Consider the following 53845-nt stretch of genomic DNA (forward strand, 5'->3'; position numbering starts at 1 on the left):
TGCGCGAGTTCCTGCTGGAATCCGAAATTCCACCGCTCAGAATATGGATTTTTCATGACTGGGCTGAAGAAATTAATGTTCTGCCCATTGAACGTGGCGAGACCAGCGGAGGATCCGGCCGGCTGCAGGAATCCTGAGGGAAACGGGTCACTCAGCGTGACCGTGGGTGAAGAGAGATCGCTCGGTACCAGCAGCGGAGTACTCTGACTGAAACCCTCCTGGGTCAAAATGGGACTGCTCGACCATTTGCCATTGGGCCCAAGGCTGGAAAGCGCAATGGGCTGAACAAACATCCCAAAGCCGCCGCGAATTACGACCTTGCCGTTGAGATTGTCCGGCGTCCACGCAAAACCGATACGCGGGCTCACCATGTGCGAGACGTTGTCCCAGAGTGCGCCATTGCTGGGGGAAGCGAACGTAAGTCCGCCCGGTACAGCGAAGCTGCCCGCCGGAATCTGCGGGATGGGCTTCTTGTTGTATGCAGCAATTGCAGCGGCGGCAATTGGATTTGCATCGACAGTGTTGAATCCATTCACCGTTCGACCTAACTTCTCCGAGTACGGATTGTCGCGATCGTAGCGAACTCCGAGATTCAGAGTCAGATTGGGTCGTATGCGCCAATCGTCCTGAACAAAGATTCCGTAGTAGTACTCGTTATAAGTTCCACGAGTATTGAGGTCGTAGCTTCCCCCAGTGGGTAATCCCAGCATGAAAGCCGCGAAATCCTGTCCGAAATTCGAAGCCGCTGCGTCCGTGGTTGGACCGTTCGTCCAACCCGTACCAAAGCTGAAAGATCCCGTCGACGCACCGTAGCTCTGCGCGTTCAGCGTGTAACGACGCCCATCGGCGCCGAACTTCAGCGTATGGCTGTGGAGCTGTTTCTCGACGTTTCCGTAAAGCTGATAGGAGTTAGAAGGAATCAGGTTCGCCCCGGTCGAGCTGAAGCAATCGAAGCTGGTTGCCTGTGTGGTGTCGTTGCCGCAACTGCTGCCAAAGCTGATCACCGGAAGCTGGAGGTAGGGACTGTTGCCGGAGATGTATCCCGGGAAGCCCAGCGATGTGGGGCTGAATCCGGCGCTCGGAGAGGGATGCGCTTCGCGCAAGCGTGTGTAGTTCGAGCGCACGTCCATCACCGTAGTTGGATTGAAAGTAAAGACCTCATCAACCGTACCTCCCCAATTCTGCCGAACTAGCTGGGAGCCGGTGGTGTTGTTCCCAAAATAGTTATTCTTCGATTGCAGTTCGTTGTTGTGGCGAATGTTGAAAGACAAGCGGCTGCGATCGCTCATCGCCCAATCAATGCGACCGAGTTCATTGCCGTAGCTGTCATCTGTAGTTACTGAATTTCCGTAGTTGCTGTATCCGTCGGATTCTCCAGGCAGGTTTGGCTGGGGATAGAACTTCAGGTACGCCAGCGCGACAGGATTGAGCAGCTGTTGCGGAATTTTGTTGCACGGTGTTCCAGCCGCCTGCGTTCCGAAGCTGGGACCAGGAGTGAGATTCGGCGTAATTGGATTCCCGCCGGCGTCGCAGAAGAACGGTTGACGAGTGACTGTCGTTCCGCTCACCACGCCGCTGTACGGGTTGTAAATCTGATACGAGCTGTCCAGCGCCAGAAGAGAGGAGAAGTCTCCGGTGCGTTCGGCGGCTGTGGGAACGGTCAGCAATTTTGCATTCGGCTGACTATCGTTCAGCTTCTCAAATGCTGCAAACCAAAAGAGTTTATTTTTCCCGTTATAGATCTTAGGAACATCAACCGGGCCGCCGGCTGTGAATCCATACTGATTGAATTTAGTCGCCGCCGTAGGAATTCCCTGTCGATTGTTGAAGAAGTCGTTCGCCGTCCAATCTGACGGCTGGGTGAACCAGTACGCAGATCCGTGCAGATTGTTGGTACCGGTCTTCATGATTTGGTTGATCGTGCCACTGCCGGTGTGTCCGTAACCTGCGTCGGCATCAAAGGCTTTTACTTTTACTTCCTGCACTGCGTCCTGTGGCGGGGCATAGGCAACGCGGTTATCCCAACTTGCGTTGGGGGCGCCATCCATCAGAATCTCAGCCGTCTGCGAAGGCGTGCCTCCAATGCTCCACGCTGACGCGGCGCCATTGTCAAAGGGGTGCACGAGCGCAGGCTGACCGGTAGCAATCACTCCGATGGCAAGTTGCGTGATCATCATCGGATTGCGTCCGTTCAGTGGAAAGTCTTCGACCTCTTTGGTCGTGATGCTCTGCCCTATGGAGCTGTTCGCCGTCTCAAGAATCGGAGCCTCTGCCGTCACGGTCACAGTTTGTGTCGCCTGACCAACTTCAAGATGAACGTCGATCACCGGATGCTCGCTCGAGGCCAGCGTGACTCCCTTGCGAAGGAATGATCGAAAGCCGCTCGCTTCTGCTTCGATTTGGTATTGGCCGGGCGGAAGAAATGGAATGTTGTAGTGGCCGGTAGCGTCGGTTTTCGTGGGCGTTTGTACCCCGGTGCGAACCTCCGTGACCGTGACATTCGCTCCGGGAATGGCAGCGCCGCCAGGATCGGTAACCGTACCGCTGATAGTGCTGCGTGTTTCCTGAGCCGAAGCGATAAGCGCGCAGAACAACAAAAAAATCGCGCAGAGCGCGTAAATGGAATTTCTGACCTTCATCTTGGAGTACCTCATGGTGGAGTGAGCAGGAGACAATGGCAGAGTTCACTTCTTAAATTGCAGTGTTGTCTACTAAAACAGCGACAGCCGAGAGTAGGTTCAGCCGCAGCTCACGTCAATCTAAAAGCTCTAAATGAATGGTTTTAAAAATCTAAAACATCGATCTTAGCGGGGACGCCGGACAACCTGCTCTCGTGCTATAATGCACAACAAGGCTATTTGCAGCTAACATCCTGATAAACAATCATTTAGCTCGCATTCGAGCGTCCCGGAAATGTGGCGGAGGCGGCCGGGGAAGCGAACGGAATAGAGCATCGGAAGAGCTTCCAAAAAAGTAAGCACAGCAGTGAAAAGCACAAGATAGGAGTTCGAAGCGCGCTCAGATAGCACGCTTGATGCGGCAAAAACTGGCAGCTAGTGGCTAGCAGCTTTGGTTTGCCCCACAGCTAACGAATGGCAGACGAACAGAATCCCCAACTCCCCTTAACGCCTCCCGGCGGCGAACCGCCTCAGGGACCCGGCGCAGCGAATGTAGTTCCCATCAACGTGGAAGAGGAGATGCGCCGATCGTATCTCGACTATTCCATGTCGGTAATCATTGGGCGCGCATTGCCAGATGTCCGCGACGGACTTAAGCCCGTGCATCGTCGTGTGCTCTACACCATGAACGAGATGGGCCTGCAGTACAACAAGAAGTACACCAAGTGCGCCAAGGTGGTCGGACAGGCGATGGGTGTCTATCATCCGCACGGCGACTCAGCGATCTATGACACGCTTGTGCGACTCGCGCAGGATTTCTCGCTTCGCTACCCGCTGGTCGATGGACAAGGAAACTTTGGATCGGTCGATGGCGATCCGCCGGCGGCCATGCGGTATACGGAGTGCCGCTTAGAAAAGATCGCCGGCGAGATGCTCGCCGACATTGACAAAGAAACGGTCGATTTCGTTCCGAACTACGACGAATCAACTTCGGAGCCGACAGTTCTTCCGACACGAATTCCCAACTTGCTCATCAACGGCTCAAATGGAATTGCAGTGGGCATGGCGACGAATATTCCCCCACACAATCTCACCGAAGTCGTCGATGCGACGATCACGTTAGTCCAGAATCCGCAGACCACGCTCAAAGAAATTCTGAAGATCGTTAAAGGCCCCGACTTCCCTACCGGCGGCTTCATTTACGGTCGCGGAGGAATCGAGCAGGCTTACACGACCGGTCGCGGACGCTTCACGGTTCGCGCCAAAGCTGCAATCGAAAATCTCACGCAAGGACGCCAGGCGATTGTCGTCACCGAGATTCCGTATCAAGTCAACAAGTCGAACCTCATCAAGCGCATTGCTGAACTGGTAAACGACAAAGTTATCGACGATATCTCCGACGTGCGCGATGAATCCGATCGCGATGGTATGCGCATCGTAATCGAGCTCAAGCGTGGAGCTGAGCCGCAGATCATCCTCAATCAGCTCTATAAGCACACCTCCATGCAGGAAGGTTTCAGCATGATCTTCCTGGCGGTCGTGAACAATCAGCCGCGCGAGATGGGGCTGGTGCAGGCGATTCAGCACTTCATCGATCATCGTGTCGATGTCGTGCGCAGACGCACGGCTTACTTGCTCGCACGGGCTCGAGAGCGCGAGCACATCCTCGAAGGCTACAAGATCGCGCTCGACAATCTCGATCAGGTGATTAAGCTGATCCGCGGATCGGCGTCGCGCGCCGAAGCTCGCGAGGCATTACTTGCAGTGAACTTCAAAATCACCGACAAGCAAATTCACTCGAACGGCAAGCTGAGCGGACGACAGGCCGATGCCATCCTCGACTTGCAGCTGTACCGTTTGACTCGCCTCTCGACCGAAGAGATCTTCAACGAGCTGAAAGAGATCAGGGAGCGCATCGAGGAGTACGAATCGATCCTCGCATCGGAAAAGAAGCTGCGCAACGTAATTATCAAGGAACTTGAAGAAGTTAAGAAGGAGTACGGGGACGAGCGCCGCACGACGATCACCGACGAAGGCGTTGAGATCACGCTCGAAGACCTCGTGGCTGACGAGCAGGTTGCGGTCACGGTTTCCCATTCCGATTATCTGAAGCGCACGGCGATCTCTACTTATCGCCAGCAGCGCCGCGGAGGCATGGGACGCAAGGGCATGAGCACTCGCGACGAAGACTTCGTCGAGCAGCTCATCATTGCTTCCACTCACGCCTATCTGCTCATCTTCACCAACACCGGCCGCGTGTATTGGTTGAAGGTATACGAGATTCCCGACGTGGGACCGGCAGGCAAGGGGAAAGCGATTGCTAATTTAATTTCCCTGCAACCCGGCGAGACGGTGCGTGCGATTCTCAACGTGCGCGATCTCGAGCAGGAAGATAAGTACGTCTTCTTCGCGACGCGCAACGGAACAGTGAAGAAGACGCCGCTCAAGGACTTCTCGAACGTGATGTCGCGCGGCATCATCGCAATTGGCATCGAGAAGGACGACGAACTAGTAGCCGCCCGCCTGACCGACGGCAATAAAATCGTCTTCCTCGCCTCCCATGACGGCATGGCCATCCGCTTCCAGGAAGCCGATGTGCGTCCGATGGGACGCCCCGCATACGGCGTGCGCGGCATGGATCTTCACGACAAGGACTACATCGTCGGCATGGCCGTTACTGACCAACCCGGCGCGAAGAAGCCCAACGGCAAGAAAAAAGAAGAGGCTGAAGGGGAGGAGCAGCCTGCGCCCTCCCTCATTCTCTCTGTCACGGAGAACGGGTACGGCAAGCGCACCGATGCGGAAGAGTATCGCCTGATTTCCCGTGGCGGGAAAGGCGTGATCAACGTCAAGACCACCGAACGCAACGGGAAGGTATCGGCGATCATGCAGGTGGACGAAGACTCCGAATGCATGATCATCAGCCAGTTCGGGAAGATCATCCGCATCGACACGAACCAGATCCGTGAAGCCGGCCGCGCGTCACAAGGCGTGCGACTGCTGCATCTGGATGCCGGCGATCGAGTTGCTGCAGCGGTGGTAATCCCACCGGAAGAGAAGAACGAGAACGGAACGCTGCTTCAATAGCTGCGAAACCTCGAAGCCGCGGAGCCTCGAAGCTAAAACAGGTCTCGCTTGTGCGAGACCTTTTCTTTTATTCCCCGAGTTGTTCTTGATGAATGCGTTCACTTTTCGTTTTCGATTGCGACTACATGAATCGAGTCTTTTGAGACGAGATTTCCTGTCACAATCACATGCGCTCCTGCAAAGTCGGCCGCTTTCTTCTGATCGTCGAGATTAAAGACATTTTGCTTCTTGTCTTCGAGCACGTAATGGGAGCCGTAGTGTTCGACGCAGATGCGCGAGCAATCTGCGGCAGTTTTGCCCATCCCCCGGCCCTGCAGCATCTCTTTGTGCGATCGAGTGAGCGAATGGACATTCAGGGCACATGAGCTATCGGCGATCTCGCCGACGAAGCGCTTCTCTTCTTGCGACAACAACTGCAGACTGAAAAAAACAACGATGACTGCGAACTTCTTCATTTCGGATGGACCACCACTCGGAATTTCATATGCTCGTGATCAGTGCTGCAGATCACGGTGCAAACTGCTTCGTAGACGCCCGGATCGGCTGGTGCAGCGAGGTGCATTTCCTGAACGCCAGGTTTGAACATTAGCTCCCATCCAGGCACCGGCTTGCGATGGGAATCGAGCAGGACGAGCCCGTGCACCGAGCCGTCGCGGTTCATGCTTTTGGCCTTGTGTGCCTCGACATGAAGCGTGATTGGCTCGCCGGCCAGCAGATCGAGCTCTGAGCTGTTCGGACCATCCACGCGAAACGTGCTGTCGTGGTCGGCAACCAGGTGGACCACGCGCGCAGGTGCAGCATCGCCGGACAGAAGTGCCACTATCATCAGGACTCGAATTGTCGCAGCGATGATCATTGTGTCATGTACTTCAAGATTGCATGCATATCGTCATCGGTGATCATGGCGCGAACACGCATGTGGCGAACCAGCGTGGCCATGGCGGCAGGCTGAAATTTGGGCGGCGCCTGATGACAGCGCGAGCAGTTCGCACGATATCGTTGTTCACCCGCAGCCACGCTCCACTCGGTATGAGTGTTCTTCGACTTCAGCACAGGCGCAGGCTTCGGATCGGGAGACGAACACAGCAATGCCACCGGGAAAATGCAGAGCAGAGCAAGAAGAAAACAACCGCGTTTCATAAGCGGCCTCCGAGTCCGAGCGGCAGAACCCAGCGATAGGTGAGACCAACAGTCCAGACATTCTGATTTCCGGCAGCGCTGAATTCGCGGCCGTAACTGGCGGTGGCTCTGAAGCCGTCACAGATGTAGTAGTTCATGCCAAACTCGGCGATACGGGTATCGGCAGAAGGTAAATCCTCGTCCTCACCATTCCCAATGTAGAACTGCTGGTAGCGCGAGACCAATTGCGTCTTGCGCATTATGGCTTTAACCCACGGCAAGCCGGAGAGCGTGTACGCAGGCTCAATCCACCAGCCGCTGCCCTCGGCGCCGTGTGCGTACTCTGCGCGGACATCAAGCGGCATCGAAAAAGGTTGTTGTTCGAAATGGAAGCCAAATCGGTTGGAGCGATCTTCAACCAGCGCGTGCTCAACCGTTCCTCCTATCTCCAGGCGGTGCGCGGGGAAAAACAATCCGACGCGACCACCTATCCCGCGATCGGATTCGAGCTTATTTGTGGAGCTTTGGGCGGAGAAGAATGTGGCGTAATTCAGATTGACCTCGGAACTCAGAGGAACCCCTCCGCGCAGCATTACACCATCCCGCGATTCGCCTTCCAGCGGAAGAATCAACGGATCTGTTTGCAGGTTGCGAATCCAAACTGGATAGAGCCGTTCGTTATAGATTCCGAACGGATTGAGAAAACGTCCCGCTGTAACAGTTACGTATGGATTGGCGATGTAGTCGAGCTGAAGGTACTCGATTTCTTTATTGACCTTCCCGCCGAAATTGGTGCCGGGCTGCTGATCGGTAAAGTCTCCTTCGAAAGACGCTCGACTTTCCACCAGCCACTTTTCCCCAAATGGAACCAAAACGACAGGACTAATGATGGAGACCAGCGTGGTTTGCCCGCCTTCCACAATCGGAACTTCCCCCGCACTACCGGACAGAACCGGAACAGGCCGAAGCTCATCCGTCGCATCCTGTGCTCTCGCTGCAATGGCGAACAGGCACAGTAAAAGCGTCGCAACGCTGAATCGAGATCTGGCTCGGAGAGGCATCCGCCTGCATCGTAGGCCAGGTCGGAGTCGGCTGTAAGGTTACGCAGGTACTTTCGGTATTGCTGTTCTGCAGACAAATGCACATTTCGTCCCATGTTGTGAGTGACAGCAGTGTGCAGGTTGGCGTATCCAGGTACATAGCCGCGCGGTTGAATCCAGGAGAAGGATTGCGGATAGTTGCTCCGGCCCAAGCGAAAGCGGTGCAAAGAAAAAGGCCCCGCCTTGGCGGAGCCTCTTCGTTTTTACGTAATTCTTGGTGTTACTGACGCGGAATCTGCTGCGTGCTGTTGTTGTTGTTATTTACGTTACCGGCCGGCTGCGTTGCCGTTGCCGGCTGCTGCGTAGTGGTCGCCGGAGCCACTGGAACTGCGCCTGCTACGCCGCCCTGCTGCGAACTGGTTGCGGTCGGCTGATAATTCGGCTGTGCACCGGCGGTCTGGGTCTGAGCCAAGTCAGCTACGCCGTTCTTCAGCAAAGCAACTTCGACGCGTCCGCCGCGGATGTGTTTCGCGGTGGTGTTGTCGGCGGTTGTCTTCACTGCGGCATTACCTACTCCGATCGTGTAAATGCGATAGAGCGGGATGTCATGCTCGATGACAAGGTAACGAACCACGCTCTGCGCCATGTTCTGCGAGTTGGCAATGGCGGTGGTACCGCGTCCGGATGAGAATCCCTGAATCTGCACGATGGTGCCGCGCTCATTCTTCATCTGGTCAGCAAGCTGATCGAGAGCCTCTTTCGCCTTCGTGCTCAGCACCTGCTGTCCAGGACGGAAGCGGATCTCGGTGTCGGTGACCGGCTGGTACTGATCGAGCGTGCTGATGGTCTGCTGCACGGTGTTCAATCGCGTGCTGGCTTGATCAATCGTCTGCTGCGCGGCCTGCGCGCGGTTGCCGGCGTCGACAGCATGCTGATCGGCTTGATCGGCCTTGAGCGAAGCCTGGCGGATACCTTCCTGCGAGCGAGCATCAACGTCCTTAATGTCCTTCGAGTTCTTCGAAGTGAGCTCATCAAGCTCGTTCATGCGATCGCGGATGGGCGTCACCTGGCGCTGAACGTATTTTTTACGGGCGAAGGGATTCAGGTGTCCCCAGAAGCCTTCGTGTGTGTCCTGCTTGAGCGGCTGGTGCGCGGAGAGATTAACGTCGTTGTTTGTGTTCGGGCCGTTCGGCTGCGATTGCGCGGCAGGGGCGACGGTCTGCGAAGCCGGCGCTGTCTGCTGATCTGTGCTGCTGTTGGTCTGCTGGGCAAAAGCCGGAACCATCAGAGTTGCAGCCAATGGCAAGGAAAGCAAGTAACGGAACTTCATTTGTTCAAATCCTCCAAAATGTTCCGGAGCCTGTGTTGGGGGAGGGTCCGGGAAAGCCTTTAGGGGACGCTCGGCCTCGTCCATTGCCACCGCTCCGCTCATAATTGCGAACCGGAGTCGGCAGGCCGCATTCCCACTCACTGGGCCTTATATCAATTCGTCTGCCATTCTCAATTTGACTGGCGGAAGTGCTAGTCCTTTGGTTTGAATAGGATGCAAGTAGCGCAAAATCAGATACCTAGCGTGAGTTGCTGAATCGAGTATTTTGTACGTTCTCAATGAGCAAAAACGGGAGCAGGTCTGGAGAGATGCCTGAGTTGCTGGATGCACATGCACCCTTTTATGAACCAAGAATCAGGGAGGAGATAACACGTTCTCGCTTTGCATTCGCGTTGTGCGATCCGGACCGAAGATGGCCATTCGAGCACCGTCGGCCCATCGGCTACCGCACACAGTTGTGTCATCTATTCGCGGCCGCATCGCGCGCCTTAATGAAGTCATCCAGATTGCTCTTGTCGATCAAGGTAGCTCCGGTATCCACAAAGGCAGGCACGGGCGAATATGGGTCCGCTTTCCAGTTCTGATCGAGCGAACTGGGGAGGTGGTGATGCAAGGTGTCGAGCATCATGGTACCCACGTACGTCATGGTTGAAGGCTTCTGGGCTATAGTGGCGGCAATCGTGCCATCTCGGACGGCATCGAGCGTCTCCTGGTCAGTATCCATGGCCACGATAATGCGATCTGTGATCTTGTAATTGCGCATCACCTGCGCGACCTCTTTACCTGCTGAGGCTTCCAGGCAGATGTAGCCATCGATCTTTTCTGCGCCTTTCTTGGCCAGAGAGGCACTAGCTGCGTCAAACGCCGCCGTCGGCTGCCCGTGAATATCGACGACCTGCACGATCTTCATTGCCGGATGCGCAGCAAAGGCCTTGCGGTATCCATCAAGCCGCTGGTCGAGATTGGCCTGTCCGGGCATGGTGAACACCATGAAATTACCTTTGCCATTGCTCTTCTGGATCGCCACCTGAGCTCCAAGCTGGCCGGCTTCGTAGTTGTTGGTTCCGACATAGAAGAGTCGTTTGCTATCAGGGGCATCGGAATCGACGGTGACGACAGGAATCCCGGCGGCAATGGCTCTGTCGATTTCAGGAGCCATCAATTTCGGATCAGCGGGTGAAACAAGAATCCCTGCGGGCTTCGCTGCGACCGCCTGCCGAAAGGCCTCCACCTCAGCTTGTGCGTCGTAGCTGTCCGGTCCCGAGAACTGGCTCTGTACCTGCATTTCGTGCGTGGCGCGCCGGATGCCCGTGGCGGCCGCCTGCCAGTAGGGCAACTGAATGTTGGCTGAGATCAGGTAGTACTTCTCTTTGTCGTTGTGATAGCCGCAGCCGGTTATAAAGACGACTGCGACGCACAAAATGAATCCCAAAATGGTGTTGACGAAAGAGCGCATCGGAGCCTCCGCAAATAATTTGTTCATTCAGGAGCGCAGGGGATTTTAGCAGAAGCAGATTCCCTCAGCTTTGCAATGCAGCGGATCAGGACAGAGGAACCGGCTGCCGCATTGGAATGCAAGCTCATCTTTCAGCCATTTGTTGAGCAGCCTCCATTGCCTTCTCCAGTTTGGCAAAGCTTTCGCTCGCTGCTGCGGAAATTTCTTTTTGGGATTCGCCGGTAATCTCGAGGAGCAGCGCGGGGGTATGTGGAGCTGAACGTAAAAGGCCCATAGCTTCATCCCAGTCGATCGTGCCTTCGCCAATCCACAGGTGCTCGTCGCGCATGCCGTGGTTGTCGTGCAGGTGGGTGGAACGAATCTTGTCCTGCATGGTGCTGAAGCTGGCGCGGACACCCATCCCAAAATGGGCATGGCCGATATCAAAACAGAAGCCGATGTCATCGAAATGGGCGGTGTTCACGATTTCCTGGAGTTTGTCTGGAGTCGTGATCTCGTTATCGATGTTTTCGACAAGGACGGTGACTCCGAGAGGCTTAGCAAAGACGCGCAGATGCTCGAGAGCGGTGATCGCGTATTCCATCTTGCGCGGCTCCCATTTTTCCCTTCCCACACCGAGGTGCTGGATCAGGAAACGAAACGGCGTCTGTTCGGCGAATTCGATGGCACGTTTGGCCTCATCCATGGCCGCGATCCGCTGGAACTTTTCGTCAGCAACAACGTTTACTGGCGGCGCCATGTGTCGGCCGTAATCCGCCTCACTGTAAATAGGCGAGTGCAGCGAATGCAGTACGTCAGGATGCTCGCGAAACCATCCAGCCAGCTCGCGAACGCGAGCGCGATCGGTGTAATCGAAGTGCTCTTTCTGGCAAAAGAGTTCAATTGCCTGGGCACCGCCGTTGATCATTGCTTCCAGATGGCTGATCTGCAGGCGTTCGCGGACGCGTACGTGAGTGGACATTGCGCGCAACATCAGAATCCCGCCGCCTTTCCGTAGCCGCTGCGCTCATCGTGGCCGCCGAGGCGCTCTCCCGTTTTGGGATCAATCATAATGCACTCGGCGTCACCCCAATACGAGTCGTGATCGTCGATGGTGTGCCCTTCCGCTCGCAGCAGCTTGATGGTATCCGGCGAAAAGCGATTGCGTTCCACGGTTGTCTTATCCGGCAGCCACTGATTATGAAAGCGTGGAGCATCGACTGCTTGTTGAATATCAAGTCGGTAATCGATTACACCCATAAGCACGTTCGCGACGGTTGTGATGATGGTAGGACCGCCAGGCGATCCGACGACAAGAAACAATTTGCCATCCTTGGTGACAATGGTTGGCGTCATCGCAGATAGCGGGCGCTTGTTTGCGCCTACCGCATTAGCGGGTCCCTGAATCAGTCCATACATATTCGGAACGCCGGCTTTGGCGGTGAAATCATCCATTTCATTGTTCAGCAAGAATCCAAGGCCGTCAGCCGTGACCGCGGATCCAAAGCTGCCGTTCAGCGTGGTTGTTACTGCTACGGCGTTCCCGTCCGGATCGACGACGGAATAATGGGTCGTGTCGCTGGGCTCGGATGCAGTTGCCGCACGCGCGACTTTGTCTAAATCGTTGAATGCACTGACCGGACGCCGCAGATCTTTGCTGATGCTGGCGTGGTCGGGATTGATCGATTCGCGCCAGGCATTGGCGTAACTTTTATCGATCAACTGCGCAACGGGGATTCTGGCAAAATCCGGATCGCCAAGAAAATCGGCACGGTCCATGAAAGCGCGACGATACGCTTCGACGGTGAGATGCATGGCCTCGGCCGAATCAGCGCCCAGCGAGGCTAGATCATATTTCTCAAGGATATTCAGGATTTCCACCAGCGCGATTCCGCCGGAGGACGGCGGCGGAGCACTGTAAACATCGTAGGCGCGATAGGTGCCATGTATGGGCTCTCGCTCCTTTGCCTCGTAGTTCGCAAGGTCCTGCGCCGTGATAATCCCGCCGCCTTTCTGAACGGCAGCGGCGATCTGTTGTGCTAACTGGCCATGATAGAAGTCATCCGGCTTCGCGGCGATTCGCTCCAGCGTTCGCGCTAATTCGGGTTGTTTGAAGATCTCACCCTGCTCGTAGTACTTGCCGTCACGCTGGAAGATGCGGCGCGTTTCGGGAAACTGCGCGAGGCGATTGCCGCGAAACTCGCGGGCATACTCCCAGGGTAGCGGATAGCCATCTTCCGCCAGCCGGATCGCCGGAGCCATGACTTTTTCCAGGCCAAGCTTGCCCCATCTCTTCTCGGCCATGGCCATGCCTGCGACCGATCCAGGAACTCCGATGGCCTTGTATCCGACCGTGCTCAAATTGGGAACCACGTTGCCTTGCTTGTCCCAATACATGTCAGCAGTCGCGGCAGCCGGAGCCTTCTCGCGGTAGTCGAGGAAGTGCAACTTGCCATCGGCCATGCGGATGAGCATGAATCCACCGCCGCCGATGTTTCCCGCCTGCGGATGAACCACTGCGAGCGCGAATCCGGTAGCAACAGCTGCGTCGATTGCGTTCCCGCCCTCACGCATGATTTCGACGCCGGCGTCAGTAGCCAGCGAATGAACGCTGGCGACCATGGCTTTCTGTGCATGCGTAGGACGCATGCTCCCGTTGCCGGCAAGAGTTAAGGCAAGGAAAGTGACAAGGAGCGCGAAAGCTTTTCGGCTCTTTTGAGGAATGAAGGACATAGCTGGAAAATGAGCCCGTAATGGAGGAACTTCGAGGCTAGCCCACGCTGCATCTGGGAGTCAAACGGTGCCAGAAGCTTGGTGACCGGAGATCCGAAGTTGCTATGCAAAGAAATGCATCTGCTATAACGCGGGCATTTAATCTTTGGTAACTGTGTTTGTACGCCTTCTCACTCTTCTGCATTGACCCAAAATCAGTCTGCTAGCTTATACTCAGCGAAATTTTTCGCACTTTGACGCATCTCCGATGGAAGGAAGTCGAAACTTGAGGACGTAAAGTACGCGTCCCCGGACCGCAAACGATAAAGATGGGAATGCGAGTGAAATTCTGGGGCGTACGCGGATCAACTCCCACGCCGCAAGCTGAGAATCTGCGCTACGGCGGCAACACTTCCTGCGTAGAGGTTCGCGTCGATGGCCAGATGTTTGTCTTCGATTGCGGCACCGGCTTTCGCAATTTGGGAAAGAGTCTGGACGCCGAGTTCGCAGGCAGGCCGATCTCAGCACACGTCTTCCTCTCGCATTTCCACTGGGACCATATTCAAGGCATACCATTCTTTGCCCCGCTCTACGAGAACCGCGAGAATCACTTCATCTTCCATTCCTCAAATCGCTCGCGTGGGCTGCAACGCGCCATCGAAGAACAAATGTCCGATCCTTACTTCCCGGTGGATATGAGCGAGATGGCTGCGCACAGAAATTTCGCGAACATAGAAGAAGATCGCATTGCTTTTGACCACTGCACCATCGAGTCGAAATGGCTCAATCATCCGCAAGGATGCCTTGGGTTCCGCATCGAAACGCCGCAGAAAGTGGTTGTCTATGCCACCGACAACGAGCCCGGACACCCGGTGTTCGATAAAAACGTCCGCAAGCTCGCCGAAGGAGCCGATGTACTCATCTACGATGCTCAGTATCTTCCTGAAGAATACAAAGCGAAGAAGCGCGGCTGGGGACACAGCCACTGGCGCGAAGCCATTAACATCGTGATGGAAAGCGGAGCCAAAGAGCTAGTCCTCTTCCACCATGATCCCGATCACGACGATTCCCTTATCGATAAGGTGGTCAAAACCGCGCGCGACCACTATCCCAAGGTCACGGCTGCGGCCGAAGGCATGGAAATCGAGCTTTAAGGGGCCAGAGATTTTCGTCCCATTCTGGAACGAAACACTCGCTATCGATCATTAGCCAAAGCGAGCCGTCTAGCTTTGCAACTTCGGTTATAATTGTAGGTAATATCACTACATACAGGTGGGCATGGAAAAGTCAGTCTCGGCAGCTGATGCGAATCGAAGATTTTCGGAGCTTCTCCGCATGGTCCGCGAAGGTCACAGCTACATTGTGACTGCGCACGGCAAGCCCATCGCCAGGCTAGGACCCATCGATAGCGGAGAGGACGTGTCCCGACAAGCACTCTCTGCTCTGATCAAAAGATTGCGATCGGAGCGGCCAACTACGATCGGACATTGGAAAAGAGATGAATTGTATGAGGACGGGAAGTGAGAGTTGCCTTAGATACGAGCGTGTTAGCGTACGCCGAAGGGGTAAACGGCGTACCTATGCAAAATGTAGCCGTTGAGTTGCTCACGAAACTTCCTCGTGGATCGACTTTGGTACCGGTACAAGCGTTAGGAGAATTGTTCAATCTGCTGGTGGGAAAAGTGGGACGCTCCACAGCAAGAGCTCATGCCTCAGTTGTAAGCTGGCGAGATACCTTCCCTCTGATTGAAACCTCGGCCGCCGTAATGCTCGCAGCAGTTGACCTTGCGAAGGATCACCGAATCGGGATTTGGGATGCAGTCATGCTCTCTGCTGCGGCTGAAGCCGGGTGTCGGCTGGTATTAACCGAGGACCTCCAGGACGGATTTACGTGGCGGGGTGTTACGGTGACGAACCCTTTCGCGACGTCACCGCATGAATTGTTGAGGGCTGTCTTGGAACAAAGCAGAACGAGTTAAGTAATCGGCAATCCAACAATGGATTGTCACTTCTTCCCCATTCCGCGATCCATGGCCTCATTCGCCAGCCGGTCAGCGTGCTTGTTTTGCGCACGCAGCACATGCTCGATGCTGAACTTATCCAGCTGCCGAACCAGCGACCGGGCTTTCTCGTACAACGGCTTCAGGTCCGGACTGCTCACGCGATAGCGTCCCGTCATTTGCCGAACCATCAACTCCGAATCGCTGATCACCTTCAACCCTTTGTGTCCGTTATCCACTGCAAACTGCAGAGCAGCTAGCAGGGCGGAATATTCGGCGAAGTTGTTGGTCTTGTGTCCGATATATTCGCTGATCTGCTTAAGCGGTGCTCCCGACGCGTCGCGAATGTACACGCCGTAGCCGGCGGGGCCTGGATTGCCGCGCGCGCCTCCATCGACATTTGCGGTAATCCACGAGACCGGCTGAGTCTGTCGGGACTCCCGCGAACTATCTTCAGGAAAGAGCGAACCGCTTCCGGAGTGGGGCAGAGGTTTGGACGACATTCAGTTGAGTTTACGTCATCGTCCTTCGGAGAGACGGTCCGCCAGGCGTGTCGGCAGACCGGCATCACGAATGTCCTTCTGGGCCGCAGCAATGTCATAGGGAATGCGATAAAAGGTCACAAGCGACGCATCGGAATCGTACATGGCGAAACCAGCGCGAGGGTCGCCGTCGCGCGGCTGTCCAATCGATCCGGGGTTGATCATGTACGCCGCGCCCGGCTCGAGGCGAAATTCGATTTTCTGCTGCTTCGCACGATCTGCAAATGCCGGACGTATGGCGTGCATCTTCCCGTTTTGGGCGAAGAATCCACCCTGGATGTGAGTGTGCCCAAAGAAAGTCAATGGCGCCACAGGATGCATCAGCGGCTCGGCGGCATCCTGGACGTTGAGCACGTATTCGTCCTCATCGACCGGCGAACCGTGTACGCAGCTCACTTCCAACCCTGTCGCCGGCTTAATCGGTCCTTTTGGCAAAGCTTTCAGCCAGTCGAGATTCGCTCCCGTAAGATTTTTCTGCGTCCACACAGCCGCGAGCGCGGCGATGGGATTGAATCCTTCCAAGTCACTCACGCCTGAGCAAGCTTTGTCATGATTGCCGCGAACGAAGAGCCTTCCCATTTCACGCGAGCCGGCGATCACCTCATTGGGATTGGCGCCATAGCCAACCACGTCGCCGAGGTTCCAGACCACGTCGCGTGCTGGAAAAGCCGCCCTGCAGGCATTAAAGGCATAGATATTCGCGTGAATATCGCTAATGATGAGGACGCGCATGAACCGGGTAGGGGAAAAGGCATTGTACGCCTAGCCGGATATCACGGGCCTACAGCTCAGAAGCACCCGGCTGCCATTCGTAGCGTCGTCCATTCCAGAAAAGAAAGGAATTCAGAATTCCCGTCTCTTCCACGCCGATGTCGTCGATGATCTTCTTCTTGCGCTTCACGCGGCCCACAGAGAGATGATCAAAGGCCAAATTGATGATTACGAAGCGCTCCTTCGGGTTCTTCGCATGCCATCCCTCGCTGCCACTGCCATGGATGATCAGCAGATAACGAGGTCCGCCAGGATACTTCGAAGCGAATTGCGATGTGATCTTCGGATCGCCCAATCCGAAATAAGCGCTTGAAGGGTCAAGCACGCGAAACTGGCCGGAGTCCGGCTGGAACCCGCCGTGAGTCGTAGCCACAATCGCCGCATCCTCGACGCCATCTCCGTTGAAATCGCCAGTCAATACCGGAAAACCCTTGATCAACTCGAACTCCGGCCCGAACTGCGCGGAGACAAAAGCCTGTAAATCAACCGACGGCTGCTTTGGGGAAGCGCTCTGCGCTGCAGCAGCAATGGGAACCATCAGCAGCGCGATCCATGCAAAACGTGAACTCATGCTTGTACTGTAATCTGGCTGCAGAAATTTTCTAGTGCCGAAAGTGAGTCACGCAGCTTGGTCCACTGGAGTGAATGTGATCGCGTGTAATCGCCCGAATCGACGGGGTGCAGGTAACGATCAATTATCATTCGTGCCGCAAAGCGCTCATGGGATCAACTCGCATCGCACGGCGGGCGGGCATGTAGCATGCCCCAGTCGCTACGAGCATCAGCAGCAGAGCCACTCCCGCGAAGGTCAGAGGATCGGTGGCGGTTACACCGTAGATCATGCTTCGCATCTGGCGCGTGAGTATCAGCGCCAGCAATGAACCGAGTATCACACCGGCGGCGGACAGCGCGATGCCGCGTCCGAGAATCAGTCGCAGAACATCTTTGCGCTGCGCTCCGAGCGCCATGCGAGTTCCTATTTCGGGAACGCGTTGTCCGACCAGATGAGAGATCACGCCATAGATTCCGATGCTGGAAAGCACGAGCGCCAGTGCGGCGAACAGTCCGAGCAGGATCATCGAGAAGCGCCGCTCCGCCAACGAATCGGAGATGATCTGGTCGAAAGTCCTGACGTTGTAGATCACGTGCTCATGATTCACTTTTGAAATCGATGCGCGCAGCGCTGGAAGCAGCGTTAGCGGATCGACGCTGGAGCGGAGCATCAAATAGGCTCCGCGATTCAGCAACGGCCAGAACCTGTCGGGTATCTGGTTCAAGGGCACGTACACCTGTGCCTGAACCTTTTGCTGCGAATCCTTGTCCAGGCCCCAATGCTTTACGTGGCCTACTACGCCGACGATCTCCGGTTGCAAATCCAGAAGTCCAATGTTCAGATGCTTGCCGATCGGGTTCTCATTTGGGAAATACTTGTGCGCGAGATATTCGTCGATGACGATCACCGGCGGAGACGTCTGCGTGTCGTTCTCAGAGATGAATCGTCCACTCAGGAGCGGAAATCCCATTGCTTTCTGGTAGTCGGGTTCCGCGATGTAGAACAGCGCCCAGTTCATGTCGGAGGTGTTGGCCGGTTTTGGCTGACCCTCGAGCCAGAAGGGGACCTCGGAGTCTCCATCCATTGGAAGCGCACCGTCGGTCAGCGATGCCGCCTGTATGCCCGGCGTGTTGCGAACCGCATCGTGAAGCTGGCGCATTGCAACTCGGGTCTGTGCAGGGCTCCTGATCACTGATGGCGGGGTCGTCACGCTGAATGTAAGTACGTTATGCGGATCGAAGCCGGGATTCACTCCCCAGAGCACGGCCAGGCTCCTGATCATCAGGCCCGCGCCTACGAGCAGCACCAGGGCAATCGCCATCTCGGCGATTACGAATGCATTCTGTGTGCGCTGTCGCGTTCCGGATGTTCCCCTTCCGCCTTCCCTCAACGTCTGCTGCAGGTTCGTGTGCCACAGCCTGAGAGCAGGAACAAGGCCGAACAGAACTCCAGCCAAAAGAGAAGCGACAAGAGTAAAGACGAGCACGTGAGTATCAATACCGATTTCTTGTGCTCGAGGCAGCGCTTGCGGTACGGCGGCGAGCACGAACTTGGTACCCTGAGCCGCGAGTACGAGACCGAGCGCTCCTCCGATTATTCCTAGCAACGCACTCTCCGTAAGCAGCTGTCGGATGAGTCGCAAATGACTTGCTCCCAGTGCGCTTCGCACAGCGAACTCCCGCGCGCGGCCGTTCGAACGCGCGAGCAGAAGGTTCGCTACGTTCGTGCACGCGATGAGCAACACGAAACCGACGGCGGCGAGCAGAACGAGGAGTGTTCCTCTAATGTCCTCGACCATATCGTCTTTCAGCCTGAGCACGCCGATGCTTAGCCCAGTGTCGGCCTGCGGATATGCAACGGCGAGATTGCGAGCGACGTTCTCCACGTCCGCGCGGGCCTGCGCGAGAGTGGCATTCGGCTTTAGACGCGCGACCACGCCCATGCCCATTCCTATCGTCCGATCGCGAAACGTGGGATCCGTCCACTGTCCAATAGGAACGTAAACTTCAGGGTGGCCTCCGCTGTACAGACGAAAACTCGCTGGAACCACGCCGACGATCGCATATCCGGTGCCGTTCAGAACCATGGTCCGTCCGAGCACGCTCGACGAAGCTCCAAACTTCCGCTTCCACAGACCCTCGCCTATCAAGGCAACCGGGGACCCGCCCGCGATGTCCTCCTGAGCGGAAATCGTGCGGCCCAAAATGGGAGAGACTCCCAGGGTCGAAAAGAACGTTGACGAAATCATGTACCCCGGCAGGCGCTCAGGCTCGTCCTGACCGGTAACATTGAAGCTTTCTCCGCGAAATGCTGCCATCGAAGAGAAGCTGTGGCTCTGCTTTTCCCAATCCAGATAGTTCGGATACGAAACTGACGCGTGCTCGAATTGCTTTGTCTGACCGAACAGAATAACGAGCTGTTCCGGATTCGGATATGGCAGCGGATTCAGCAGAACTCCATTCACAACGGAAAAAAGAGCGGTGTTGGCGCCGATGCCCAGGGCCAGCGTGAGGAGCGCAACGGCCGTGAATCCCGGGTTTTTGCGCATGCCGCGGATAGCAAATCGGATGTCCTGTGCCATGGTTTCCAAAATAGGAATCCCGCGCTGTTCGCGATACGCTTCACTGACCTGATCCATGCCTCCAAGCTTGATCAGCGCCCGTCGGCGAGCTTCCTCGGGCGTGAGGCCGGCGCGCAGGTTGTCTTCGATATGCATCTGAAGGACACTTTGCAGCTCGTCTTCAAGTTCGGCGTCACGGTGCTCGCGATCAAAGAGGCCGGCGATGCGGGATAGGAGCGCGCGGAGGGCCTTCATCGCAACGTCTCCGGCGCCAGAAAGCGTGCAAGGATATCGGTAGTCTCCTGCCACTCTCGTGTCTCACGCTCGACCTGCTTCTTGCCCGCACGCGTGAGGCGGTAGTACTTAGCGCGACGGTTGTTTTCGGATACTCCCCATTCAGAAGCGATGTAGCCTTCTTGCTCCAACTTAAGGAGCGCAGGGTAAAGCGTTCCATAGTTCACGGAGAGTAGATCGCCGCTGATCTGCTCAATGCGCCGCGCGATGCCGTAACCATGCAATGTACCCATGCTCTCCAGCGTCTTCAGCACCATCAACGCCAATGTCCCCTGCTGCACCTCTTTTTGGCCCATGAACTCTCCTATTGGTATGCCATATATCATGCGACAACTCCTATGGGAATGCAATATGAAGTGCGGAATTTAGAAGGTTCAGCAAGCCGGGAGGAACCCGCCGCCTCGATTCGCGCTACGTTATGCTCGGTCCTGCAGTCGAAGGGATTACAAGCTTCCCTAGGCATGCCTGCGAACTAGCGGCGCCCTAATTGGAGAATCGGAATGATGCATTGCAACGGATGGTTGCGGACGTTGGTCCAGGTAAAGCGGTTTTTGTGGGTGTTTATTGTTGCCTCATTAAACGTGGCTACTGCCGCTGCACAGGTCGAGTTTGTGGATCCGAGCATCGGCGGACAGGGTTTCCTGCTCGAACCGACTCGACCCACGGTTTCTCTTCCTAACAGCATGGTGCGTGTGTATCCGGTCAGAAAAGACCAGCTGGATGACCAGATTCATTCTTTCCCGTTGACCATCATTTCTCATCGCATGGGCGAGCTCTTTTGGCTTATGCCGAGCGACGGCGTGCCGGACACATGGGATCGTCCGATGGCGTATGACCATGAAACCGAGACTCCTTATTACTACTCGGCGCGATTTCGTGACTCACTGATCCAGAGCGAATTCACCCCAACCGCGCACTGCGGGTATTTTCGTTTCACTTTTCCCGCGGGTAAGGCGGTCGTACTGCTCGCAAATCGGCAGGGTGGAGAGCTTTCGAGTGGTGCCGATAACAGTGTTTCCGGTAGCGAGAACATCGTCGGTCAAGGCCGAATGTCTCCCGGCACGATGCACGCGTTCGTCTACGGCGAATTTAGTGCGCCGGTGAAGATAGAAACCCGGAACACCAAGAATGGGAAACTCCTGGTCATTTCGGCGCCAGACCAAAAGGTTTTGGAATTCCGCTATGGCATTTCCTTCATCAGCATTGAGCAAGCGAGGAAAAATCTGCAGGAAGAAATTCCAGATTGGAACTTCGAAAGTATCAAACATCGCGCTCGCGATCGCTGGAATGAAGTGCTCGGCCAGATTCAGGTTGAAGGGGGCACACCGGAACAGCGGCGCGTCTTCTACACCGCTCTGTATCGCAGCTATGAGCGGATGGTCATCATCACTGAGGATGGACGCTATTACAGTGCATTCGATCATCAGGTCCACCAGGATTCGCGTCCGTTCTATGTGGACAATTGGTTGTGGGATACCTACCGCGCTCTGGAACCTCTGCAGACTTTGCTCAATCCGGAGATGGAGGCGGACAAGATCCAGTCATTTGTCCGTATGTATGAGCAATCCGGGTGGATGCCCACATTTGCTGAGCTTTGGGGCAATCACGAATGCATGACCGCCAATCCCGTTGCGCCGTGGATGGCAGATGCCTGGATGAAAGGGATCACGAATTTCGATCTCGCAACTGCTTACGCGGGAATAAAGAAAAATTCTGTCGAGGGCACGTGGCTGCCTTGGCGTCGTGGGCCGAAGACTTCGCTGGATGATTTCCTGGCCGCACACGGCTATATGCCTGCGCTTCATCCGGGAGAAAAGGAGACCGTCGCAGAAGTTCATCCCTTCGAGCGACGGCAGGCGATTTCAGTTACGGAAGCGCAAAGCTACGACGACTGGTCCACGGCGCAACTCGCGCGTGCGCTCGGCAACAACACCGATTATCAGTATTTCCTGAAGCGGGCCGCTAACTACAAAAACCTGTTTCGTCAGGAGAAAGGTCATGTCTGGCCTAAGGACGAAGCCGGCAATTGGATCGAGCCCTTCGACCCCGGCTGGTCGGGCGGCCAGGGTGGACGCGACTACACCACCGAGAATAACGGCTATACCTACGATTGGGACGTTCAGCACGACCTCCAGGGATTGTTTGAGTTAATAGGCGGTCGTGCGAAAGCGGAAGCAAAACTGGACCAGCTATTCCGTGAGCCCCTGGGCAGAAGCAAGTACGAATTCTGGGCGAAGTTTCCCGACGCCAGCGGACTTGTCGGCCAGTTCTCGATGGGCAACGAGCCCAGCCTTCACATTCCTTACATTTACAACTATCTCGGCGCGCCGTGGAAGACGCAGGAGCGCGTCCGCATGCTGCTGGATACATGGTTCACCGATACCACTTTGGGAATGCCGGGCGACGAGGATGGCGGTGGGATGTCGTCGTTTGTCGTCTTCTCAATGATGGGCTTTTATCCGGTCACGCCGGGCGTGCCGATCTACGATCTCGCCAGCCCGGTTTTTGATCGCATCACCATTCGACTGCACAACGGAAGAAGCTTCCGCATCGTTTGCCTCAATAATTCAAAGGACAACAAATACATTCAAGCGATTCGGCTCAACGGAAAAGCTATCAATCAAGTTTGGATTCGCCATGCTGACATCGTTAACGGCGAAACACTAGAGCTGCAGATGGGCAATGCGCCTAACAGGACGTTAGGTACTGGCGCCGCGGACTTGCCACCATCAGCCATGTCGATGAATCCAGCTGATTTTGCCGGAACCTCTCGTTGACTCTAAATTGCACGGTCCAAAATAGAGTCAGCTTTCGCGGTCATTCACTGATAACGCAGAGCCACCATAGGATCGACCTTCGTGGCGCGTAATGCCGGGATATAACCGGCCAGAATCGCGACGGCAAGCAAGGCAAGCGGAACCAGCACCAGAGTGAGTGGGTCGTAGGACTTCACTTTAAAAAGTAGATGGGTAATGAGTCGCGCAGCAGCGAGAGCGCAAGGTATGCCGACCGCGATTCCGAGCAATGTGAGCGCCAGAGTCTCGCGCAAAATCATGCTCAGAACTGAGCCGGGTTGCGCACCAAGCGCCATCCGAATTCCCAATTCATGAGTACGACGAGAAACTGAATACGAGATGACCCCGAAGATGCCTATCGCTGCGAGAATCAGCGCAAGCACGCCAAATAACGCGATGAGCAGAGTACGGAAGCGCGGCTGCGCGACGGAGGCGCTCAGGGCATCGGGCAAGGACGCAACATCCGTTACCGGCAGATTCTTATCGATCTGGTGGGTAGCGCTGCGAATTGCGCCAACCACCGCCGAAGCGCTCAGAGTGCTCTTCACTACAACTTCGGCGCCATAGAGAGGCGCCTGGGCGAAGGGAACGTACAACATAGGTCCTGGTTCCTTGCCTAACGAGACATCGTGTATATCGCCAACGATGCCCACGATGTCCCGCGACGACACGCCGTTCGCGGGAAAGCCAAACGTGAGGTGCCGGCCCAGCGGATTCTCGTGCGGGAAATAGCGCTTCGCCAATGCCTCACTGATCACCGTAACGGCTGGCGAGGAAGAGGAGTCAGAGTCGTCGAACAAACGTCCACGAAGCAGAGGGATTCCCATAACCGAAAAGTAGCCTGGACTTACGGGCACGTAGTTCGCGTTCTCGGCTGATCCGGGCGGCAGCGAAGCATTTCCGACAATCTGAAAAGCGAGGGTAATGCAGCAGTCCATAATCGGCAGCGGACCTGCCACGGCAGAATCCTTCATTCCCGGCTCAGCCTGAAGACGAGTGAGTAGTTCCTCTGAAAAATGTTCCCACTGTTTGGGTGTTGAATATTGAAACTGTGGGAGCGAAACCATTCCCTTGACGATGTGATTCGGTTCAAAACCCGGATCGACTGCTGTGAGTTGAGCGAAGCTGCGTGTCAACAGACCCGCTCCTGTGAGCAGAACCAGCGCGAGGGCAATTTCTCCAGCGGCCAGGAAGGCGCGAGCACGACGTGGTCCTGCAGACTCTCCTGCCCGAGCGCCTTCGCCCAGTTCCGTTTGCGGGTCGGAGCCGGCCGCGGACAGGACCGGGGCTAATCCAAATATGAGACTCGCTCCAAACGAAAGCACCAGCGTGAACACGAGCACGGAACCATCCACGCGAATGGGGTGGAATCTCGGCAGACTGGAAGGTAGCAGCGGCGCCAGAGTGGCAACGCCCCAATAAGCCACAAGTGCCCCGATCAGACCGCCAAGCAGGCCAAGGATGGCGCACTCCGTAAGCAGTTGACGGGCGATGCGACTCTTGCCGGCACCCAACGCAATTCGAATTGCGATTTCCTTCGAGCGCGAGGTTGCGCGGCTCAGCAGCAGATTCGCCACGTTCGCGCATGTAATCAGGAGCACCAGGGCTACCGACCCAAGCAGCAGGAGCAGTGGCAACTTCACATCTCCGGTGATTGTCTGCCGCAGAGGTTCAGTTCCGACCGTCCATCCCTTCTCTGCTGGAAACTCTTTCGCAAACCGTGCGCTGACGGTGTCCAACTCCGCCTGCACCTGCGCCGATGAAATTCCGGGGCGCACGCGCCCAATCACCGCCATCCAGTGCTCGCGAAGCGGCCGAGTCATCCAGGCGCTGAACAGAGGGTCTTGAGCCAGCGGGATCCAAACCTGGTTTACCTGGTTGCCAAAGGGCGTGCGGAAGCTCGCAGGCATCACGCCGATCACGGTGTACGGACGCATGTCGAGGTCGATGGAGCGGCCAACGATCTGCGGATCGGCGCCGAACCGGCTGCGCCATAGATTTTCGCTGAGCACCACTACCGGCGCTGCGCCGCGCTCGCCATCCTGAGAGACAAACACGCGTCCGAGCATCGGCTCCGCTGCGAACACCGCGAAGAAATCGGGCGTGACGACAACAGTGCTCACCTCTGAGGGTTCTCCACTGCCGGTCAGAACCAGAGAGTGAACGCCCAAACCGGCGATTGCCGTGAACGACCGGTTGTGATCCCGCAATTCAGTAAACGTGGGATACGACATCCCTTGGCCGGAGATTGCCGACTCCTGCTTAGCTTCGCGCACGAGAACCAACTGGCCTGGGTTCGCGTAAGGCAATGGCCGAAGCAGGACCGCATTGACGACGCTGAAAATGGCTGTGTTCGCTCCAATCCCAAGAGCGAGCGTGAGGGTAGCGACTGCGGTGAAGCCCGGGTTTTTCCGCAGCATGCGAAGAGCAAACCGGACATCCTGCCAGAACGTTTCCAAAATGGATTCCCAGCCCGCGTCGCGAACGGCTTCTTTGGCGCCTTCGAGATTGCCTTGCTCCCATCGCACCGCGCGCACAGCATCGCTGCGAGTCATACCCAGTTGTATCTTTTCCTCGACAGCCATCGCCATATAGCCGCGCAACTCTTCCTCCAACTCACGATCGAGCTGCTTCTTCCCAAGAAGAACTCGGAATCCGCTAGCCAGGTTTCGCAGCATAGAAGTGCTCCTGTCACGCTTCCAGAATTCTGGCAATCGCCGCCACTTGACGTCCCCATTCGCGCCTCTCAGCGGCGAGACGTTTTCTTCCCGATTCGGTCAGAAGGTAGTACTTTGCTCGTCTGCTATTCTCGGTGGCCTTCCACTCGCTTTTGATCTGTCCGGATCGCTGCAACCGTTGAAGGGCAACGAAGAGCGAGCCGGCATTGACGCGGAAAACGCCTTTGCTCATCTGCTCGATGCGCACGGAGATTCCGTACCCGTGCATCGGCTGCAGGTCGAGAGTTTTGAGAATGAGCATGTCCAGAGTGCCCTGGACCACATCACCCGGCTGATCGCCCATAGAGCGCGTTCTTCCTCCTGAGTGTCAAGAGAAGAATGCGCTCACTCCTCCTGATTGTCAAGAGGAGAAGCGGGAAATAACGTTTGGACATGAGGAGCCGCTGTATGCCGGGATTTAAACCTTCAAGACCCCCGGCATTCAGGCCGCAAAGTCGATAGAAAGCAATGTGTTAAGTACTCCCGGTGGTCACTCTGCAAGTACTTCTGCCCTGCTCGTTCAGAGTACATACTGGCGTTCAACCGGGGAGAACATATTCATGTCACGAACGATTGCCGTGTGGCTCATCCTATCGACGTTCCTGGTTCCACTTTGGTCCGCAGATCCGCAGCAGCAAGCCGAGCCTTCGCTCACAATCTATAACCAGCAATTCGCCGTCATCCGGCAGACGATTCCGCTGGACTTAAATGGGAACGTCACGCACGTGGCCTTCAGCGACATCACGGCGCATGCCGAACCCGACTCCGTAGTACTGCGCGACCTGCACGGCGGCGGATTGAGAATCCTGGAACAGAATTACCGCAATGATCCTCTGTCAGACGGTTTGTTGCTCTCGCTATTCGAAGGCAAGACGATCGACTTCGTCCGTACCGATGCTCAAGGCCACCAGGAGATCGTGCAAGGAAAGATCATCCGCAGCGGATACGTGCCTCACTATGCCGCATACGGGCAGTATGGTTATCAATACCAAATGGCGCAGAACGCGATGGCTTCGGGCGGCGCGGGCCAGCCCATCATCGAAGTCAATGGCAAGTTGCAGTTCTCTCTACCGGGCACGCCTCAATTTCCCACATTGGGGAACGACACGATCCTCAAGCCGACCTTTGACTGGGAATTGGAATCGCAGGCAAAAGGAGCGCGGACCGCGGAGCTCTCATATGTGTCTGGTGGAATGAGTTGGAAGGCCGACTACAACGTCGTCGCTCCCGAAACGGGAGACACCATGGATATCGTCGGATGGGTAACGCTCGACAACCAAAGCGGCAAGACGTTCGAGAACGCGCATATCAAGCTGATGGCGGGAGACGTATCCAAGATACAGAACCAGAATCAATTCGACAGAATGGGTATGTTTAGAGCTGCGACCCAGTCCGTGGAGGTGAACGGAGCGCCAGTTGTCACACAGAAAACCTTTGACGAATACCACCTCTACACACTGGCGCATTCGACCACACTGCGCGATCGCGAAACAAAGCAAGTAGAGTTTCTGCGCGCCAATGGCGTTCACGCCGACCGTGTTTACGTGTATGACGGCTTCCTCCTCGAAGATCAGTATCGTGGCTGGAGCATATACAACATTCGCGGCAATGCCGAATATGGGACCAAATCGAATCCCAAAGTCTGGGTGATGTTGGAATTCAAGAACTCGAAAGCCAACAACTTGGGCATGCCGCTGCCGGCAGGACGCGTCCGCTTTTATCGGCGGGATACTGACGGGCAAATGGAGTTCACCGGTGAAGACAAGATCGACCACACTCCTGCTGACGAGACTGTCCGCTTCTATTCGGGAAACGCATTTGACCTCATAGGCCAGCGCGTGCGCACCGATTTTCGCGTGAATTCGGCCCAAAGCTGGAGCGAGGAAAGTTTCGACATTAATCTGCGGAACCACAAAACAACTCCTGTGGAAGTGCGAGTCGTAGAACATCTTTATCGCTGGAATAACTGGAAGATCACGGCAAAATCGGACGACTATAAGCAAACCGACTCGCAGACCATCGAGTTCCGCGTGCCTGTGCCTGCAAACGGGGAGAAGAAGGTAAGCTACACCGTTCACTATTGGTGGTGAGATAACGTCGAGCGATAAGAAAGGGTTCGATGTCAGATCACCCGATGATCCGATGGCCCGATCCCCCGATGGAATAATCCACTTGCATTCCTACGCAAAGGGCGGTTACCATCTGAGTTGTCTTCCGATTGCCGCACACCCAGGTGCCGGCACCCGCGCTCAAGGCCGGGAATTCCGAAATTGAGTCCTGAAATCTCGAACCGGAGCGCGCTGGAAAGTACATAGTTCGCGAGCGATTTCCATAACCAAGATCTCAAGCGAAGCTGGAGCTTCCGCATTCTGACAAGAGACCGCTTGCAGGTGAACGTAACGAAACTACTCTGTGACAGGGCCGCTCACGGCGGTGCGAGATAACCGTGGTGCAGGCATCGTGGCTTCTGCCGCTGCCTCCGTTCTACACAGACATACAGGACGTCGATGAATAAAGGACCGAACCAGCCACAACACCCCGGCAACCGGGGACGTCGCCGCCATCGTCGCGGCAAAGGACAACACAACAACCAGCCCGGCGCAGGCCCGAACGGCATGCGCGGCCCGGGAGGGCAGGGCGGAAACCAGGGACGCGGGCGTCGCCGTCATGGCGGCCAGCAGTTTGTCGGCCCGATGGACCACAGCTATCGCAATGCCCAAGGTTCCGGAAACGATTTCTATTCCCAGAATGGACGCTATCGCGGGCCGGGACGCGGCATGCCTCAGGGCCAGACGACGAATGGCGAGGCCGGCGAGCAGGCTGCCGCGGCCGATTCTCCGACTCGGGTGGTCTGCTTCATCGATGATCTCTTCTTCCTCGCAAAAATTCAGGAAGTTGCGCGCAAGCTTGGCGTGAAAGTGGAGTTCGCAAAGGCAGAGAAAGAAGTCATCGATCGGCTTGTCAGTGAGGAAGAAGAGAAGCCTTCGCTCATCATCTTCGATCTGAACAATGTCAACGCAAAACCGCTTGTGACAATTCCCAAATTGAAAAGCAAGCTGAAGAAGCAGACTTCAATTGTTGGATTCCTCTCCCACGTTCAAGGCGATCTCAAACTCAAAGCTCAGGAAGCGGGATGCGATATGGTCGTGCCGCGCTCGGCTTTCTCGCAGAATCTGCCCGCATTACTGCGGCGGCATTCGGCGGATTTGCAGGAGACGGAAGGGTAGCTTTTGATGGTTTGTCATTCCGAACGCCTGTTGTTGGCGTGAGGAATCCCCTACCAACTGCTAATAGGGCTGTAGGGATTCCTCTCTCCTGCTCACGCGAACTGCTCGTGAGCATCCGCTCGGAATGACAAGCCAAAAAGTCTCTAAGCTGCCTTTGCTTGCACGTTGATTGTTTTCGCGATTTCCGTCAGCGTCTTGTCTGCTTCCTTCTCTTCGTCCAGCGTCTGCTGTAGCAGGTTTGCGAACTCAGGCTTGCCTAGCAGATCAGCATAAGTACGAACGGTTCCATATCCGGCCATTTCGTAGTGCTCGACTCGCTGGGCCGCGCTGATGATAGCGGCATCGATTACGCTTGCATCACCATCGCGGGTCGCCATGTCGTCGCCTTCTTTGATCAGGCCCTTCATCCCTTTGCAGGTTTCGCCTGTCGCTTTCTCTTTCAATTGCTGGAAGATGGTGTCGAGCCGGCGAATCTGTCCGCGCGTGACTTCAAGATGCTCCTGAAGCGCGCTCTTCAGCTGCGGATACTTCGCTTTTTCAATCAACTTGGGTAGTGCTTCCGTGATCTGGTTTTCTGCGTCGTAGAGATCGCGCAGTTCGTCGATAAAAAGATCTTTGAGATTCTGCAGGTCCATGGAAAACAACGCCATGTGGTAGTCCTCCGTTTCTTCAAATGAAGATGTGGCAGGTCGGGCGGAGGTTGGCGCTGCGGTTTCTGCGAGGTGGCTTTCACACAATGAAGTGAACTGCAGCGGGAATGCGGCAAAAACCGCTATGCTAAACTCAAATATTCAATCCACTCATACGAAAGATGCTTGTTTCCAAGGAATATCTGGGTTATTTAGCCCGTCAAGTCACTAAAAAATTGATTGAAGGCGAGTTCATCGAGACCAAGAATCTGAACTCGACCGTCGAGCGGGTTAACGCGGCCATGCTCGAAGAGATGCAGCTCGAAGACCGCATTAACGACGAAGTCCGCTTGATTCTCGAAGCCTACCAAGACGAGATGCAAAAGAGTGGCGCCAGCTACCAGGAGATGTTCAAGAAGGTGAAGCAGCAGCTGGTGCAGAAATACAAGGCGGTGCTGTGAGAGTCTCGCGCGACAAGGTCAACAAGCTGGCGAAGTCCGTAATGGATGCTCTCACGCAGCTTGAGGAAGTGGAATTCATCGAGGACCCGAATACGATTCGCGGCGAGGCGCGCAAGATTCTCGAAGAGCTCTTCAAGGCAGAAGAAAGGATCGATGCCTCCGCGCGTCAGAAAATCGAAAGCCAAAAACGCATCATTCCTGAAGGCACGCAGGAATGGGACATCCTTTATCGCAAGTACTACAACGAGGAAGTTAAGAAGCTCGGAATTTAACTGCTGGTGGAGCTGCTGTTCTCATTGTCATTTCGAAGCGCAGCGAGAAATCCCTATCAACTTCCAGGCATTTCGCTCTATTCCTTTAGCTCTTCCTATCGGTAGGGATTCCTCTCTCCGCGTCTGCAAAAAGCGCAGACGCTCCGCTCGGAATGACAAAGCTAGTAATTAACCCGGCGCTGCTCCTCCGGACTCATGCTTGCCCACAGCGAATTCCGGCTGCGTTCGACCCAGCGATTCGTGGGCTCCATTGAATGAGCTCGTGAGAACCACCGATACGCCGTGACCTTGCTCTGAGTCACGCAGGTTCCGCTCCAGTACAAGGCGCCCAGCTTCACGCTTGCTGCAGGATTGCCTTCGCTCACTGCTTGCCGGAGCAGATTAATTCCTGTGGAGCAGTTCTTGCGAACGCCTCGTCCCTGGATGTACTTGTCTGCTTGAATAAGGAGCGGGTCTTTTTCGCCGAGCGTTTTCGGCTGAGGCGGCTCCTCGTCCGCGACCTCGGTTTTGCGAACGGTCTTGGCAGTTTTCGCGGGACCGTCGGATTCCGGTTTCGCCGAACTCTCATCTTCATCGGTGTTCTTTGATTCACCTTTCGGAGCAGCAGCTGTGGCGGATTTGTCGGCATTATCTTCGGAATCGGCACTCTCGGCTTTAGCTGGCTTCATGTTTCCAGTCCTAGTATCCGCAGCGTTGGGATCTCCCGTTGTGGCATCTGCAGTATTCGCGTCTGATGGCTTTGCTGCAGAGGCGTTGCTATCAATCACGGAAGAATCTTCGTCGTCGGAACCTGCTGATGCCGAGGCATTGTTGTTCTCTGCCTGGGTGTTGCCTTTCGCGCTCGCCGCTTCGGAATTGGTGTTTGCTGCAGGATTGGTCTTGTCTGCAGGCTTTGCAGATTTATCCGGCAACACCGGCCCGCTCGGATCAACCGTCGGACCATTGCGCGCGAGGATCGACGCCAAATCGGGACCCTGATGGTGGCTGGCTCGCCACTGTATGTACCCGAGTCCGCCGCCAATGATTAACAGCAGGCATAACGCCCAGGCGCGCCAGGAGACTCCGCGCGGCACTTCCTCAAGCAGATATTCGGGAGCCTCTCCATCAGAATCGTAGACGAAGCCGTCCTGACGCGGCTTGTCGTAAACGAAGCCTCGATTGCCTCCGCTTTCGTAATTCAGACCAAGGAATGAAGGTCCGCCGATTCCGGCCGAAGGGTTGGGAGTATTGTCTCGATACTCGCTTTCCACACTGGGCTCAATAATTTCGCGTGGAAGCTGATCAATTTCTGTGATGTGCGCCCGACCTCTTCCCCCATTCGAACTAATCGATGAAGTATCGCGAACCTGCTCGCGGTGGTGATCTCGGCGGGAAGCTTCAGCCGGTTGGCGCAGCCGCGTTCGGTCTTCGAACTGATAGACCGGAGCTTCAAGTTCAAGTGGATCATCCTCATTGATATCCAGCGGCCGCACTGCGGGCTCGAGTTTGGCGCCACACATGCCGCAGAAATGATGGTCGTCAGGGTTGGAATGATCGCACTCGCGACAACGAATCATAGAAATCCTCGGTCTGGGTTCTCCGATTATTAGATTCCAAGCTGCTGCCGGAAGGCTTCCTGCGATTCGGAAAAAAGAGCTGCTCTGACCAGAGTAGCTGCAGGTAGGATTTCTACAATTTTCAGGATTTCAAACGAGTTACAGACCAGAGGCGAGCTTTTTCTTGGTGTCGACTGAGTAACGCGATTCTCACAAAAGCACTGTGGCAGCCGGCGGTCCCGTGTCGGTTATCGGCTTTTACTCGACCGTCACCGACTTCGCCAAATTTCTCGGTTGGTCCACGTCGCAGCCCCGGCGCACGGCGATATGGTACGCAAGCAACTGCAACGGTACAACTTCGAGGATCGGCAGCAGGAGTTCCGGAGCTTTGGGCACATACAGGACGTGGTCTGCCGACTCGTGAATCTCGTTATCCCCTTCAGTAGCGATGGCGATTACTTTTCCCGAACGCGCTGTGACTTCCTTGATATTTGACATCGTCTTTTCATAGCGCAATACAGAATCCGGATCGTCGGGATCTTTCGTTGCGAGTACGACGACCGGCAGATTCTCGTCGATCAAAGCATTCGGGCCGTGCTTCATCTCTCCCGCGGGATAACCTTCGGCGTGAATGTAGCTGATTTCTTTCAGCTTGAGCGCGCCTTCGAGCGCGATCGGATAATGAATCCCACGGCCAAGAAAGAGGAAGTCCTGAACCTTCTGGTAGCGCTTGGCCAGGTCGTCGCAAGCTTCATCGTGATTGAGAATCGCTTCGAGCTTGCCGGGCAGACGCGTGAGTTCCTGCACCAATTTGATCGATTGCTGCTCGTCGAGCTGATTGCGCTTCTGCGCGAGAAAAAGCGCAAACAAAAACAAAGCCGTCAGCTGCGCTGTGAACGCTTTCGTTGAAGCTACGCCAATCTCGGGACCGGCGTGCGTGTAGATGGTACCGGCAGCTTCTCGGGCGATCATGGCGCCAACTACGTTGCAAATCGCGAGCGTCTTCGAGCCCTTGGCCTTGGCTTCGCGCTGCGCTGCGATCGTGTCTGCTGTCTCCCCCGACTGAGTGATCAGAATTGTAAGTGCATCGGCTCCCGTAATGGGATCGCGATAGCGATATTCGCTCGCATAATCCACTTCTACGGGAACGCGCGCCAGGCGCTCGATCATGAACTTGCCGGCAAGCCCCGCATGCCAGCTTGTGCCACACGCAGCAATATTGACTTTATCGATCTTGCGGAACTCGTCTTCACTCACCTGCATCTCTTCCAGGAAAATTCGCCCCGAGTCCTGCGAGATGCGTCCCAAAGTGGTATCGCGGACAGCACGCGGCTGCTCGTAGACTTCCTTGAGCATGAAATGCTTGAAGCCGCCTTTTTCCGCCTGAATCGGATCCCAAGTTACGCGCTGCACCTGCCGTTGAATCGGCTTCGCGTCGAAATCGGTGAGCTGCACGCCGGAAGGCGTGATGATCGCCAAGTCACCATCGGCGAGGAAGAAGAGATCGCGAGTGTGATGAAGAATCGCTGGGATGTCGGAGGCAACGAAGTACTCGTTCTGCCCCAGTCCAATCACCGCCGGCGGACCATTGCGCGCAGCGACGATTTTGTTCGGATCGTCCGCGCTAATCACGACCAGCGCAAATACTCCCGTAAGCTGTTTAACGGTTTTGCGAACTGCATCTTCCAGAGAAGGCCGTTTCCCGTTTGAGCTTTTTAGCGCGTTTTCGATCAAATGCGCGATCACTTCGGTGTCGGTCTCGGTTGAGAACTTGTGACCTTCTTCGATCAGCCGCTTCTTAAGAGAAAGATAATTCTCCACAATGCCGTTGTGGACCACCACAACTCGGCCGGTGCAGTCGCGATGCGGGTGTGCGTTCTCTTCCGTCGGACGCCCGTGCGTCGCCCAGCGCGTATGACCGATACCGTAAGAACCCTCGAGCGGCTTATGGCGAATCACATCTTCAAGGTTGCGCAGCTTGCCTTCGGCGCGACGCACCTGGAGCCCATCGCCATTTCCTGCGACAGCGATGCCCGCGGAGTCGTATCCGCGATACTCAAGCTTGCGCAGGCCCTCGATAATCACGGGCACAACGCTCTTCTGACCTACATATCCGACAATGCCGCACATATAAGAACCGCGTCCTTTTATCCAAAGGGGACTACAGCAGGAGCCTACGAGAATGGATGCGAGCTGCTGCTCAGAAGCTTACCTCGAAATCGCGCAATCTGGCAGGTTACGGGGAGCGTTAAGGGGAATCACTCCTCCAATCGATAGGAAAATTCCTCGATTACGGGATTGGTCAACACCTCGCGCGCAATTCGCTCAACTTCCTTTTTCGCTGAGTCTTTTTTGAGATTCGGTTTCAAGGTCAAAACAAAATATTTGCCCTGACGCACGTCATCCACTCCCTTGTAGTTCATTTTTTTCAACGCGCCCTGGATCGTCTTTCCCTGAGGATCCAGAACCGTGGTCTTGAGAGTGACGTAAACGTAAGCTTTCATCGGTGTAGATCGATTATAAGGAAGAACAGAGGAAAGCGGACTGCCGTGTCCACGACCGCAGATGCATGAAAGCTCAGCTCGCATCCCCGAGAGTGAACAGGTAATCGAACAGCCGCCGATCTCCGCGCCGAATCTCGCTCAGATCCACAATCAGATGGCCGCTCGCATAGGCGCGCACAATCCCACGACAGCGCAAATCGAATCCTTCACCGCTGATAAACAGCGCAACCGTGCTGTTCCTCGGATATTCACGCTCCAGCAAGAGCGTACATTCGTGTTCTGACAGCTGTACCAGATGTCCTTCCATCTGGCCGTTTGCTCCAGGAACCTTCACCTTGGCTTTTCCCGGCGCAAACGTAGCCTCACGATGCGTGGGGATCAGACTGTCGTCGAGAATAATCGGCTCGTACTCTTCCTGCATCTCGGCGATCTCAACATCCCAAATCGACTCCTGGCAGTCGAGCAACTGCATTCCAGCATGCCCGCCCAGAGGAGTTCCAGGCTTTCCCATCCAGACAACCTTATATTTCGCGCGTTTGCTTCCCCGCTCGACGATCATCACCTCGCCATTCTCGAATGTCTCCTGCAGGCCGGCGATTCTGGCTCCATGTTCGGAAATGTCGAAGGTGCAAGCGGAAATCTTCCTGCGCGGCGGCGCATCCGACTGTCGCTGCAGACGCACAGGCAGCATCACCCGAACTCGTTTCTCTGGTTGCATGGGAGTTCACGATCGGCTCAGCCGAGGCGAGTGCGCAGGAATAAGGGCCAAATCCGGCGAGAGCTATGCAATATTCATCGCGATCGGGCTATGCGGGAAGTAACAGAATCGTTTCGCTCCCTAACCGGAGTAACCGCATCGTGTGACGAACGAATCGCTAGCGGCCAATGTCTTCGTTCCAAAGATCCGGATGTTGAGAGATAAAGGCGCGCATCAGGGACTTGGATTCCGGATCGTCCAGATTCACAAGCTGCACACCGGCACGCGTGAAGAGATCCTCAGCGCCTTTGAAGTTCGTATTCTCGCCGATGATGATGGTCGGGATTTTGAACAGCAGCGCGGTCCCGGTACACATCACGCAAGGACTCAATGTGCTCACCAGCACCAGCCGATTCCAGTCCCGCCGGCGCCCGGCATTGCGGATGCATACAACTTCGGCATGAGCGGTAGGGTCGCCGGTCTGGACGCGCAGATTGTGTCCACGCGCGACGACATTGCCATCCGCATCGGCGAGCACCGACCCGATCGGCAGCCCGCCCTCGTTCAGACCTTTGCGGGCTTCAGCGATGGCTTCCGATAGAAGCTTGTGCTTGTCCACGTTCGATTCGAAATAACAGCGTAATAAACAGCGTAAATACTCAACCGAGCGGGTACGAACGACGGATAATTCGCGGCAAGTCTTTGGCAAATAACTCTTTATCGAAACTCACCATATTCTCCACTCGCTCCCGAACAGCGAAAAACAGCGTAATAACAGCGTAAACCATTCGTGGACCAATAATTGCTGTGCGCTCTTCTATAGTTCCCATTCTGGAACTCTATGATGGAACTCTACATGCACACAAACCATGCTACAACAAAAGTAAAATTTGTCAAAATAACTCTTGCATTTTTTTGAAATCTGTCATAGCACGGAAGGTGGGGGATTTAGTCAGGAGTCAAGGAGCCTTACGGGATGTCGAACTACGAAATCGGATGCGGCAAGCCGCCGAAAAGGTACTCATGGACAAAGGGCACCTCCGGTAATCCACGCGGACGGCCGAAGGCTCGCCGTAATCTTTCCACCACCATCGAAGCGACTTTGAGGGAAAAAATAACCATTGAAGAAAACGGCAAGCAGCGGACCGTCACCAGGCTCGTGCCATCGCGGAAGAAGATGAGACGCACGTAGTCCATCACCTGGGCAAGCAGTTCGCGTACACGCGACACGCGGGAGAGGTGCTGCATCCCGAGCGCGAGCCGCGCGAGGTGCTCGATCAACTGCGCGAGACCCTCGGGCGAGTATCCCTTCGCCGGACAATATCAGCAGAACCCCGCCCCGCTCGGCGGCGGCATCATTCAGACGAGGTGGTTCAGGTACTACAGAACAGAACCGTCTGCGGTAGCCGGGGTCCCCGCGAGCCCGCGGTTGGATCGTGGGGTGAGGTAGCGGATGGCGCATCTGCTGCTCTGCCCGGAACACTTCGACTTCATCTTCCAAAGCTGGGACACAGCCAACAAAGCCAGCGAGCTGAACGATTACAGTGTCTGCACCACCTGGGGCGCAGTGAGCTCACCGCGGCCGTCGGTCATTAGTGATCATGGCGTAATCAGTTCGCCGCGCTCTTCCGTCGGTACCGACTAGGCCGTAGTCAGCTCACCGCAGTCCGACGCGCGTCACGTCAGTACCGATCGTGGTAACGATCGGGTAAGCCGCACGCGCCCTTATCGCTGCGCATGCCCGGGAGTGGTCGCCGCGCAACATCCTCATCGAGGACCGAGCTTCAGGCACGCAACTCATCCAGGAACTCAGGCAGGAAGGCCTGTCCACGCTCACCCGCTGCGACTCGAAGGAGGAGAAAGTCATACGCATGTCCACCGCCAGCAACATGATCGAGAACGGACAGGTGTACCTGCCGGAGAAAGCGCCGTGGCTCTCACAGTACGTCCACGAACTGGTCACGTTCCCAAACGGGAAACACTACGACCAGGTCGATTCTACGTCGCAGGCCCTGCGCTGGTTCAAGAGCCGCGCCTTCCTGTCCGGCATTCAGCAGTACTACAAAGACGAAGCAACGATCGCAAACTACAGGCGAGGACTCATCAAGAAAGAAGACGTGCCGGAGCACCTCTGGAAGCGTCTCGATGAACCGCCGTTACCGCCGCGCGGCCCATACGGGCTCTGGTAGTGAGCGCCGTGACAAGCCACGAAGCCACGGAGCCACGAGGCTTCGAAGCTGAAAGGCAAAACAGAATATGTGCAGATTGCCAACTGACAAGTGCCGGAGGCACGGTGTGTGAAAGCCCAGGACGACGTCCTGGGAAGGCGACATATACAATGCCAGTCCCCGGAGGGACGGTACCGTATGGATGATTTCGAAGAGAAGAAATGTTCGGGTCGAACGCGGACGTTTAATGCTTGGACGCTTCCCACGAACCGATTCGGGTGCCCCACTCTCGCGTGTTGTTCGCGAGGGTGGGCCGCGATGATGGTGGCACGTCTATAATGGCGCGCCGTGCCCACGCGTCTAAAACGTATTTACGGTCATCATGACCTTCATTTCGTCACCTGCAGTTGCTACAGACGGCAGCCACTTCTGGGAAGTGGACGTTCTCGCGATGTTTTCCTGCGCATCTTTGAGCAGGTTCGGCGGAAGTATCGGTTTGAGGTTGTCGGCTACGTAGTCATGCCCGAACACTTCCATGTTTTGATCGGAGAGCCTGAAATTGGAACTCCTTCTACGGCCATGCAGGTTCTGAAGCAAAGGGTCGGGCAGCGTCTGCTGCCGCCTCTACGTAAGAGCCGGAATCAACTCGGCTTGTGGAGAGAAAATGGAAGGCAGAAGAAGCGTCATTTCTTTCAGCCTCGCTTTTACGACTTCAACGTCTACACGCGCAGGAAGATGATTGAGAAGCTGCGCTATATGCATCGAAATCCCGTAAAGCGAGGATTAGTGCCGTCTCCGGAATTGTGGGCTTGGAGCAGTTTCCGCGCCTACTATTTTGGCGAGAAGAGCGCGGTCTGGATCGAGGGATTAAACCCAAACCCCAAACTGCGCATGGTGAAACCGACCAGATTTGGAGGCAATTGACCTTATACCCCACCCTCGCGAACAGCACGCGAGAGTGGGGCACCCGACTTTTCGAGAACGATAACTTGTTTCAGTATGGGAACAGGGTGGGGCACCCGGCGCTACATGCACGTATACTTCCGACTATGTCTTTCAAGACCCCACGGGAGGTAATCACAATTTAGGACTTTCCAATACGCCATCATGCACCGCAACTGGCACATATTTTTCAGGAGATGATTTTGTCCGCGCATCAGGTGGCGGATGGCGCGGCCCAGCAGTCGTAGCTGACGCCGACGGAACAGTGTATCACTACCCTGCCAGTCAAATACATTGGTCAGGCTCAAGCTTCGCTCAAACTCCCGACTATGTTGAGGACAGAAACGGCAACAAAATAATCATAACCGATTATTTCACCTCTAACCAATCAACGGGCACTAACCGGGGGGTGTTTGCATACACGGACACTCTGGGTCGAACCGCTCTTTACTCATCTGGCTTTGGTTCGAGCGGGAATACTGTTTCTGTGGCAGGACTCGCCGGTTCGTATTCGCTCACCTGGGGCACCTCCAATGCTAACTATTCAGCACAGCCCGTCCAGCAAGCAAATTCTCATTGTATTACGCCTCCCAACGTCACCGGTTCTCAACCTGTAGTTGTGGCAATCACTTTGCCCAATGGCCAATCTTACCAATTTCAATATGACCCAACATACGGTCTAGTCAATAAGATTTCCTACCCAAGCGGCGCATATGTGAGATATGTGTGGGGACTTAACGCCACCTCCGATGCAGGTACATGGCCAACGACCGATCCTAACGGAGATCCAAGTGCATGTTATTTTCAGTATGGAACACCGGCAGTTCAGCATCGGTACGTTAGCTTCGACGGTTCGACCGAAGTTCTCCGCCAGGATTTTACGTATTCGACTAGTTGGGCAACAATCATTCCTTCGATAGCTTGGGTGAGCAAGCAGACCACTTTGACGACTGCGGATTTAGTGAGAGGAACGAGCTTCGAGACAGACTATACGTATGTTCCGGCTTCTTGCGGAGGTCCAGCTCCACCTAATGTTGACAGCTACTTTGCCGACCAGTGCCCTGTAGAACAAACCGTCGTCTATAAGGATTGGGATGGCTCTGTGCTGCGTACTGAGAGCAAAACCTGGATCGATGCCAATATGCTTTCTAGTGACCAGGTGACGCTCAATAACGGACAAACGGCGAAAACAACTTACGCCTACGCGAATAACAACACTACCGCATTAATGCATGAGAAAGACGAGTACGATTACGGCCAAGGCAGCCCCGGTCCTCTTCTTCGCAAAACGATTACGAATTACGCGAGCTTTCCGGCTACACCGTTGTTGTCGGACGGTCCTTACATTTTTGACCGGCCATGTCAAATAATCACCTATGATGGCGGGAATGCACGGGTGGCCGAGCAGGACTTTTTATATGACGGGCAAGCAGCGCTCTGTGGATCGCCGGGCTCCGCCCTAACTGCTGGTGTTAGCAATCTCTCAGGGCACGACGACACCAACTACGCGGCAGGCTCGACAACACCGAGAGGCAATGCCACATCTATTATCGAGCAGTGCATCCTACTTTCCACGCATCAGCCATGCCCACAGCGGGCATCCCTTTCCACGTCATACTCCTATGACGAAACTGGGCAGGTAATCAGCATGACCGATGCGGCTGGAAATCCGCCAACCACGTATTCTTATGCGAACAGCTTTACCGATACTACACCAGCGGTTAATACAAATGCTTTTCTTACAGAGATCGATTACCCGACGACTGGAGGCATAAGCCACAAGGAAAAGTTTTCGTATGCCTATTCAGATGGCCAACTCACCCAGTCAGTCGATCAGAACAATCAGGTTACAGGTTATGCCTATAACGACGCATTGCGCCGCCTGACTGAGACAGACTATCCTAGTAGCTTTGGTAAGAGTGTAACCACCTACACGGATACACCGTTGGCGGTCTCGGTTGAAAGAACCCGCCAGATCGACGCAACGCACTCGACCGATGTGATTGTTCATTATGACGGCGCTGGACAGGAAATTTCTCGCACTACAGCGAACGGCGAATCAACGCCGTGGGATCGCGTTGATACCTGCTACGACGGTTCGGGCAGAATCAAGTTCAGCTCTTATCCTTATCAAATCGCAAGCTCCACCACTGCCCCTAATTGTGCAGGCAATGGAGATAGCTTGGTTTATGACGCCTTAGGCAGAATCAAGAGCATTACGCACTCAGACGGCAGCGCAGTCTCGACTACCTATACGGGCCGTGCGACCGACGTTAAGGATGAAGGAAACGGCACTCGCCTAGTCGAGCGAATTTCGCAAGTGGATGGCCTCGGATTGCTGCGATATGTCTGCGAGATCACCGGGCAAAGTCAACAAGGTATCTCGCCATCCCCGTGCACGCCCCCGTCAACGACGCTTGACATATCGGGCACTGGCTTTTTGACGAGCTACTCTTACTCAGCTCTTGGCGATCTGCAAACGGTCTCGCAGGGCGCTCTGTCGCGCAGCTTTCAGTATGATTCCCTCTCACGTCTCACTCAATCCAATAATCCAGAGTCCGGCGCAGTTGACTATTCTTACGATTCAGATTCAAACTGCACCGCCCAGACTTCGTATCCAGGCGAGTTAATCAGCAAACTCGATGCAAGAAATGTCCGTACTTGTTTCTCGTATGATCCATTGCACAGACTCACTGGAAAAGCCTACATAACGAGCGGCACAACCGCGTCAAGCACTCCAAGCGTAACCTACAATTATGACGAGGCATCGCGTTATGGACGTAATCTCGCCTTAACCGTTGGCAGAAAGTCATCTGAAACCACGGCATCTCCGAATCCTACCGGGGAGGTATTCAGTTATGACGCAATGGGGCACGTCATCGATAACTCTCAATGCACGCCACAGAACTGCGGCAACAACACAGCATTTGCCGTCACAAACCCCAGCTATGATGATCTCGGAGATGTGCTATCCGCAACCAATGGTGCTGGAGTTACGCTCGGATATACGTACAACGTGGCTGGTCGCCTGTACAGCGTCACCAGCAGTTGGAATGATGCGAATCATCCAGGAACGCTCCTCAACAGTGCGCATTACAATGCATTCGGGTCGCCAACCTCTCTCTCAATTGGTAATCTGCCTTTGACTGACACAAGAGTGTATTCGACTCAGCGACCTGGTTGGGGAGGTTGGGTCTCTTCAATCAATGTTGGCGGTCCGTCTACGCAATCCACCGGCAACGTGACAATAAGTGGTGCGGAGAAAACTCAGCTCCAATCTAACGGTACCTATAGTACCGGGTCTGTGACGATCAACGGCTCGGAAAGAACAACAACAGTGTGGGTTGTCTGTGGCCCAAATGGGACAACCTGCCCTCACACCGAGTACGATGGTGGCACGGTAACCGTCACTGTAAATGGCGTTTCGCAAACTGTCCAATACGGCTCTACGTCCACGGCTGCCTCAGTGGCCAGTTCATTTACGACCGCATTTGGCTCGTCGGTAACTGCGTCGATATCCGGAACAACCATGACCTTCACTTCAAACACTCCCGGATCTTCAGGAAACTCATATGGCCTTTCTACCTCTTGTTTATCCCAGAACTCGCACTTTACTGGTTGTTCCTTTTCAGGCACCCCGTCGGGTTCGACCCTCACAGGTGGCAGTGATCCCGCTTATACCTATGACTCCGGCACCGTGAAACTGTTTGCCAATAATATAGAGAGCGATGCTTCGTACGGGCAGGGCAGTACAAGCACGTCAATCGCTGCTCAGCTTGCTTCAGCCGTCAACGGAAATAATCCTAATGTAAGCGCCACCTCGTCTGGCAATGTGGTTACGCTCACGAGTCGCAATGGCGGAGCGTACACGAACTATTCGCTCTCAGCAACGAGCAGCGGCAGCTTCAACCCAGTTTCATTCACAACATCAGCTTCGGGCCCGAACATGAGCGGCGGCACGGGAGCAATCTTGTACGCGCTCGGAATGAGCTACTTCAACAACGGCGACATACAGACCGCGAATGACTCCGTAAATGGAAACTGGAGCTACTCCTACGATGATTTCAACCGCTTGAACACTGCTGTAGCCAGTAACATCAACACTGGATGTATCGAGTCTTACGACCGTTACGGCAACCGCTGGGGTCAGCAGCCTTATGGCGGAGCTGGCTATGGCTGCGGTAGCTTTACCGCGTCATTCGGAGGAAACAACAATCGTATTGATTTAGGAGAAGGATACGGTTACGACGCGAGTGGGAACGTAACATCTACTCCTGACGGATTGTCGTACGCCTACGACGCCGAGAATCGAATTGTTGCAATAAACGGTGGTAGCGTGGCGAGTTATGCTTATAATGCTGAGGGCCAACGCGTGCGCAAAGTAACTGCAAGCGGCACAGTGGACTTCCTCTACGATTTGGCGGCGCACGTGACATCCGAAGTGGCGGTTGGCCCGGTCACATCAATCGACATACGATTTACGAACGACTCCTGCTCTGGTTGCGGCGGCGGAACTCCAGTTGGGGGTGGAGATCGCAATTTATTTGTGAACTCCATCTCTCTGGGAACTACAACGATCTTTCCGACGGACCCGTCTATTTCTTACACGAGTGCTCCGTGCAATTCGACTCAGGGCAATGTTGCGTACATCTTGTGCAATGGCGACATAATCTCAACTAATCCTCCAGGCGGTTCCGTGGAGAGCATCACCGTGAACGCATACGGCTCGCCCGACTACTATGTCTATCCGCACATGCAAATATTTGTGAACGGATTGCTAATGGGTGAGTGGGACGTAACGGACTCGGCTGAGAGTTATACGGTTTCAGCCAAGTGGAATCGTGGAGAACTTTACGCGGGTGCGATGCATATCGCGACTTACGCGAACGGGACGACGTACTTCACGCATTATGACTGGCTCGGTGCTGAACGTGTACGTTCGACATTGAATGGTGGAATCTATTCTCAATGGACAGACTTGCCATTTGGCGAAGGTTCCAACGCGCCAAATCCAAGTCCAACGCATTTCACCGGCAAGGAGCGCGACGCTGAATCCGGCTTGGACAACTTTGGTACAAGACATTACGGATCAGCTATGGGAAGGTTCATGCAACCGGATGAGCCATTCGCTGACCAGGACCCCGCTAACCCGCAAAGTTGGAGTCTCTACAGCTACGTCATGAACAATCCGTTGCGCTACAACGATCCGAGCGGCATGGCGCATACGGATTCCGACGGCTTTTGGGTCGGAGACAGAGACGGCGAATGCGAAACGCAAAACGGCGGCGCCGTGTGCTGGAACGCTAAGGCGAAAGAATGGCAAGCTCCGCCCCCACCACCACCAGATGCCGAAGAGCACAGTATGTGGTTTTACATGTTCCATACGAACACGAGCGGAACTGACCGCAACTCCGGAGCAAAATGTGACACCGCGTGCTTCAACGCATGGAGCCAGTTTCATGACATGACGAGTATGTTAGGGGGGCTGTATGCCGCGACTGCTGTTGTATACCCGGGCGACACCGTCGTGATTGGAAAACTAGCGGACTTAAAGGACTTGGGGCCTGGTGAACGCACTCTTGATTTGCCCAATCAAGGTAGTATAAGAGCGAATGCGGCACAGAACTCCAGTAGGTTACGGGAGGCCATGAATCAGGGCAGACCCATCCGAGATGCCTCAGCGGGAAAAGAGGACAGTAACACTGGATTTCTTAGGTTTGAACGGAACATTCTGCAGAACCACGGCTGGACGCTGAAGGGCGATTATTGGTATCCGCCAAATGGCGAATAGGAGTAGGACAAATGCTGAATAAGGAACCGGGTCCAGAACGGGCCGAATTAGGCTTTAGGGAAGCCGTGCTTAGCAGCTTCAAATTTCTGAGTGATGCTGGCTTCCATCCAGTCGAGAAACAGACGACGTTCGTGCGCTATGAATCGTCGGAAGTCTTCGTGAACGTCTTTCATGGCCGAGCTTCATTCGAGTTAGGTCTCGAGATCGGCAGACTGAGAGAACCGAAGAGAACACTTAGCTTGTATGACATCGTTGCATGGGCGGGTGGTGAAAAGACGGAAGACTTGGGGCAGCATGTTGCGTTTCAGGTCAGCTCGCGAGAGGACGTCCAGAAGTTCGTGCCGAAACTTGCGGCTCTCGCAAAGAAGTACAGTGCGCCTTTTCTCCGTGGGGACCATGCTGCATTCGACTCAGCATTCGCCATCCAATCCGAGCGATGGGAAAAATATGTAACAAAAGTGAATCTGTCAGGGGTTCGAAAGAGCGCCGAGGCGGCGTGGCAGGCTAAGGATTACGCTCAGGTAGTCGCACTATACGATACTATGCGCAAGAACTTGACGGAAGTTGAAGCCAAGAAACTCAGCTATGCGGAGAAGCAGAGCACGGCGGGCGTAGGATCTCGTGCTTCCAGAACACGGAAACAGAAATGAGCACGAAATTCACAACACACTCCGTGAAGGTAGATGCCGCCGGGTGCCCCACCCAATTCCCATTCTGATACAGCGTATACATATTGAGGAGTCGGGTGCCCCACTCTCGCGTGTCGTTGGCGAGGGTGGGCTGCAATGAGGGCGTCACGTCTGTAATGGCGCGCCGTGCCCACGCGTCTAAAACGTATTTACGGTCATCATGACCTTCATTTCGTCACCTGCAGTTGCTACAGACGGCAGCCACTTCTGGGAAGTGGGCGTTCTCGCGATGTCTTCCTTCGCATCTTCGGGCAGGTTCGGCGGAAGTATCGGTTTGAAGTAGTCGGCTATGTGGTGATGCCCGAGCACTTCCACGTTCTAATCGGAGAGCCTGAAATCGGAACGCCGTCCACTGTGCTGCAGGTTTTAAAGCAAAGAGTGGCTGATCGCCTGCTGCCTCCCTTACGAAAGTTTCAGAATCAATCCAGCTTATGGAGAGAGGATCGGAAGCAGAAGAAGCGTCATTTCTTTCAGCCCCGCTTTTATGACTTCAACGTCTACACTCGCAGAAGATGATCGAGAAGCTGCGATATATGCATAGAAATCCAGTAAAGCGGGGATTGGTACCGTCCCCGGAATTGTGGGTGTGGAGCAGTTTCCGAGCCTACTATTTTGGCGAGAAGAGCGCGGTCTGGATCGAAGGGTTGAACCCGAACCCCAAGCTGCGCATGGTGCAACCGACCAGATTTGGAGGCGATTGACCATATACCCACCCTCGCGAACGGCACGCGAGAGTGGGGCACCCAAGTGTTAGAGATCTGTGCGGTGTATCAGAATGGGAACAGGGTGGGGCACGCAATATAAAAGGGCGCCCTTTGGGAGTAGTCTGCAGTGATCTTCAAGCACTCAGCTACTTCCGGAAGGAGCACCCTCGTGAATGACGTTAAGTTTATTGGCCTCGATGTGCATAAGACAAGTATTTCTGCAGCTGTGCTGGATGGAAGCGGAAAGCTTGTGATGCAGGCTGTGTTAGCGACCAACGCTGCTGCGGTTCTAAGTTTTTTGCGCGGTCTGCGCGGGACCTTGCGTGTGACTTTCGAAGAAGGAACTCATGCTGCCTGGCCACATAAAGTGTTGAAGTCGCAGGTGGCGGAAGTGGTGGTATGCGATCCGCGCAGAAACGCTCTGCTCAAGAGTGGGAATAAGAACGATCAGATCGATGCGCGCAAGCTGGCCGATCTTCTGCGCGCCGACATGCTGAAAGCGGTCTACCACGACGACACGCAAACGCTCACGCTGAAGGAACTCGGCCGTACCTATCGTTCTCTGACCGATGACTGCACGCGCGTGATGCGCCGACTCAAGGCCTTGTATCGCAGTCTGGCCATCGACACCGGCGGGAAGAAACTCTACAGCAGACGGCACCGGGAGCAGTGGCTGAACCAGCTCCACCAGCCAGGACAACGCTATCGCGGCGAACGCTTATTCGAGCAGTTTGAGCAGCTGAAGACTCTGCGCCGGCAGGTACGAGGCGATCTGATCAACGAAGGACACAAGCATGCGGCCACGGCGGTGCTGAGCAGCATTCCCTTTGTGGGACCGATCCGCTCGGCACTACTGGTTGCGCGCGTGCAGACGCCGTTTCGCTTCCGCACCAAGCGTCAGTTCTGGGCTTACTGCGGACTGGCACTGGAAACCCGCAGCAGCGCCGATCACCAGTTCGTCAACGGCGAGCTGCGCCGCAAGAACAAACCAGTGTTCATTCGCGGACTGAATCTGAATCACAACCACGACCTGAAGAATATTTTTAAGTCAGCCGCGACCACAGCCAGTGCCTCACCCGGACCGTTTCGTGATTTTTACGAAAACCTTCTGGGGAAAGGGATGAAGCCGGAGATGGCAAGGCTGACCCTGGCGCGTAAGATCGCCGCCATCAGTTTGAGTGTTTGGAAGAAAGGAGAGCGTTTCGATCCAGAGCAACTGACAGCACAAGCAGCTTGAGCACACAGTAGAGATCGATCGATTCAGCATCGTTGGTCAGTCTCTGAGTGCTCGGGTTCGAGGGTAAGTATCCTTGGCCGGGTTAGGCCATGCGCTTCGGCGCCAAGTCTCAAGGGCCACCATATGCTCCCTCGGACAACCCAATCAAGCTATAGGCCGCTGATCTCAGCGAGTCTCAGATAGAACCATGGTTGCCAAACAACCCACGCGGCTTGTGTAGTCTCAGATCTGACGCAGTTATCGATGCAGGACCAGCACGGGAATCTCGAAGTCTCAACCCAGGCTCGAACCGACAGCATGCAGATCCCCACCAGGGCTCGATGCCAGAGCACTGTGTTCCCATCTGATCAGGACAAGTGTTTGCTCTTGACATCGCCTTTTATAGAACCCGGCAGATCAATTCAGTCTGTTCTGATGGTAGAGTTCCCGCATCTCTGGAGTCCCAATCCGATCTAGCGAACCAGCATTTCCGTGACTCTGTGTGCCAACTCTAGCCATAACTGCAGCTTGGCGACATAGATTATCAGCAACATCGGTGCGACAAGCGAAGCGTACTTCTCTCTTCGTGAATGGCTCTTTTCACCGTCGAAGAGCGTTTGCAGATGGTCCACTCTAACCTGCAAGGCTGAGCCCTCGAAATCCGGTACTAGATGACTAGCGGCAATTGACGGAACAGCTGCTCTCAGGCGAGCAACTTTGACGATAGCGCTGCCCAGATCTAGCGGCGAGATTCTGGAGCGCATCGCTCGTGAATCAGCCGAAATTTCGGCGGCGCTGCGAAACGCACGGTCGATCCGGTCAAATGACGGCAACAAACCTGTTGCACTCAGAAGAACCTGCTTGAGGTTGTCGAGTGAACGAATGTGCGCGACTTCATGCGCCACCGCTGCCTTTAATTCGTCGGGCGTAAGCGATGCAAGAATCCTCTTTCCCACGAAGATTCGCGGAGAAAAAACTCCGAGCACCGCAACCAGCGAATCCGGATTCTGCAGTTCGTAAATAGGAACCTTCGCCGTCACAGCCAGCCGGCGAGAAGACAGCATCCACTCTCGTTCCGTTCGTCGCGTTCTTATCAGCGTCTTTGCGAGCTTCACGATAAACAATCCGAGAGCTAACAGCGAGCACATGGCCAATACCGTGAGCCACCAGTCAGGTTTCTCGCTGGTCTGGCGAGGCTCCAACACGAGGAACGATGGCAGAACAGCAAATGAGACGATGCCCACAGGAAAACTGAGCGGCAATATGCGAATAACGAACAACAGAGAGGGATAGCGCAGAATGCGTCTGTTAAGACCCAATCGGGAAATACAAGCCCATATGACGTGGGTGGCAAGCACGCCGGCAGCAATCGAAAGAGCCGTGGCGGCAAGACACACGGCAATGCACAAGATCACGAATTCGCTCATTTGTGCCTTCTCAGGTTGCGGCGCTTTGCCTTAATGAGTTCATCGAGCTCATCGAGCAGCGCAAGATCCGATTCGCTCACGTAGTCAACGAATGAAGACATCACCACGCGCTGACTGCCTGCCTCATCCGCGGCAATGCCCAACAGGTGCCGCGTGAGCTGATCCTGATATGCTTCGCGATTTGCCCTTGCGCTGTAGTAAAAAGCGCGATTCACCAGACGGCGGTTCAAAATCCCCTTTTTGAATAGCCGATCCACGGTGGTCATGATAGTGGTGTACGCAAGGCGCGATTCCAGTTCGGCATGCAAGTCGCGGACACTCACCTCGCTGCGTTGCCAGATGAGTTCCATCAGCTCAGATTCGAGCTTGCCCAACTGCTCCACTGGCGCAGACCGCGCTCCGGATTTTCGCTTTAACCACATCGACGATGTTTTAGCTGCAGGTCGAGTCTAACGCCGCACGAACCTAAAAGTTCACTCGTGCCTGAAACTGCAGCGAACGCGCAGGAAGCTGATTGGTAATGCCGATCAGTGGTTGTCCTATCGAAACTGGCGGCGCTGAGCCATTTCCGTACACGCCGTTGAAACCGACAAAATTCGGATGATTGAAAATATTGAATGCTTCCGCGCGCAAAGTGAGCTGCACGCGTTCCGAGGTCAATCGGAATGGTCGCTCAATCATCGGGGAGACGTCGTAGATCGAGCTGCCTCTTCCGGTGTTGCGGCCCACGATCGCACCCTTAATCAGAGGACGGTCCGCCGTCCCGCCGGGATCACCGAAGTTGTTTGCGCCCGTAGTCAGGTTGTATGGCAAGCCTGATGCGAGCGTGGCAATTCCGCCGATTCTGATCTTCAAAGGCGCTACGTAGAATCCGCTCAGGACGAAACGATGTCGCTGATCAAAAATCGCATTCCCGTATTCGGCATGGCCGGTCACATTCGGATCGTTTGGATTCTGGCCCGGAACGTCAGGATCGACATTATTCGTAGCGTGCGACCAGGTGTAGCTGGCAAGCAGCAGAAAACGATCGGTGAAGCGATGATTAAGATTCAGTTCGAGAGCATGATAGTAGCCGTACCCGTTATTTACATCACTTAGAATTTGCGAATATGCGGGCTGCGGATTGGTCGCCTGTGCCGGATTGCATGCAGTGCCAAGCTGCGCGTAAAACGCTATCCAGAGTGGCCGAGTGCAATTCGCTGCCTGAGCCGAGCGCACGGACTGCGTTCCCGATCCGGTAATCAGGCGCGCGACTGACGCCGGCGCATCAACATCCAGGGGACGAACAACCCGCAATGAGTGGGTGCCGATATAATCGGCACTAAAGACCCAGCTCGGAGCAAGCTGCCGCTCAATACCCAGCGTCCATTGCTCGGAGTAGGGATTCAGCAAAGCATCGGGATATCCAATGAGTGCAGAAACGGGAAAGAACTGGTTATAGTAACTGGCTCTGCCAGGGCGTATATAGAGACTTCGAACCGGCGCCTGCGCTCCAGCCGGAAATGACGGCAGAGGCACCCCAGTTACGCTGCCAGGAAAGCCGACCTGACCGGCTTGTGCAGTGAAATTGAAAAACCCGGTCGGACCCGACAAAGCGTAGTTCGCCTCGGCGTTGTCCACTACCTGCGCGTAATAGATACCAAAGCCGCCACGCAGCACCGTCTCCCCTGCACTGGCGACGTTGTAAACAAAGCCAAGGCGGGGCGCGAAGTTCTTGCGCGCATCGGTGAACGTCTGCTGCTCATAGCGCAGGCCGAGATTCAGTGTCAGGTCACGTGTGAAATGAAAGTCGTCCTGCGCAAACAGTGCCCAGAGCGTGTCGTTAACCGTGTAGGTCGCGTTTCCGTAGCTTTGGGTATAACTATTCACGTTCGCAATATCGCCGAGATAGCTTGGGCTCTCGCATCCGGCGATGCCTAGGTTGCAGGGCTTGTAAGTAAAGGCGCCAAGGAAACTGGGGCCGCCAAATTCTTTTCCATTGCCGCCGTTATGAGCATGAAGAACGCTCGCGCCGATACGGACCTGGTGACGTCCCCAACTCGCGGCGAGCGTATCGCTGAAGTCATATTGGCGATTCTGCAGTTGAGCAGCCTGCGACGTTCCACTGACGAAATTCCCGACTCCCGCAATGGGAACAGTGAATTGCGTGCCAAAGATTACCGGATCAAATTCCGTGATTGGCGAAGCCAGTTGGAATTGCGCGCGCGCATTGTTCACCAGCGAAGAACTCACGACCGCCGTTTCACCCAACTCCTGCGAATAGGTTCGCCGTTTGAAGATTCGGTCCACCGTGGGAAGACTGTTGCCACCAACTGCACCATTTGGATTCGTGTCATGAAAGCTATCGGCGCTGCTGCGGAAGAAGAGGTTGTTGTGCTCATTGATCTGATGATCGATACGCGCCAGTCCGAGCCAGCCGCGGTAGTGGCCCTCGAAGGAACCAGGCGCTACTGGAGAAATTACCGGTGAACTTCGGTTTTCCCAGGTGTACTCGCCGGAAAGAAAGAAGTGCGTGCGTCCACCAAGTCCACTCCGTCCAAGCGGTCCACCGAAAGCAGCAGAGAATTGTTTCAGAGAGTCAGAGGTAATTGAATTTCCATTTGGCGCGTTGGCGGCGGTAAAACCCGACAACTTTGCCGCCGCGTCGGACGGACGAAACGCTCCGAGCACCTCACCGTGATACTCGCTGCCGCCGGTCTTCGTGACTAAGTTCACCACTCCACCCATCGACGAGCCATACTCTGCCGAGAAAGAATTTTCGAGAACGGTCATTTCCTGCACGCTCGCGAGCGGAATATTCGTAAACAGAGTCTGCCGTCCCCAACTGTCGTTACCCGTGCTGCCGTCGAGCTCGAATGAAGTCTGGCGCCGTCCGGCGCCGGCGGTAGTGAACAGATTCTGATTCATGAAGGCATCGCCCTGGTTGAGTGCGGGACGGTTTGCGGAATTCAGAAGAGGCAGATAGCTGATTCGTCGGTTCAGCAGCGGAGTAGCCTGCGCTTGAATCGAGCTAATGCGCTCGCCTAGCTGGGGCTCATCGGCAAGAACGCCACCGACAACTCCCGTTACGTCAATCTTCACCGCTTCGCCCGCCACGGTGAATTGAAGATTCACTTCGGCAGTTCGACCCGCCATCAGGGTGAGTCCCTCAACCTTGGCCTCTGCAAATCCAGACCTCGCCGCTACCAGAGTGTAGGATCCAGCAACGGGCAGTCCTGGAAGCGAGAAGCGACCATTCGCGCCAGTGGAAACGGTCCGCTTCAGACCAGTTAGTTCGTTCGATACCGTAACGGTTGCGCCGGAAACAACTGCGGAACTGGGATCACGAACTTCGCCACGTATCGTGGCAGTATCGGGTGTTTGACTATGAAGCGGATAAGCGGCGAGCGACAGCAATAAGAAGAGTGGGGCTGCGTTTCGTGGCATCGTCAGAATCCATCAGCCTAAAACGTAAGATTCGCTACTACCAAGCCTCGTAGCGGAAACCGGGCGCTCGGCAAAACTCATCCATCAGTGATAGGCAAACGCTGCCGTTCGCCGGTCGCAGAAATGGCTCGTCATCAGCCTTGACGCTCGACCGATCTGGGCAAGGTTTCGCAATATACATTGTTTGACTTCTTGAAATAGCTTTGTTGGAGGCCACGCATCGTGAGAATCTGCAATCCAACAGGAATGTGCCCGGGCGGCCCTGAGCGCCAGAGTCAAACTGCAATCCACGTCGCAACTGAGATGATTTAGCCGGTCGCTGATCGCTCCAGCCGATGCCAAAAACCCGCAAGCTCTCCGAAGCAAAATTCCGATCATTATTCGAGAATTCGCCATACGGAATTTTTCAGTCGTCAGCAAACGGTGACCGCTTCCTGATCGCCAACCCTGCGCTGGTGCGCATGCTGGGATACGAGTCGAGTGAAGAACTCGCGCGCCTGCGCCTCTCCAGATCGCTCTACACACGGCCTTCTGACCGCTCCGTTGTTGTCGGTTCCATCACATCGTCGGCGCGTTTCGAAGGCGACCTTGAATGGAAGCGCAAAGATGGATCTCTGATTTCCGTGCATCTCATCGCACAGCTGGTACCAGAGGCTTCCGGCGGCGATAAGGTGATTGAAGGAACTGTCGAGGACCTCACGGCAAAGAGGACGCTCGAACAGCATCTACAGCGCGTCCAGCACCTCGACTCCATCGGCGGACTCGCCGGCGGCATGGCGCACGAGCTGAATAACCTGCACATGGTCATCAGCAGCTATGCCGAGATGCTCCTGCCCGAACTGCAGTCATCTGGGCAAAAGCGCAAAGCAGACGCCATACTGAATGCTTCTCGTCGCGCGAGCACGCTCATTCATCAACTGCTCGCCTTCAGTCGCAAGCAGACGCTCGCGCCACAGGTGCTCGACACCACGCGCGCGCTCAACGAGATCACGGCGATCCTGCGCGGCACCATCCGCGAAAACATTTCCATCGATTGCCGCTGCGAGATGGATCTGGGGAAAGTGCGGGTTGATCCAGTGCAACTCCAGGAAGTGCTGGTGAACCTGGCCACCAATGCTGCCGACGCCATGCCGCTGGGTGGCAAGCTGATCATCACCGCAGAAAATGCAACGCTCACTTCCGACGAACCGATCGGCAATCAGGACGCGAAGATTGCCGCCGGCGAATACGTTGTCATCAAAGTTTCCGATACCGGCTTGGGCATGGATCAGCCAACTCAGGCGCGAGTCTTTGAACCGTTCTTTACGACCAAACCAGTCGGCGAAGGAACAGGCTTGGGACTCTCCTCGGCGTATGGCATCGTGAAACAAAGCGGTGGGTGGATTAAGGTCGAGAGTAAGCCTGGACAGGGCACCACGTTTACCATCTACCTCCCGCTGATTGAAAATGCGCCTAGCAGTCGAGCAAACTCAGCGCCGCCCGCGCTGTCAACACAGCGAGGGTCCGCGGCTACAGTGCTCCTGGTAGAAGATGAAGCCGGTTTGCGCGAGCCGGTGCGCGACTACCTGACCAAAGAAGGCTTTCGTGTACTCGATGCCGCCAATGGTGCGGATGCGCTGCAGCTCCTCGAAGCTGAATCCTTGCGCATCGATGCGCTGATCACCGACGTGATCATGCCTCAAGTGAATGGTCCGGAGCTCGCGCGCAGACTCAAAGGCCGATTTCCCGAAATGAAAGTCATCTTCATGTCCGGCTACGCGGAAGACAAACTTGGCGGTCCGGAAAGTTTTCGCGATTCCGTACTCCTGCAAAAGCCTTTCGCGCTACGCGCCCTGCGAGCGAAGCTGCAGGAGCTGCTTCTGAGTACTTTTGCGATTTGAGCTTTGCGCATCAGCAGGCCATGAATGCACATCCGGCCTCGAAGTCCACCTTCACGTTAACAGCGAAGAAAACAGCCTAAATTTTCAGAATTGTTCCAAAATCGCGGAATTTTGCCCAAAACTCGCAGAATCGCAAAAATTATCAGCGAAAAACAGCGTAATAACAGCGTAGCCGACGCAGGGCCGCACAGCGCCCTCCTGGTCAGTACCGTCTGCGGTAGCAGACGGGTTGATTACACACCCACCCGCTAACGCGGGCGGTACTGACCGGGATTGTTCAATAAATCACCTTCAGCGAAAACTGGATCTGGCGCGAGTTGTTCGCGGTCCTGCTGATCATGCCAAAGCCGGAGCCCTTCACCACATTCGCCGGCAGGCCCATGTTCACAATGTTGAACAGGTTGAAGAACTCGGCGCGGAACTGTAGGTCGACTACTTCTGCGCCGCTGCGGCGCGTACCAAACGGTGTGTCTTTGATTAGCGCAAAATCGTAGTTATAGAACGCGGGTCCGCGGAAGCTGTTTCTGCCCAGAGTCCCAAATCGCCCTTGATTAGGACCAGTGCCGCCGGGAAGATGGATGGGAATAAAGAAAAACGAAGCATTGTTCGCACCACGTCCAAAGTAGTCTTCGCGCACTGCGCGCGCAGTGGAAAGATCGGGTTTTGCGATCAGATCAGGACGATCCGTACCACCCGAACCTGCG

Annotated in this window: 44 protein-coding genes (1 of these 44 running past the window's edge); 16 read left to right on the top strand and 28 right to left on the bottom strand. The window is 55.2% G+C overall.

What is annotated here, in order from left to right; all coding sequences use genetic code 11:
* Positions 1-2639, bottom strand: the 5' portion of a protein-coding gene (locus VFU50_12580; GenBank protein HEU5233690.1) for a TonB-dependent receptor. The gene continues 1072 nt to the left of window position 1, outside the view; 2639 of the gene's 3711 nt are visible here — the first part of the coding sequence; its start codon is at positions 2637-2639; its stop codon lies beyond the left edge, outside the window.
* A 453-nt stretch (positions 2640-3092) separates the two neighbouring features.
* Here VFU50_12580 and gyrA point away from each other — a divergent pair, with 453 nt between their 5' ends.
* Positions 3093-5705 carry a DNA gyrase subunit A gene (gene gyrA, locus VFU50_12585; GenBank protein HEU5233691.1) on the top strand — a complete coding sequence of 871 codons (2613 nt, stop codon included), beginning with the start codon at positions 3093-3095 and terminating at the stop codon, positions 5703-5705.
* Between the two features lie 98 nt (positions 5706-5803).
* On the opposite strand, the gene VFU50_12590 is transcribed toward gyrA, so the two are convergent.
* The 8 genes from VFU50_12590 to ggt all read right to left on the bottom strand — a co-directional run bounded on the left by VFU50_12590 (position 5804) and on the right by ggt (position 13362).
* Positions 5804-6160 carry a DUF5818 domain-containing protein gene (locus VFU50_12590; GenBank protein ID HEU5233692.1) on the bottom strand — a complete coding sequence of 119 codons (357 nt, stop codon included), beginning with the start codon at positions 6158-6160 and terminating at the stop codon, positions 5804-5806.
* Positions 6157-6531 (bottom strand): hypothetical protein, encoded by a 375-nt coding sequence (locus tag VFU50_12595; protein HEU5233693.1) that lies wholly within the window; start codon positions 6529-6531, stop codon positions 6157-6159. Before VFU50_12595 ends, VFU50_12590 begins: the two co-directional genes overlap by 4 nt.
* 26 nt (positions 6532-6557) lie before the next feature.
* Positions 6558-6845, bottom strand: coding sequence for a cytochrome c (locus VFU50_12600; GenBank protein ID HEU5233694.1), 288 nt, complete (start codon positions 6843-6845; stop codon positions 6558-6560).
* Positions 6842-7744, bottom strand: a complete 903-nt coding sequence (locus VFU50_12605; protein HEU5233695.1) for a hypothetical protein — start codon at positions 7742-7744, stop codon at positions 6842-6844. Before VFU50_12605 ends, VFU50_12600 begins: the two co-directional genes overlap by 4 nt.
* 400 nt (positions 7745-8144) lie before the next feature.
* Complete coding sequence (locus VFU50_12610; GenBank protein HEU5233696.1) at positions 8145-9194, bottom strand: OmpA family protein; 1050 nt, start codon at positions 9192-9194, stop codon at positions 8145-8147.
* Between the two features lie 460 nt (positions 9195-9654).
* On the bottom strand, positions 9655-10650 hold the full coding sequence (locus VFU50_12615) for a substrate-binding domain-containing protein (GenBank protein ID HEU5233697.1): 996 nt from the start codon (positions 10648-10650) through the stop codon (positions 9655-9657).
* A gap of 124 nt (positions 10651-10774) precedes the next feature.
* Entirely contained in the window at positions 10775-11611 is an 837-nt protein-coding gene (locus VFU50_12620; protein ID HEU5233698.1) for a sugar phosphate isomerase/epimerase family protein, read from the bottom strand.
* 11 nt (positions 11612-11622) lie between these two features.
* Positions 11623-13362, bottom strand: coding sequence for a gamma-glutamyltransferase (ggt, locus tag VFU50_12625; protein HEU5233699.1), 1740 nt, complete (start codon positions 13360-13362; stop codon positions 11623-11625).
* A 314-nt stretch (positions 13363-13676) separates the two neighbouring features.
* Here ggt and VFU50_12630 point away from each other — a divergent pair, with 314 nt between their 5' ends.
* The 3 genes from VFU50_12630 to VFU50_12640 all read left to right on the top strand — a co-directional run bounded on the left by VFU50_12630 (position 13677) and on the right by VFU50_12640 (position 15320).
* Positions 13677-14495 (top strand): MBL fold metallo-hydrolase, encoded by an 819-nt coding sequence (locus tag VFU50_12630; GenBank protein ID HEU5233700.1) that lies wholly within the window; start codon positions 13677-13679, stop codon positions 14493-14495.
* A gap of 124 nt (positions 14496-14619) precedes the next feature.
* The gene (locus tag VFU50_12635; GenBank protein ID HEU5233701.1) at positions 14620-14865 is read left to right on the top strand and encodes a type II toxin-antitoxin system prevent-host-death family antitoxin; all 246 of its coding nucleotides are present in this window, start codon (positions 14620-14622) and stop codon (positions 14863-14865) included.
* Positions 14862-15320: a PIN domain-containing protein gene (locus tag VFU50_12640; GenBank protein HEU5233702.1), complete on the top strand. Its 459-nt coding sequence runs from the start codon at positions 14862-14864 to the stop codon at positions 15318-15320. Before VFU50_12635 ends, VFU50_12640 begins: the two co-directional genes overlap by 4 nt.
* A gap of 26 nt (positions 15321-15346) precedes the next feature.
* Here VFU50_12640 and VFU50_12645 read toward each other — a convergent pair whose 3' ends face one another.
* The 5 genes from VFU50_12645 to VFU50_12665 all read right to left on the bottom strand — a co-directional run bounded on the left by VFU50_12645 (position 15347) and on the right by VFU50_12665 (position 20357).
* Positions 15347-15844 carry a ribonuclease HI family protein gene (locus tag VFU50_12645; protein HEU5233703.1) on the bottom strand — a complete coding sequence of 166 codons (498 nt, stop codon included), beginning with the start codon at positions 15842-15844 and terminating at the stop codon, positions 15347-15349.
* Between the two features lie 15 nt (positions 15845-15859).
* Entirely contained in the window at positions 15860-16615 is a 756-nt protein-coding gene (locus VFU50_12650) for a metallophosphoesterase family protein (GenBank protein ID HEU5233704.1), read from the bottom strand.
* A 49-nt stretch (positions 16616-16664) separates the two neighbouring features.
* On the bottom strand, positions 16665-17225 hold the full coding sequence (locus VFU50_12655; protein HEU5233705.1) for a hypothetical protein: 561 nt from the start codon (positions 17223-17225) through the stop codon (positions 16665-16667).
* Between the two features lie 127 nt (positions 17226-17352).
* On the bottom strand, positions 17353-20022 hold the full coding sequence (locus VFU50_12660; GenBank protein HEU5233706.1) for an ABC transporter permease: 2670 nt from the start codon (positions 20020-20022) through the stop codon (positions 17353-17355).
* Positions 20019-20357 (bottom strand): PadR family transcriptional regulator, encoded by a 339-nt coding sequence (locus tag VFU50_12665; protein HEU5233707.1) that lies wholly within the window; start codon positions 20355-20357, stop codon positions 20019-20021. The genes VFU50_12660 and VFU50_12665 overlap by 4 nt, the downstream gene beginning before the upstream one ends.
* A gap of 204 nt (positions 20358-20561) precedes the next feature.
* On the opposite strand from VFU50_12665, the gene VFU50_12670 reads away from it, so the two are divergent.
* The gene (locus VFU50_12670; GenBank protein ID HEU5233708.1) at positions 20562-22838 is read left to right on the top strand and encodes a GH92 family glycosyl hydrolase; all 2277 of its coding nucleotides are present in this window, start codon (positions 20562-20564) and stop codon (positions 22836-22838) included.
* 44 nt (positions 22839-22882) lie between these two features.
* Here VFU50_12670 and VFU50_12675 read toward each other — a convergent pair whose 3' ends face one another.
* Complete coding sequence (locus VFU50_12675) at positions 22883-25534, bottom strand: ABC transporter permease (GenBank protein HEU5233709.1); 2652 nt, start codon at positions 25532-25534, stop codon at positions 22883-22885.
* A gap of 13 nt (positions 25535-25547) precedes the next feature.
* On the bottom strand, positions 25548-25877 hold the full coding sequence (locus tag VFU50_12680; GenBank protein HEU5233710.1) for a PadR family transcriptional regulator: 330 nt from the start codon (positions 25875-25877) through the stop codon (positions 25548-25550).
* Between the two features lie 256 nt (positions 25878-26133).
* Here VFU50_12680 and VFU50_12685 point away from each other — a divergent pair, with 256 nt between their 5' ends.
* On the top strand, positions 26134-27663 hold the full coding sequence (locus VFU50_12685) for a hypothetical protein (GenBank protein ID HEU5233711.1): 1530 nt from the start codon (positions 26134-26136) through the stop codon (positions 27661-27663).
* A gap of 417 nt (positions 27664-28080) precedes the next feature.
* Positions 28081-28800 carry a hypothetical protein gene (locus VFU50_12690; GenBank protein ID HEU5233712.1) on the top strand — a complete coding sequence of 240 codons (720 nt, stop codon included), beginning with the start codon at positions 28081-28083 and terminating at the stop codon, positions 28798-28800.
* Positions 28801-28943: 143 nt separating this feature from the next.
* Here the strand turns inward: VFU50_12690 and VFU50_12695 are convergent, their stop codons facing one another.
* Positions 28944-29450: a ferritin-like domain-containing protein gene (locus VFU50_12695; protein ID HEU5233713.1), complete on the bottom strand. Its 507-nt coding sequence runs from the start codon at positions 29448-29450 to the stop codon at positions 28944-28946.
* A 161-nt stretch (positions 29451-29611) separates the two neighbouring features.
* On the opposite strand from VFU50_12695, the gene VFU50_12700 reads away from it, so the two are divergent.
* On the top strand, positions 29612-29890 hold the full coding sequence (locus VFU50_12700) for a DUF507 family protein (GenBank protein HEU5233714.1): 279 nt from the start codon (positions 29612-29614) through the stop codon (positions 29888-29890).
* Positions 29887-30162: a DUF507 family protein gene (locus tag VFU50_12705; GenBank protein ID HEU5233715.1), complete on the top strand. Its 276-nt coding sequence runs from the start codon at positions 29887-29889 to the stop codon at positions 30160-30162. The genes VFU50_12700 and VFU50_12705 overlap by 4 nt, the downstream gene beginning before the upstream one ends.
* A gap of 161 nt (positions 30163-30323) precedes the next feature.
* Here the strand turns inward: VFU50_12705 and VFU50_12710 are convergent, their stop codons facing one another.
* The 6 genes from VFU50_12710 to VFU50_12735 all read right to left on the bottom strand — a co-directional run bounded on the left by VFU50_12710 (position 30324) and on the right by VFU50_12735 (position 36179).
* Complete coding sequence (locus tag VFU50_12710) at positions 30324-31718, bottom strand: hypothetical protein (GenBank protein HEU5233716.1); 1395 nt, start codon at positions 31716-31718, stop codon at positions 30324-30326.
* A gap of 237 nt (positions 31719-31955) precedes the next feature.
* Positions 31956-33827: a glutamine--fructose-6-phosphate transaminase (isomerizing) gene (gene glmS / locus VFU50_12715; protein HEU5233717.1), complete on the bottom strand. Its 1872-nt coding sequence runs from the start codon at positions 33825-33827 to the stop codon at positions 31956-31958.
* Between the two features lie 128 nt (positions 33828-33955).
* A complete protein-coding gene (gene purS / locus VFU50_12720; protein HEU5233718.1) occupies positions 33956-34201 on the bottom strand; it encodes a phosphoribosylformylglycinamidine synthase subunit PurS in 246 nt (81 codons plus the stop codon).
* A 73-nt stretch (positions 34202-34274) separates the two neighbouring features.
* Positions 34275-34919: a hypothetical protein gene (locus VFU50_12725; protein HEU5233719.1), complete on the bottom strand. Its 645-nt coding sequence runs from the start codon at positions 34917-34919 to the stop codon at positions 34275-34277.
* 157 nt (positions 34920-35076) lie between these two features.
* Positions 35077-35517, bottom strand: coding sequence for a nucleoside deaminase (locus VFU50_12730; protein HEU5233720.1), 441 nt, complete (start codon positions 35515-35517; stop codon positions 35077-35079).
* A gap of 365 nt (positions 35518-35882) precedes the next feature.
* Entirely contained in the window at positions 35883-36179 is a 297-nt protein-coding gene (locus tag VFU50_12735; protein HEU5233721.1) for a hypothetical protein, read from the bottom strand.
* Positions 36180-36351: 172 nt separating this feature from the next.
* Between VFU50_12735 and VFU50_12740 the strand changes: the two genes are divergently transcribed.
* The 5 genes from VFU50_12740 to VFU50_12760 all read left to right on the top strand — a co-directional run bounded on the left by VFU50_12740 (position 36352) and on the right by VFU50_12760 (position 44449).
* The gene (locus VFU50_12740; protein HEU5233722.1) at positions 36352-36543 is read left to right on the top strand and encodes a hypothetical protein; all 192 of its coding nucleotides are present in this window, start codon (positions 36352-36354) and stop codon (positions 36541-36543) included.
* Between the two features lie 82 nt (positions 36544-36625).
* The gene (gene terL, locus VFU50_12745; GenBank protein HEU5233723.1) at positions 36626-37087 is read left to right on the top strand and encodes a phage terminase large subunit; all 462 of its coding nucleotides are present in this window, start codon (positions 36626-36628) and stop codon (positions 37085-37087) included.
* Between the two features lie 327 nt (positions 37088-37414).
* A complete protein-coding gene (locus VFU50_12750) occupies positions 37415-37990 on the top strand; it encodes a transposase (GenBank protein HEU5233724.1) in 576 nt (191 codons plus the stop codon).
* A 505-nt stretch (positions 37991-38495) separates the two neighbouring features.
* Positions 38496-43799, top strand: coding sequence for an RHS repeat-associated core domain-containing protein (locus tag VFU50_12755; protein ID HEU5233725.1), 5304 nt, complete (start codon positions 38496-38498; stop codon positions 43797-43799).
* Positions 43800-43810: 11 nt separating this feature from the next.
* A complete protein-coding gene (locus VFU50_12760) occupies positions 43811-44449 on the top strand; it encodes a hypothetical protein (protein HEU5233726.1) in 639 nt (212 codons plus the stop codon).
* A 177-nt stretch (positions 44450-44626) separates the two neighbouring features.
* Here VFU50_12760 and VFU50_12765 read toward each other — a convergent pair whose 3' ends face one another.
* On the bottom strand, positions 44627-44803 hold the full coding sequence (locus VFU50_12765) for a hypothetical protein (protein HEU5233727.1): 177 nt from the start codon (positions 44801-44803) through the stop codon (positions 44627-44629).
* A gap of 558 nt (positions 44804-45361) precedes the next feature.
* On the opposite strand from VFU50_12765, the gene VFU50_12770 reads away from it, so the two are divergent.
* Positions 45362-46429 carry a transposase gene (locus VFU50_12770; protein ID HEU5233728.1) on the top strand — a complete coding sequence of 356 codons (1068 nt, stop codon included), beginning with the start codon at positions 45362-45364 and terminating at the stop codon, positions 46427-46429.
* Between the two features lie 452 nt (positions 46430-46881).
* Here VFU50_12770 and VFU50_12775 read toward each other — a convergent pair whose 3' ends face one another.
* From VFU50_12775 to VFU50_12785, 3 genes are read right to left on the bottom strand one after another with little or no spacing between them, the layout of a single operon-like run.
* Complete coding sequence (locus VFU50_12775) at positions 46882-47835, bottom strand: M56 family metallopeptidase (protein HEU5233729.1); 954 nt, start codon at positions 47833-47835, stop codon at positions 46882-46884.
* Positions 47832-48257: a BlaI/MecI/CopY family transcriptional regulator gene (locus VFU50_12780; protein ID HEU5233730.1), complete on the bottom strand. Its 426-nt coding sequence runs from the start codon at positions 48255-48257 to the stop codon at positions 47832-47834. The genes VFU50_12775 and VFU50_12780 overlap by 4 nt, the downstream gene beginning before the upstream one ends.
* 43 nt (positions 48258-48300) lie before the next feature.
* The gene (locus VFU50_12785) at positions 48301-51261 is read right to left on the bottom strand and encodes a carboxypeptidase regulatory-like domain-containing protein (GenBank protein HEU5233731.1); all 2961 of its coding nucleotides are present in this window, start codon (positions 51259-51261) and stop codon (positions 48301-48303) included.
* 335 nt (positions 51262-51596) lie between these two features.
* Here VFU50_12785 and VFU50_12790 point away from each other — a divergent pair, with 335 nt between their 5' ends.
* Entirely contained in the window at positions 51597-53141 is a 1545-nt protein-coding gene (locus VFU50_12790) for an ATP-binding protein (protein ID HEU5233732.1), read from the top strand.
* 277 nt (positions 53142-53418) lie between these two features.
* Here VFU50_12790 and VFU50_12795 read toward each other — a convergent pair.
* The coding region (locus tag VFU50_12795; protein HEU5233733.1) for a hypothetical protein at positions 53419-53845 on the bottom strand (427 nt) is incomplete at its 5' end.

This window comes from Terriglobales bacterium, assembly GCA_035764005.1.
Classification (GTDB): domain Bacteria; phylum Acidobacteriota; class Terriglobia; order Terriglobales; family Acidobacteriaceae; genus Gp1-AA112.

Coding starts and splice junctions, on each gene's coding strand:
- VFU50_12680 (HEU5233710.1), bottom strand. CDS start 25,877: ATGGGCGATCAGCCGGGTGATGTGGTCCAGGGCACTCTGGACATGCTC.
- VFU50_12595 (HEU5233693.1), bottom strand. CDS start 6,531: ATGATAGTGGCACTTCTGTCCGGCGATGCTGCACCTGCGCGCGTGGTC.
- VFU50_12635 (HEU5233701.1), top strand. CDS start 14,620: ATGGAAAAGTCAGTCTCGGCAGCTGATGCGAATCGAAGATTTTCGGAG.
- VFU50_12590 (HEU5233692.1), bottom strand. CDS start 6,160: ATGAAGAAGTTCGCAGTCATCGTTGTTTTTTTCAGTCTGCAGTTGTTG.
- VFU50_12790 (HEU5233732.1), top strand. CDS start 51,597: ATGCCAAAAACCCGCAAGCTCTCCGAAGCAAAATTCCGATCATTATTC.
- VFU50_12675 (HEU5233709.1), bottom strand. CDS start 25,534: ATGCTGCGAAACCTGGCTAGCGGATTCCGAGTTCTTCTTGGGAAGAAG.
- VFU50_12620 (HEU5233698.1), bottom strand. CDS start 11,611: ATGTCCACTCACGTACGCGTCCGCGAACGCCTGCAGATCAGCCATCTG.
- VFU50_12760 (HEU5233726.1), top strand. CDS start 43,811: ATGCTGAATAAGGAACCGGGTCCAGAACGGGCCGAATTAGGCTTTAGG.
- gyrA (HEU5233691.1), top strand. CDS start 3,093: ATGGCAGACGAACAGAATCCCCAACTCCCCTTAACGCCTCCCGGCGGC.
- VFU50_12660 (HEU5233706.1), bottom strand. CDS start 20,022: ATGAAGGCCCTCCGCGCGCTCCTATCCCGCATCGCCGGCCTCTTTGAT.
- VFU50_12740 (HEU5233722.1), top strand. CDS start 36,352: ATGGCGCATCTGCTGCTCTGCCCGGAACACTTCGACTTCATCTTCCAA.
- VFU50_12670 (HEU5233708.1), top strand. CDS start 20,562: ATGATGCATTGCAACGGATGGTTGCGGACGTTGGTCCAGGTAAAGCGG.
- VFU50_12690 (HEU5233712.1), top strand. CDS start 28,081: ATGAATAAAGGACCGAACCAGCCACAACACCCCGGCAACCGGGGACGT.
- ggt (HEU5233699.1), bottom strand. CDS start 13,362: ATGTCCTTCATTCCTCAAAAGAGCCGAAAAGCTTTCGCGCTCCTTGTC.
- glmS (HEU5233717.1), bottom strand. CDS start 33,827: ATGTGCGGCATTGTCGGATATGTAGGTCAGAAGAGCGTTGTGCCCGTG.
- VFU50_12775 (HEU5233729.1), bottom strand. CDS start 47,835: ATGAGCGAATTCGTGATCTTGTGCATTGCCGTGTGTCTTGCCGCCACG.
- VFU50_12630 (HEU5233700.1), top strand. CDS start 13,677: ATGCGAGTGAAATTCTGGGGCGTACGCGGATCAACTCCCACGCCGCAA.
- VFU50_12685 (HEU5233711.1), top strand. CDS start 26,134: ATGTCACGAACGATTGCCGTGTGGCTCATCCTATCGACGTTCCTGGTT.
- VFU50_12615 (HEU5233697.1), bottom strand. CDS start 10,650: ATGCGCTCTTTCGTCAACACCATTTTGGGATTCATTTTGTGCGTCGCA.
- VFU50_12710 (HEU5233716.1), bottom strand. CDS start 31,718: ATGATTCGTTGTCGCGAGTGCGATCATTCCAACCCTGACGACCATCAT.
- VFU50_12610 (HEU5233696.1), bottom strand. CDS start 9,194: ATGAAGTTCCGTTACTTGCTTTCCTTGCCATTGGCTGCAACTCTGATG.
- VFU50_12700 (HEU5233714.1), top strand. CDS start 29,612: ATGCTTGTTTCCAAGGAATATCTGGGTTATTTAGCCCGTCAAGTCACT.
- VFU50_12655 (HEU5233705.1), bottom strand. CDS start 17,225: ATGAGTTCACGTTTTGCATGGATCGCGCTGCTGATGGTTCCCATTGCT.
- VFU50_12645 (HEU5233703.1), bottom strand. CDS start 15,844: ATGTCGTCCAAACCTCTGCCCCACTCCGGAAGCGGTTCGCTCTTTCCT.
- VFU50_12600 (HEU5233694.1), bottom strand. CDS start 6,845: ATGAAACGCGGTTGTTTTCTTCTTGCTCTGCTCTGCATTTTCCCGGTG.
- VFU50_12780 (HEU5233730.1), bottom strand. CDS start 48,257: ATGTGGTTAAAGCGAAAATCCGGAGCGCGGTCTGCGCCAGTGGAGCAG.
- VFU50_12695 (HEU5233713.1), bottom strand. CDS start 29,450: ATGGCGTTGTTTTCCATGGACCTGCAGAATCTCAAAGATCTTTTTATC.
- purS (HEU5233718.1), bottom strand. CDS start 34,201: ATGAAAGCTTACGTTTACGTCACTCTCAAGACCACGGTTCTGGATCCT.
- VFU50_12650 (HEU5233704.1), bottom strand. CDS start 16,615: ATGCGCGTCCTCATCATTAGCGATATTCACGCGAATATCTATGCCTTT.
- VFU50_12785 (HEU5233731.1), bottom strand. CDS start 51,261: ATGCCACGAAACGCAGCCCCACTCTTCTTATTGCTGTCGCTCGCCGCT.
- VFU50_12725 (HEU5233719.1), bottom strand. CDS start 34,919: ATGCAACCAGAGAAACGAGTTCGGGTGATGCTGCCTGTGCGTCTGCAG.
- VFU50_12665 (HEU5233707.1), bottom strand. CDS start 20,357: ATGGGCCAAAAAGAGGTGCAGCAGGGGACATTGGCGTTGATGGTGCTG.